The following is a 57671-nucleotide window of genomic DNA, read 5'->3' as shown; positions in this document are numbered from 1 at the left end:
TGGAATCGTTAGACCCCGTTGCTACAACCCGTCTCTATACCCAAACCGATCCAGAAGGCAGGTTTGTCATCAATAACCTACCAGATGGCGACTATCTGCTGAGTGCTAGTGCTTGTATCTCGTTTTCTTGTGCCTATATCTGGTATAAACAAGCCGAAACACCCGAAGAAGCAACCCTAATCAGCATTGAAAACGGGAAAAGTAATCCAGAAGACATTCAGTTTGACATGCCCATTCAAAAAGGAACGGGGGTCATTAGTGGCGTTGTAACGGATAAAACAGGAATGCCCTTGCCCCATGCCAATCTCTCCTTGTTTTCAAGGGCCATTCTGGATCCTGTAGGAAATGCAAATGGAAGGGCTACCTTTGGTGGTTTTGCGATGGCCGATGAAAATGGCGCCTTCGTCATCAAAGACATCCCTGAAGGAGCATATAACCTGTTTACCTCTTGGTATGGCGAAGGGGATATGATGGACGATGCTTGGTATGATGGCAAAAAAGACATGGCCGAGGCCACTGTCATTCAGTTGTCACAAGGTGAAGTCCTTTCAAACCTGAAGGTGCAACTCGACCCAAAGCCGATCTTTGGTGCGGTGGTCGGAATACTGACAACCAAAGACGGAAAAGCCATTGAAAACGCATTGGTAGAGCTAAAACCTGCGGGATCTGGTGGGGATGGAATGGATTGGATGTTCTTTAAGATGGCTTCTTTCCAAAAAACCACGCGAACGGATGCGAACGGCCGTTTTGCATTCGATCAGGTTTTTCGGGGTGCATACGAGGTGGCGGCTTTTGCGGATGGCTTGCGGGTATATAGCGGTAACGTAAACCAGCCAGAAGAGGCGGTTGCGGTAGAGGTGGAGGGTGGAGCCAAAACGTCCATTGAATTGGTGGCCCTACCCCAGCGCCTAACTGGAAATGGGGTGGTGGCTGGATGGGTGCTGAACGATAGCCGTACCCCCATTGAGAACAGTGTGGTTACACTCACGCATGTGGATACCGAAGAAGTGTTTACCGCACTTCCGCAAAAGGATGGCAGTTTTCGTTTGGCTGGTGTGCCGGATGGTGCTTATGTCTTAAAAGGACAGGCACCCTATCATATGCCCATGTATTTCAAAGATACTTGGGATCCTGCACAGGCGGAGATGCTTCGGATTGACAGCAATCAACCCACTTGGGAGGGCTTAGTACTTAGATTGAATCCGGTGTACTATCGCTGGCTGGATATGGGTGGGAATGTAAATAAAACGCCGACAGAAGCCAATGCTTCGGCACGGATAAAAGGCGTCGTGAAATCGGATAAAGGGCAACCGATTTCTGGTGCCTCGGTATATGCGATGGATGAAGCGGGAAATCCGGTCACCGTTGCTACCACCGAAAAAGATGGCGCCTTCCAGATCACCGACCTCTCTGCGGGTGCCCAACTCCGGATCTATGCCAGTAAGGTGGGATACAAGGGGCAATACCAAGATGGAACTGCGGCACTGACACTGAACCAACCTATCCAACTGGCAAATGGAACCAGCCAATTTGATTTTGTGCTCACCCCTTCCGATGCAAGCGTGGACAGGGAAGAGGAAACCTCTTTACCCAATGGACTGGCCATCCAGCAAGTTTATCCCAATCCGTTTAGCAATACCACAACCCTTCGGTTCTCGGTCAGTACGCCAGAAAAAGTACAAGTCTCGGTGTTTGACCTTACAGGACGGCGTTTACAACTGGTATCGGATGAATTCCGGTCAGCAGGCCACCATGAAGTGCAATGGCAACCTGATGCCAATCTTCCTAATGGCATGTACTTCTTCCGTATCGAAACCGGACGTATGGCCCAAACCGGTAAAATGGTGTTGATGCGGTAAAAATAGTTATGCTGAAAAAATCAGAAAGACCCGTTGTAAAGCACAATGGGTCTTTTTGGTGAGGTGGTCTGATTTAGCCGGGCACAAATCTAACTTAATATTGTGTGATGAAAACAACAACAACAAGTAAGTCCTGTAGGTGTGAACCGCTTGCGGCGCAAGTATGACAGCGTGTTCACACAAAAGAGGCAGTGAGGATGCAAAAAAACGGTAAGGGCGCAAAAGAAGTGGCCGAACTGCTCGGCGTCAGCGAACAGGTGTTGTACAACCCTAAGGGAGGCATTCGGCACTGGGGTATCTTTGCCCTGACATGACAAGTTTGAAGAACGCTACTTTTTCTAACTTAGCTCTGATGATTGACCATACAAGACGAAGACTATAAGCAAATCTGGCTACGCGGCGCAAGACTCCCCTTGTCCTGAACATGCCAATGAACCGCGAAACTGCGCACAAAATGTGGCACTTGAATGTACCACAAAACGATTGGCACCGGTTTTTTTGCTTCAAAACGTGCTTCTACACCCCAACAAATGCGACATGCCTGCGACAATTTGCGACATGCCTGCGACAATTTGCGACATGCCTGCGACAATTTGCGACAATCATGAATAGAGGGTTTATTCTCCTCCGCAAAGGCACTATTATCCATTCCAATCCGTTATGGATGGGCAATAATCACCTCTCAAACGCATCTCTCGTGGGTTAAACGTGGCGGCATCCGTTCTGGGGTCGCCATCGTTTTTATGTCTTACATGGCTTCTGACTGTCTTGCAACCTTGTACACTCTGGCGGATTAGTCTTGTTTGTGGTCCAGGTCTGACGTAACTTCTTTGTCTTAAAACAATAACATCCAGCACACAACTGATGCCCACTTCCGATTTTTACGAACGGGTTTATGCCGTGGCACGCCAAGTGCCCTTTGGCAATGTTACCACCTATGGCCACATCGCCCGGTATTTGGGTACGGGACAATCCGCAAGGGCGGTAGGGTGGGCCTTAAACCAATGTCCGCCTGATGTTCCGGCACACCGGGTGGTGAACCGTTTTGGCGGTTTGTCTGGCGCGCTTCATTTTGGCGGCCCTTTTGTTATGGAAGATCGCCTCAGGTCAGAAGGCATACATTTTACAGCAGAAGGATTGGTTTTAATGGCGCGACACCTTTGGGATCCAACCATGCACTTGGATCCACCTACCCTCACTCATTTATCAAATAAAACCGATGAATAGAATAGAACAGTTTCGATTGTACAGAGATCGGATGAATAAACGTATTTTGGAGCAAGGCTCGCATTTGGGCATCAAGCGTGTTTATAATTTAGACACCAATGCTTATCGGGACGGTGCGTTACCCAGTCAGACCAAAGAGTTACTGGGTTTGGTCGCCTCGATGGTCCTCCGTTGCAATGATTGTATTGACTACCATCTGATACAGTGTGTAGAAACGGGTTTTACCAATGAAGAACTGGAAGATGCCATGAATGTGGCGCTTGTGGTAGGTGGGACGATTGTGATCCCCCATCTCCGTCATGCGTATGAGACCATAGACCTGCTCCGTGCCGAGGGCGAGCAAAAAATGGTCTAAGATCAACTGGAGCGGTGTAATTTCCGACAAATGGGGCAATAATCGGCTGGAACTTTTCCATTGGCCTCCAATGGAATATCTGCGGGAATTTCGGTGGTACTAATGGGCTTGGGCAAAGGCGATTTCGCCCCCAGTAGCTCATCAATCCGTACCAATTGATATTCTTTTTTCTTGAGCCACGTCACCAATTCGCCCAGTCGTTTATAAAATTTGTCGGTTCTTGCTGGAGCAGTACCCATGTGTACCAGCATGATAAAGCCATTAAAGCCATCCGAATCCGATTGTTCATACGCCTTAATGCTTTCAAAAATGGCGTCACTGCTTTTGTAATTGGGCATTTCCGGCGTTGTATAATCGGCATTTGAGCGACTTCCAGGCGTCATGCCAATGAGTGTCAGCCCAAGTTCTTGCGTCCACTGGGCAACAGAAGCATCATACCATTCATAAGGGGGGAGAAAGTAGGGAGCCGTCGCTTTCTGAATCCCAAATTTCTCCATGGCTTTATAGTTTTCCAACAAGTCCAACGTCATTTCTTGTTTTCCAATAATCAGGCTATCGCCAAAACCATATTCCAAGTGCTGGTCGGAGTGTGCACCCAAGTAATGTCCGTCTTCCTTAAGCCCCAAGATCAACGCATGTCGTGTGGAATCGCGATAAAAGCGCCCCGTCAGGAAAAAAGAGGCTTTTACGCGGTGTTTTGCAAGGATCTCGCGGACAATACCTCCGCCTTCTGCAAACTGATCTGCCGAAATGATAAGAGCCATTTTTTTTTGGCTACGATTTCCGCGAATGATGGTCTTTTTGATGCGCGTAAAACCAGTGGCGGGCTTTTCGGTACGAACTGGCGGGGATGATGAAGAGGTGGGCGGTGGCTGAGGCGGGTTACAAGCTGAAAGGCCAAATAAAGCCCATAACATAAACCATACCGTTTTGTGCATATTCAATAATTCCATTAGGTTGTATCGGATGATGGTGCGCAACTTATACGATTTCGGAAACCGTCTATAAGGGCCGCATAGGACAGACGTGGCACTACTTTGTCGAAAAGCCAATGTCTCATATCCCCAAGCTGCTATTGGTCTTGGATGCACATAGAGACCAATGGTCTAAACAATGACAAAAAAAACCATTCCCCCGCTCAACTTAACCACTTTGGCTGATCATCCACAAAACAGCGTTCGGCAGCAAGAACGCCCCGCTCAAAAATAGGGTCACGGTCTTCGGTAAACCCCAGAATGCTGATATCATGTACATCTGGCTCGATCAATAAATCGGGTGGTGCGAGTTGTAAATACAAATGCTCCACTTGCTGAATCATTAAATCTAAGGAACGTTCCAAAACACGTAAACCCAGTGGGGTTCGGCGCACGAGGCGGTGTTTGATGGCTTCTTTCCATGAAACCTCTCCGTCTCGGTCGTCGTCTGTATCTTGTGGGCCTAATACACGCCAATCATTGCGGTTAAACAGCCGAACAGCAATGGTTTGGGTGGCCCCGTTATCGAGCAAGACTTGAACGGGTAGGTTATTAAACAAGCCGCCATCAATCAGCCAACGATCTTCAAGTTGTACTGGGGCAAAGATACCGGGGACAGCAGTAGATGCCAACACCGCCGGCGCCAGTTGTCCGGAACTGATCACTACCTCCTCGCCCTTCTCGATGTCTGTACACATGGCAAAGAACGGCGTAGGCAAGTCCTCGAAGCGGCCATAAGGGAGCGTAAACCGTAAAAAATCTCCCAAACCATCCACATCAATCAAGCCTTTTCCGTCTAAACGAATGCTCATCAGTTCCAGCAGGTCTTGGGTCATAAAAACCTGCCGGATTTCTTCTACGGGCATTCCAGCGGCATAAAACACCCCCACCAATGCCCCGATGCTACACCCTGCCACCAAGTCTGGCTTTATTCCTCGCTTTTCCAATACCGAAAGGGCGCCCAAATGAGCAAGACCTTTCATCCCACCCCCACCAAGAGCCAATCCTATTTTGGGTTGTACATTCATTTTTGTTATGCATTCGTTTTGCGCCAAGCCTTAAAGTACACCAACGTTCCGATGGAAAGCAGGATAAGCCCCGCCACAGGTTCGGTATTTAAGAGGCTAAAGAGCGCGCTTCCCCATTCGCCATTGCCAAAATATGTACCCGCTTCGGCAAATTTCTTGGCTGGATTCACAATTAGGGAATTAAGGACAAAAGCAAATGCGACGATGCAGAAAAAGGCCGGAATAAGTGGGTATAGCGGTACTTTATAAGGGCGGGCGGCATCGGCCAATCTTTTCCTGAAGACAAAAACCGAGAGACCCGTAAGGCCATAGAAAATCCAGTCCACAAACGTCACATAATCTATCAGGTTCTCGAATGCACCCCAGAAAAGGAGGAGGACAATGGCCCAGATGGATTGAATGACGATGGCATTGGCAGGCGTTTTGTAAGAAGGATGGATCTCGGCAAGTTTTTTGAAGAACAACCCATCGTCCGCCATTGCAAAATAGATACGCGGGCAAGACAAAATATAAATCCCCGTTGTCCCTAAAACCGAAATACAGATCAACAAAGAAATCCACTTGGCCGCCCCCGGAAATACCACCGAGACCATATCGGCAGCAATTTGTTTAGACTGCGTTACGATTTCCATGGGCAGCACTTTGAGATAGGCCACATTAATTAATAAATAAACGGTGGTGATCACAATGGCCCCGATGATCATGGCACGCGGTACGGTTCGAGAGGGATCTTTGGCTTCGCCCACCACAAACGTGGTATGTTGCCAACCGCCATAAGACCACAACACCCCAACCAAGCCTGTAAGCATGGCCGTTACGATGCCAAAGCCGACAGGCATAGAAGGTTGGACTGCGCCAGCAGATCTTACCTGATCCAACATGGCTCCGGTAAGGTTGGGATCTGGAATAAAAAATAGGCCAATGACAATCACGGCCGCAATACCCACCAATTTGGTCGTGGTAAAGACATTGGTAAAGAGCTTGGATAAATCTACACCAAAGACATTAATCAGGGTAAGGACAATCAGGGTTCCGATCTGGATGATCAGGGGCACCGTCACCTGGATCGGGCCGAGTGAAAACAAGACCTCTTGCGGAATGGGTACCACATATTTCAAAAAATCCGTAAACACAACAACCAATCCGGCAATGGAACCCGTATTTGTCACCACAAGTAGAGACCAACCGTACAAAAATCCGGCAAGGTCTCCAAAAGCTTCTCGGATATACACGTACATGCCGCCGCGCTTGGTGAAGAGTGTTCCTAACTCGGCAAAGGTGAGGGCACCCGTAAGAGTAACGAGGCCGCCAAGCAACCAAACCCCAATAATCAGGGTATGATCGGGCAAGAAAGCCCCTACTTTGGTTCCGGCAGCACGAAAAATACCGCTCCCAATGGCCGCACCAATGGCGATCATGGTGAGGCTAAAGAGCGTAAGGCTTTTTTTAAACTCTTGAGACATGTGTTTGCGGGGATCAAGGGATGAATAAATCGTATGAAGATAACGTAATGCAAGCACCCTCACCAACTTCACTGGGTATATTCTACTAAATAAAGCCTGCTGTTCAAGTATTGGATCACCGAATCCTCCATTTTCCCATGCCAAACCCCTTTGGAACCCATCGGAAACACATTGAAATTTGCACGTCCACCAACCTGCTGGCCGCAGAGTGGGCAAAGACTGGTGCGCCGGAGGGTGCCGTGGTTTCTACGGATTTCCAGACCGCCGGAAGAGGCCGTTTGGGGCGTGCATGGGATTCTGATTTGTCGCATAATCTTATGTTTTCACTGGTTCTAAGACCCGTAATGAAGCCAGAAGACTATGGACAAGTGGTACTGGTGGCGGCAGTGGCCGTTTCGGAAGCCCTCTCGGAGATTTTGCCTCCAGACGTTGTACAAATCAAGTGGCCAAACGATGTGTTATTGGCCAGAAAAAAGGTTTGCGGTATGATTATAGAAACCATCAGTGGAACCGATGCCCTTATTTTAGGGATTGGCTTGAATGTGAACCAATCTTCATTCTCCGAGGCATTGCACCAAAAAGCAACCTCACTGGCCATATTTTCCGGCAAAATCTTCGATCGAGAAGTGCTGTTGGGTTCCATACTGAACTCTTTAGAAACCCATCTGCACCATTTGTATCAACAAGGCGTTTCGGATGTACGGCGGCGCTATTTGGCAACCTTGGCGGGATTGGGAGAGCGAATCACCCTTCGCGAGGGCCAAGAAGTCATACATCAGGGCATTTTGGCAGGTGTAAATGAAAGAGGGCATCTAATGGTGATGGAAAAAGGGGGAATTCGGGTTTTTGTGGCGGGTGAAGTGAGTTTGTCGGATTTTTATACAACCGCAGAAAATCCACTCCAGCCCCCAACATAAAAAGGCATCTGGCCCATTCCATAAGTATTTGCGGCGTTTTAAACCTCGCCGCTTCTTTTTGATCTTCCTGTAGGTAGGTTTTGGAGAAGTCATGCGTTCCCAGAAACTTTTTTTGCGTATCTTATCCAACCCCATTTTATACCCTAAACGAATTACGGACCAACCATGTCTATCTGGATCACAATCGTTTTGGACGGTGTGGGCATCGGCGAAGCACCCGACGCCCATGAATATGGAGATGAAGGCTCCAACACATTAGGCCATATTTGTACGTTGGCACGTCCCGCCTTGCCCAATCTCACGGCGGCAGGTTTAGGCAATATTGCTTCACTGACGGGTGTTCCGGCTGTTCCACATCCGCAAGCTGTTTTTGGGAAAATGCAGGAAGCCTCCGCAGGCAAAGACAGTACGACGGGGCATTGGGAACTGGCCGGATTACCGTTGGATGCGCCTTTCCCAACGTATGCGGATGGTTTTCCAGAAGACCTTGTGGCGAAGTGGGTATCACTTTGCAAACTTCCGGGTGCGCTGGCAAATTGCGTGGCCTCCGGAACCGCCGTCATCGAAAAGTACGGAGCCGAGCACCTCAAAACAGGCAAACCAATTGTTTATACCTCGGCAGACAGCGTTTTTCAAGTGGCTGTCCATACCGACTGTGTGCCCATTGAAACCCTCTATCACATCTGCGAAATTGCCCGCAACGAAGTGTGTGTAGGACCTCATGCCGTAGGCCGTGTTATTGCAAGACCCTTTACCGGTGAACCGGGTGCATTTCGGCGGCTTTCCGGTCAGCGAAAAGATTTTTCTTATTTACCTACCCATACCACCTTGCAGGAAGCGCTCCAGAAACAAGGCGTTCGGACGATCGCCATCGGGAAAATTGGCGACCTCTTTGGAAATGTGGGCTTTGATGAAATCCGAAAAACCAAGTCCAATGCCGAAGGCATCAACCGTACCATCGAAGCCATACAGGACATGCAGAAAACGGGCGAACGGGCCTTCATTTGGACCAATCTCGTGGACTTCGATCAGGAATATGGTCACAGGAACGACGTATCCGGATTTTCAGCGGCCTTGCAGGCGTTTGATGCGGCTCTTCCGGAAATTCGGGCTGTATTGCCCGAAGAGGCACGCTTGTGTATCACCGCCGATCATGGCAACGATCCATCCACCCCCAGCACCGATCACAGCCGAGAATACGTCCCTCTGTTGCTCTTTGGTAGCCCTGTCATCCGCGACATCGGAACCCGTGGCACCTTTGCAGACCATGCGCAGACGGTGGCCGCATACTTTCAATGTACGTTTGAAGCGCCGGGATCTGCGTTTTAGGCGTCTAACTTGAACTTTATCCTACCTTTGCAAAAAAGTGACCGATTTTCCCTTATCTTTTACACTTTGCGCCCAAAACAAGCATCAATGCACCGGATTTTTTTGTTCTGCCTGTTCTTTATTGGGGTGGCCGGTTGTGTACCCAAAGCCATCCCAGATAAGGCGCCTGTTAAACGTTTTGTGATGCCTACCGAAGGACTCACCCCTGCCGAGTCTTTTGTTAAAGACCGAATCCAAAAAGAGGGTATTCATGTAGTACACTTCTGGGCGCCGTGGTGTGGAAATTCCATCAACGAGTTAAAATCTGGTTGGTATGAAGCCATTGGGACGTATGCAGCAGACGAAAGCGTGACATTTACCTTTGTGACCCTCTGGAATCAGGGTAAAAGTGCCCGTGATGTGATGAACCGATACCTGATTCCCGAAACCGTATCCGAACAAGTACAACCAGACTTAGAAAACTCGGATGAATACATCCATCGTCGTCGTATTTTTTTGGGATTGCCTGTAACTTGGACGCCCACTACCTGGGTCTTCCATAAGTCTGGGCAATTGGCCTATGCGTTCAATTATGGCGAAACGACGCCCGAAATACTCAAAAATGCCATCGAAGGCGCTCGTGCATCGTGGCACCACGATTAAGCGACGTTAACGCCCAGCATACCGAATTTAATCCATTAACCTGTATCCCCTAACCGAAACCCCAGCCGAATGAATGCCCGTTTAATGCATCGGATTGCCGCCGGATTTTCCTTCTTATACGCATTTGTGGTCTATTTTCTAACGATGGCCGATACTGTGTCCTTCTGGGACTGTGGCGAGTTTATTGCCATTGGTCATGGTTTACAGGTCTCACACCCGCCCGGTGCACCTTTTTATATGCTTATCGGACGGCTCTTCTCCATGTTTATGCCGGCTTCCCAAATTGCATGGAGCGTCAACTTGATCTCGGTTCTCTCTTCTGCCGGAACTGCCTTGCTTACGTATCTGATTGTCACCCGGATGATCGAAGAGTGGAAAGGACGTCTTGAAGATTGGGAAGGTCTGGACTTGGTGGCAGGATTGGGTGGCGGTCTTATAGCAGCCCTTACCTTTACCGTCACCGACTCGCACTGGTTCAACTCGGTGGAAGCCGAGGTATATGCCATTTCTATGTTTTTCACCGCTTTGGTGGTTTGGTTAACCTTTAAATGGGTGGACCAAGTACGCCGCGATGAACAAAAATTAGGTGGGCAACTCGGTGGGGTTTCTTCCCGATGGCTTTTGCTGATTGCATACTTATTTGGACTGGCCACCGGGGTCCACTTGCTGAATTTATTGGCTATCTTTTTTACGGGCCTGTTGGTGTACTACGAAAAATTCGACAAGCCGGAGTTTACCAATGGGAGGCGATTCAAAGGCATTCTTATCACAGGACTTTTGTCTTCGATCATTTTCTTTATCATTTATCCGGGAATCATCCAAAGCCTGCCCTCTTTTGCGGGCAATTCGGGCGCACCAGGGCTTGTGATGTTGGTTGTACCTTTTGCGGTAGCTGCATTGGTTTACTACTCTCATATCAATAAAAAACAATTGCTTAATTTATTTAGTATTGGTTTGTTGTTGGTGATTATTGGATACTCCACCTATGCCCTGATATTCATTCGCAGTGCCGCGAATCCACCAATTGATGAAAATGACCCCGAAACGGTGGATGCCATCGTCTCGTATCTGAAACGCGAACAATATGGCAGAACGCCATTGCTTACGGGCGCTTCTTACGACAACAACACGGGAACCATAGACCCAGAAAAGAACAAACTTTTCCCACGTCGGTGGTCAGATCAAAGCCAAGAACATATCCGGTTTTATGCACAGTTCGACTCAGATTGGGACTTTTTCTGGCGGTATCAGGTAAATCATATGTATATCCGTTATTTCCTCTGGAATTTTGCGGGGAAAGCCGGAGACTTCCAAGGCGCTCCTTGGATTGCTTTTCCGGATGCAAATATCGAAGCCAACATGCAAACCCCCAGCGAGAAAAAATCGCACAATGCTCTTTATGGGCTGCCGCTTTTGTTGGGATTAATCGGGCTGGGCTGGCACATTAAACAAGACTGGCGACGGGCTTTTGCGTTGGGGATTTTATTTTTCGTTACCGGAATTGGCATTATCCTCTACCTGAACCAAACCCCAATGCAGCCACGGGAGCGCGACTATGCCTATGTAGCCAGTTTTTGGGCTTTTGCCTTCTGGATCGGAATTGGTGCGACGGGATTGATCGAATTGGCCGGGCAGGCCCTTAGAAATTTTGCCTCCTCTGCCAAAACTGGCGTAGCAGGGGCCATTCTGGCGGTTTGTTTTGTTGCCGTACCGGGCCATATGCTCATGGAAAACTATGCCGACCACAACCGAAAAGGCGAACGTGTGGCATGGGATTATGCCTGGAATATGTTGAATTCTCTTGAAAAAGATGCCATTATTTTTACCAATGGCGATAACGACACCTTCCCGCTTTGGTATCTGCAAGAAGTGGAAGGGGTCCGACGCGATGTCCGCGTTGTCAACCTCTCGTTGCTACAAACACCGTGGTACATCCGACAATTAAAAAACCAAAAGTCTCATCATGCGGCGCCTTTGCCCATTTCTATGACCGATGCAGCCATAGACGCCATAGACATCCAGCCCATTGAAGGGGGGGGGCAGAAGGTATCTCTTCCAGTAAATCCAAGCCTTTTCCAATCTGGCGGGGTTTTCTATCATGCCATGGCAGACTCGCTACAGGCACCTGCAAAGATGGAATGGACCGTAAAAGGACATCCATACTCCGAAGAAATCAGCCTCTTGTATCCAAATGATCAGGCGGTATTAGATGTGATCAAAACCAATGCCGAGCAAGGTTGGAAACGCCCCATCTATTTTGCGGTCACTGTTGCACCAGATGGCTTGGTTAATTTGGAAGATTACCTTCAGTTAGAAGGGTTGGCTACAAGGGTCGTCCCTATTCAGCACAATGAATCCCAAGGACGGGTGGTACCAGATGTCATGCTCCGGCGGACAGCACAGTTCCGTTTTACGGGTCTAAACGACCCCAATATCTACTTCGACGAAAATATTCGGGGCATGACGGATAACTACCGGACGCTTTTCCTACAGTTGGCAGACCAATTGATTCGCTCCGGTAAAACAGCTGAGGCAAAACAAGTGGTAGAGCGACTGGCGAAGCAGGTAGATCCAAAAGTGATCCCTCCAGACTTCTATTCCACCTACCTGTTTTCGGAAACGTACCGCAAACTGGGAGAAACCAAGCGCGCCGATGAAATGATGCATACCGCAGAGAACATGGCCATCCGGCAATACAAAACAGGTACAGACGTAGAAAGAGCCCAACTCTATGCTGAACAAATCTGGCGGACCTATATGATTGGTGGGCAATTCGACAAAGCTGCACAATATGGACAACGATTGATGCGTGAACTTGGCTTGCAAAACGAGGAATACCGTATGGACGCCAAACAACTCAAAGACTTGTTCGAGGAATCCAAGCGGTATCAAGAAGAGCAAGAACGTGCCACCGACGATACCTTACGAAGCCTGCCCGATACCTTGCAACAGTAATCGGACCAAAAAATATGATGGTTTATACGGAGGCTCACAAGGTCTCCGTTTTGGTTATGATCAATCCCACAAAAGACCGAATCGTATGGCCGAAACAGTCCCTTGCCCGTTTTGTTCACCAATAGTGGAGAACGTTGTTTTTGCAGAAGATGCAACTTGCAGGGCTATTTATAACTTGTCGCCGATCTTACCGGGCCATACTTTGGTAATTCCCAAACGGCACGTGGTACGTATTGCGGAATTAAGCGCGGATGAATGGGTGGGATTCTGGGATTTTGCACGCCAAATGGCCACTTTTATTATGACTTGCTTCCATGCCGATGGCTGCGATTGGACCATTCAGGATGGCCGCTCTGCCGGACAAACCGTGGAGCACCTACACCTACACCTTATTCCGCGTTATACCGGAGATTTGCCAAAGGCAGGCGATTGGTACCCGCGTCTGGTGGCACAGCAGTCGGGGGACTCTTCTCAAAGACCTCGCTTGCGTCCGGACGAGATGGCGCAAATCATTCAGCACCTCCGCACTAAAAAAGACATGGAAAATTGCTTTGGTCAGTTGAAATGCGCCCCGTGATAATCGTTAGTCGTCGCTTGCCCCGCAACTGCACCATTCACCCGATCAATTGCTCGTCGAGCGGATTTATATTTACGCTATTTCAATTTCTCCTTCTGCTAAATCAACCCAAAATCAAAAGCAAACAAATTCCTACAACAGTGGATGACGGAAACTTTCTTTAAGAATGATTCGAAGATGACTTATTTATTTGTTTTTAAATAGTCTGTGGAAAGTGTAGAGGGATTTTTTATGAAAATCTTACTATTTTTTGTAGTTTATAACATCAAGATAATTTTTACATAGATTTTATTCTTTTAAATTAATTACGTATTTTCATTTGCAATTTAGAAGAGGTTTTGGTTTTTGTTTATTATAAATATCATTTTTTCCTTTTTCTTGGATCAAATGAAACAGCTAATGTCCAGCTATTAATCAACATATTTTCTCTTACTATAAGTACTGGCATCGTGTCAATCTCTTCAATTAATCTTAATGCTTCTTTGTTAAATAACTCATTGTCTGATTTTAGGATATTTTTTTGTATAATTTTTCCTCTTCTATCTGCTTTTACTCTTATGAAGACTCTTGTAAGTGTATCTATTTTAGGAACACTATCCCAATTGACTCTGTCTTCAAAAAATTGTTTCAAATTATTCAGATCTCTAAAATCAGATTTTACTATTCTATTTATATGTTTTTTCTTATATTTCAATATACCTTTTTTGAAAAAATAATCTATTTCTTTTTCATAAATAGAACCGTAACCCATGTGAATATAATTTAGTAATTTACCCGAAGGACTCATAATTATTCCTGTAAACCAGTCTGCATATATTGGCTTCTTTACGTCCCTGTCCGTCAAGATTTTACTCAATTCAATTTTTTTATCATTTTGACAACAATCATAAACATCAACTAAAAACAGACTGTCATTTTGAACCTTAAAATATGCTATGTAACCTCTCCAACAAGAAGTCAGAAAGCATGAATCGTTAAAAATTTTAGGTCTTTTCTTGTTTTTGAAATACAACTCTAAAGGGTTGCTATAAATTTGCAAGGTATCCTTTCCGATAATTAAATAATCTGGTATTTGATGTGTTGCAAATACTTTATTTGAGATAAGAAGTAGTGCTATAATTAAGTTTTTTATTCGCATTATTAATCATCCCCACTTTTTTTACTTTTTTTTGTTAGGCTGAGCACCCTAATATGCAAAACCTATTTCTCATATTTTGGCATTACGAGAGGGACATACACAACAGAGCATCTATTTTGTTATTCCACCGTCACTTTCACCACTTGACCTTGTGGCGAGATGCGTTCACCGGGGCCAGGGGCTTGCGTGGGAAAGGTGGTAATGGGTAAGCCTTCTTGTGCATCGTCGGGAATATAGTAGGTTTTGCCGTTTTGCGCCACTTGCCGAATGATCTGGCATTGCCGCGAGAAGAATTCATCGGCGGCGGGTGGTCGTGTAGGGCAATTACCCATTCCAATTCCTGCGTCGCGTTCATTGGGCATATAATGCTTGTGGTTGCCGTGATTAATGGCCGAGTATGTACTATTGTCCCAACACCCCATTGCCCGCCCAAATGCAATCAGGACAAAAAGTATCAGAATGACTGGAATAAGTCTTTTGATCAGGGGTTTTTGGATTGGAGGTTGCAAGGCAACGGCGGGGTTCTGATTCATCATGTTAGGCATTTAAGGATTTGAGGAACTTCAACCATTTTGCGTGAATCGGGTTTCGGGTTGTCCCTAAATTTACCAATAATGCCATTAAGCTTTTAAACCGACGGTTCGCCGTAAAAAATCGGGCGATGTCCTTTCTGATGCGTATCTTCTTAAGGCTATCACATTGCATTTTGGATTAACTATTGTGTATGACAGATTTGGTCTTCCTTTTTGGCAAACGTTTTTTTACGCAAAACTGCATCTGGCAGGTTTTTACCTTGGGCGTTGGCGTATGGGTACTAAGCGTGGTGGGTTTATATGCCCAATCGGGTAGTATTCGTGGTGTGGTGGTGGACGAGGAAACGGGGCAACCTCTTTCTGGAGTGACCATTCGTTTACAGAAAGACGATGGCCTTACCCTACAAGGAATTTTTAGTGACGTGAACGGATATTTTGCGTTTGGTTCCCTAAGTCCAGATCGGTACTTTGTACGGTTTAGTTTAGTAGGGTACGAATCGCTCACAGAAATCATAGATCTGTATGCAGGTGGTTTAGAACGGCTAAGTTTGCGCATGGTTAGCACAACCGCCAAAGCGGGCAATGTCACGGTTTCGTCTCGTAAAAAGTATCAAGCGGGCATCGAGGCAGGTTCGGGGTTAACCACCATTCGTTCGGGCGATCTGGAGGCCATTCCATCTACCAGCATGTCGCGCGATTTGGCCTCCTTTCTCGAAACCATTCCCGGTTTTGTCTCCCCTGCGGATCGGGGGGGGCAATTATATGTACGTGGTGGAACGCCCACCCAAAACCAAGTATTGATAGATGGGATGGCTGTTTACCAACCTTTTCATATGGTGAGTGGCTTTTCGGTATTACCAGAAGAGTTGATTGCCCAAGCCGATGTTTATACGGGTGGCTGGGGGGCACGGTATGGCGGGCGATTGGCGTCGGTCGTGGACATTGGCACGCGGCATGGTCATAAAAGACGATTTGCAGGCGCGGCTTCGGTAGATCCTTTTCTCGGAGCGGTCCGGGTAGAAGGGCCTTTGTATCCCGGTGCGGTCTCGTTTCTGGCCTCCTATCGCCATTCGTTGTTGGAACGTTTGCCGGGAAGATGGAAGCGCCCATTTGATTTTGGGGACGAGTTTGCGAAAATTCATGCTTGGCTGACGCCCACCAGCAGCGTGTCTTTGGTGGGGCTACGTGCGCATGATGTGGGCGACTTAGGCGGTTTGGGGAATCCGGATGACCGCATATCTTGGAGAAATCAGGGAATAGGTGGTCGCTTTTTATACCTCCCGCCTTCCTTTCCGGCATTATTGGATATAACCCTCACGAGTACCCGCTTCGACTCGGCTTTTGGACCAGAAAAGGCCCCACGTAGGTTCGGGAAAGTAAAAGGATTTCAAGGGGGGTTTAATTTTGATTACTTGCTTCAGCATTGGGAAGCCCGCTTTGGGATGTTTGCCCGCATCAATCAGTTCGATTATCGTATTGATCGAAAAGCGGATCAGGAAAATTACACCATCGAAGGTGGAGGATATTTTGATGCGGCTATTTTTCTGAGTGACCGTCTGACGGTAGAGCCCGGAATCCGTATGCACAACTTTCCGAGTCAAGGAGTTAATACTTTGGAGCCACGTTTCCGTGCAACTTGGTTTCCTAAAGGGAAAGAAGACGGACGACAATGGCATATCGCGGTGGGGCAGTATCACCAACAGATTATTGGGTTACAGGATGAACATGATGTGGGTGAAGTGTTTACGGTTTGGGCGCCTGCAATTTTTGAAGTGCCTACGGCTTGGCATTTTATGGGTGGGCAACGACATCGTTTGGCCAAATGGCTTTGGTTACAGACAGAACTCTATCATAAAAGCTTGTCCTCTCTTACGGCTTTGGCTGGCAATGACGGCCTACAAGCTGCAACGGGAAAAGCGTCTGGAATGGATGTACAATTCAGGGCCTCAAGGTTGTCTGGTGGTATCTCGGTGGCATATAGTTTAGCCCGTGTGGTGTATTATACGGCCAACGCAACGTTTTACCCCGGCCACGATCGGCGCCACAACCTCAGTCTTGCTGGTAACTGGCAAATGGGACGGCTAAGGCTCGGTGCAAAATGGCAATTGGGGAGTGGTTTTCCTTATACCCCCTTCTTCGGATTTGCAGCTACGTTACCTATTCAAGGAGATGATCCAAGTTTTGTAAATGAAGCAGCCGTCCAAAGACCTGTTTTCGGCGATCCATACGCTCAAAGGTTGCCTGTGTATAGCCGCATGGATGCCTCGTTGGAGTGGATAGTGGAAAATAAGTGGCTTAAATTTAGCCTAATGGCTGGCGGCCAAAATCTTTCAGGACGCAATAACCTGTTCTACTATGATCTTTATGCGGATAAACGGGTAGATCAATTTGGCTTTTTCCCAACAGTGGGCATGAAGGTCGAAGTGAAATAGGGCACAAAGCCAAGAGGGGTGGAGATCATGGGCATTTGATGCTTAGAAATGGCCTGATGTATTCCATGACATTTGCAGTATAGACCCGAAGGCGCAAAAAATGGGTACCGACCGTAAAAAAAGCGCCCTAATTGGACGCTTTTCTCAACTGAAGCCATATCCCTCAGTTTACATACACGGTTTGATCCGGTAACTCCACCACAGGATTTTGTCCGAATTTAATTAGGGTGCGATAATGAGAGCCGACCGCAATAGCGAAGGTGTCGTGCTCATGATACGGAACCCCATATTTTTGGGCCACCTCCTTAACAATCGGGCTGATGTTGGGGTAATGTACACTACATACTTTAGGAAAGAGATGATGCTCGATTTGGTAATTCAAACCACCGATATACCACGAAAGTAGTTTATTTCGGCGTGCAAAGTTGGAAGTAGTTTCCATTTCGTGTACCAACCAATGGTTGTGGATAAGCCCCGTATCGTCATATTCGGGGTGATCGGTTTCTTCAACAACGTGTGCCAACTGGAAAACAACGCCTAAAATGAGGCCTGCGGTAAGGTGTGCCGTTAGAAAACCAATCAGGAATTGCCACCAAGTGATGTCCAAAAGCATCAGCGGCAGAACAATCTGGTAGGCAATAGTGATGGTTTTCATCACCCAAAGCGTTATCCATTCTTTTATGGGGTGCTTTTTATTGATATAGGGCCCCAATTTTTTAGCAAAAAAGTATTTAAAGTCTTTGATCACCAACCAAAATACGGTGGCAAAAGAATAGGCTGGAAAAGCCAGAATATGTTGAAAGCGATGGATGGTCTTATGGGGCGTGTGTGGAGAAAGTCGTACAAATGCTGCCACTTCTAAGTCTTCGTCGTGTCCATGCACATTGGTATAGGTATGATGAATGACGTTATGGGTTATTTTCCACATATACCCATTCGCACCCAGCATGTCGAACGATAGTCCCAATATCCAATTTAGGCGTTCGTTGGAGGAATAAGCACCATGTAGGGCATCGTGCGAGATGGAAAACCCAATTCCCGCCATAGAGATGCCAAGCAATACACTCAGCCCCCACATCTGCCAGACGTTAAATCCACCCAAGAGGATCAGTAAGTAACAAGACACAAATGCGCCCAATATGATGATGGTTTTGAGGATCATCTCTGTATTGGCGTGTTTAGATAAGTTGTTTTGTTCAAAGTACTCATGGACCCGTTGTCTCACTTCTTTGGTGAATGCCCGGGCGAGGGTGTTGTCAAAACGTACTTTTACGGTAGCCATAACCTTATAGTGCTTAATGGATGGAACGGTAAAACAAGAGGTTAACCAAAACATGAATAAAAACCTAATAAGGATTTGTCAATTTTTTGATCCAGAAGGGTTCTTTCGCTTAAAAACGATGGATGACCAAGCTGTTCTGGTTGTTGAAAGGCGAACAACATAGGCCCCTTGCGCCAAATCGGGAACTTCTATCAAAATCAATGGATTGCCAGAAGAGGTTTTCCATGTTTTCGCATAGCGTTCCCTCCCCAATAAATCGTAAACCGATACCGTAAACGGGCCTGTGAGGGCTTTGGGCAGATGGATGGAAAACTGGTCTGTGATGGGGTTCGGAAAAAGGGACAAATGGTATGACCCAAGAGCAGGTAGTTCGGTTGTTGAAGAGACGGAAACCGGGAGGAAGCGCGGAGTGGCTGCCATAAATCCGCCGCCCTCCGAGCCAAATATCATGCTGGGCAAGGTATTGGAAGGTGTCCACACAATGGTGGCAGGAGCCAAGTGACGGAGAACGTAGCTTTCCTGTCCAATCCCCCTAAAAGGCTTATTGGGGCTGCCCATGCCATCCTGCATCCAAATGGCATCTACGGCTCCGGTAGAGATGTTTTTATAGACGAAGACACCGTCGGACTCGCTTCCTACGACCAAATAAGCGGGCCACAATTGGTTGTTCCGAGGTTGTAACAAAAAGGAGGGCTTGCTAAACCCATTAACCGAAATACCCGCATATTGGTCGGATTCTTTTGAAAAGTCGGGCACTTGCGGTGAACCAACATTCCGGTATAGGGTAAGCATTCCTGAAGCATCGCCCACCAGTAGGTCTAAATCTCCGTCGCCGTCTATATCCGCCAAGGCAGGTGCACTGTAGGTGCCTACAAAGATATTGGCATATGTTCGGCTGATTTCCCGAAAGCTATTGTTCCCTTCATTGCGGTAATACCGTATTCTGCCGTTTTGCATACCCAGCAATAAGTCCATGTCTCCGTCTGCATCTATGTCTCCAAAAGCGGGCGCTACATTATAGGCCCCCGTAATATTGAGGAAATTGGGGTCTTTTAGCACGTATCCGGGTTCTTGTTTGCTGCCTATGGACTCGAAGAGGGTGAGTCGTCCAAAGTTTGGAGAGCCAGCATGGTCTTCGTTACCCACAACAAGGTCTAAGTCGCCATCTTGGTCATAATCAAAAAAAGCGGGGCTACTTTTCCGGCCAAGATCGGGCAGGTATAGAAAGCGTTTGGTTTCCTGGGTATAAATGGGTTTTTGGGCGGTTCCGGTGTTTCGGTAGAAGAAAAGATTCTGGATGGCGTCTCCTTGTTTATCTGGACAAAAGCCGCCCTGCACACCAATAAAAAGGTCTTGGTCGCCATCGCCATCGGCATCTCCAAAAGTGGTGAGGTTAAATCCGGAAGTTTGCAGGTTAAGGCCCTGAACAAGGAAATTGGCATATTGTGATTCGGCTTTCGGAAATGCAAAGGCGGGTTGCGAACAGGTTCCGGTATTTTGGAGTTGTAACAAACCTGCAATAAAGGTATCGGTCCACAGTATATCGGGTTTTCCACTTCCACTTACGTCATAAAATGTGATACTGGCCGCCCCATGTTGTAGCGATTTGGAAAGGGCTTGTCCGTCGCAATAAGTCCCAAGTAACGAAATGTCCGCAAATCGGTCCGACCGCTTGGTATATCGAGGAAGTCCTATTGCTGTTTGGCCTACCTGCTCGTAAAACGTAATGGTTCCGGATTGATTGGTGGTGAAATAATCTAAGTCTGCATCACAATCTATGTCGGTGAATTGCGGAATAGAACCTATTTCTGCAAATACGGCTTTTCCTTCGGTATCCAATAATACCTCCGTTAATTTCGTGGTAATAAAGCGAGTTGCTGTTCGTTGCACCCGCCAGACCTGAATGTTGTCGAAATTATTGGCGGCAAAAAGCAGAAAGGAGTCCGCTTGTTCGGGCCAGAGTTGAAACCAGTTTCCGGAAAAAACCTCCGGGAAGGCTTGTAGATGCTCTAAAATCAATCCTTCTGTGGGGTCATTCCGGAAGAAAAAAATCTGATCTTGCTGGTTCTGCAAAAAAAGGTCTGGGTGATTATCACCCGTTACGTCTAACCACTGGAGTTGGGGGGTGTTCAGTCCGCCAACGGGCCAAGAACGATAAGGCTTTCCAGCCTCGTCCCATACGGACAAAGGCTTGGCGGAAAAAGATTGTGCATTAGGGCCTTCGTAAGTGCTGGTCAACCAGAGAAAGAGTCCGATTACACCGAAGAATCTGACAGAACGCATCATGTTCTATATGTTCAATTTAGATCTAAAGTACATTACTTTTTTTCTCAGCCGCAACGGAGTCTCGAAGAAGAACATCCCGTTGGGTATCAACTTCTTTCACCTGAAAACGTTATGATTCCTATAACGTTCTTCATGCCGCTGCGTAATCGTATTTCGTATATTAATGAGCTAACCCAAAAATGATTCATACCCCCAAACAAGGTCCTGTTTATGGCAGACGAATTGAACGAAAACGACCTCCCTTCCGACGAAACCCTAAGTTCTGATACCCCCCGCATCGTCCCAATCAATATAGAAGAAGAAATGAAGGCGGCCTACATTGATTACTCGATGTCGGTCATTGTCAGCCGTGCGTTGCCGGATGTGCGTGATGGCCTGAAGCCCGTCCATCGTCGCGTCTTGTATGGCATGGATGAACTCAGTATGGGCGCGGGCAAAGCCTATAAAAAAAGTGCCCGGATTGTAGGGGATGTGTTGGGAAAATATCACCCACATGGCGATTCTGCCGTCTATCAGACAATGGTGAGGATGGCGCAGGATTTTGCCATGCGCTACCCCTTGGTGGATGGGCAAGGGAATTTTGGTTCCATAGATGGCGACTCGGCTGCGGCCATGCGTTATACCGAGGTGCGAATGACGCGTTTGGCCGAGGAAATGTTACGCGACTTGGGCAAGGAAACCGTGGACTTTGTACCGAACTTCGATGGCTCCTTAGACGAACCCGAAGTATTGCCTGCAGCCATTCCGAACCTGTTGCTGAATGGTTCTTCTGGTATTGCTGTTGGGATGGCCACCAATATTCCGCCCCACAATTTGGGGGAATTAATAGATGGCATCATTGCCTATATTGCCGACCGTGAGATTTCCATTGCAGATCTAATGGGCTATATCCCGGCGCCTGATTTTCCGACCGGGGCCATTATTTACGGAACTGCCGGGGTAAAGGAAGCCTACCTTACGGGCAGGGGCCGTGTGGTGGTCCGTGCCAAAATGCACGAGGAAACCGTGCATGGCCGCTCAGCCTTGGTTGTGACCGAAATTCCTTATCAGGTATTGAAGTCTGGGATTATCGAAAAAATTGCCCAATTGGTACGTGATAAACGCATTGAAGGCATCCATGACTTGCGCGACGAATCCGACCGCGAAGGGATGCGCATTGTGATCGAACTGAAAAAAGACGCCATTCCGATGGTAATCCAAAACCAGTTGTATAAATTTACGGCACTTCAGTCCACCTTTGGGGTGAATACGGTGGCGTTGGTGAAAGGTCGCCCACGTACCCTGAATCTCAAAGAATGTATCCAATATTATGTGGAACACCGCCACGAAGTGGTTACGCGGCGTACCGAATATGAACTGCGGAAGGCCGAAGCACGGGCACATATTTTGGAAGGACTCCGGATAGCCTTAGACTTTTTGGATGCCGTCATTTCCATCATCCGGCATTCTCCTAATGTGGATGAGGCCCAACAAAACCTGATGGCTGGGAAGTTCCCCAACAGCCTTTCGCCCGAAGACCGTGCGATTCTCGGATTACCCACCCACAATGAGTCTCTGTTTACCCTGTCTGAACTTCAGGCCAAAGCCATTCTGGAACTGCGTTTACAACGGCTTACAGGCTTGGAACGGCAGAAAATTGAGGATGAGTATCGTGCATTGATTCAAGAAATTGAGCGATTGCGGGCAATTTTGGCTTCGGAAGCCCTGCGCATGGAAATTATTAAGCAGGAGTTGGTGGAGATTCGGACGAAATATGCCGATCCACGCCGTACCCAAATTGACCCTTCGGGCGGTGATGAATTCATCATGGAAGACCTGATCGAAGACGTAACGACCGTTGTAACGATGACCCATCAGGGCTTGATTAAGCGGACTTCGGCCTCCGAGTATAAAGCGCAAGGGCGCGGCGGAAAAGGGCTGAAAGGAGCAGGAACCCGCGATGAAGACTACATTGAACAGCTTTTTGTTTGCGGAACCCACGACTGGCTTTTATTCTTTACTGATTTTGGGAAATGTTATTGGCTTCGGGTATATGAAATTCCGGAAGGCTCCCGAACCGCAAAAGGTCGCTCTATCCGAAACCTCATCCAAATTGATCAAGATGACAAGGTTCGTGCAGTGCTTTCGGTGGATAAAAACGATTTCGCCAGTACCGAATTCAAAAATACACACTTCATTTTCTCGGTAACCAAAAATGGTACGGTTAAAAAGACCCCTCTGATGGATTATAGCCGTCCACGTATGGATGGAATTCGTGCCCAAAACATCGAAGAAGGGGACCAATTGTTGGATGTGCGTATGACCGATGGCAATGTGGATATTATCTTGGCTTCTTCTGCCGGATATGCCGTGCGCTTCGAGGAACACCGGGTGCGTCCGATGGGGCGTACTGCGACGGGTGTAAGGGGGATTTCTCTTGCCGAAGGCGAAGTAGTGGTCGGGATGATTGCTGTAACAGACCCCAGTATGATGATCCTGACCGTCAGTGCGCATGGGTATGGAAAACGGAGCCTTGTAGAGGAATATCGCTTGACCAACCGGGGTGGGAAAGGGGTTACAACCCTCAAAGCCACTGAACGGACGGGGCCATTGGTCGCCGTTCGTGGAGTGACCGATGAAGATGACTTGGTAATTGCTACGATTAATGGCTTGTTAATCCGAATTTCGGCAGCTACCATTCGTGAAACGGGAAGAACCGCAGGAGGGGTAAAACTGCTTACCCTGAAAGAAGGCGATGCTATTGCGGATGTTTCGCGGGTGGTGAAGGACGAGGAGGAAGAAAATGGGCTTGGGGGCGAAGAGGTGGCTACGAACGAAAACGGGCCAGCGCCATCGAATGATGCGCCGGAAATTGCCTAAAGCCTCTGTCACATACACGCTATTCATTCATAAAAGAGGTTATCTCATAACGAGGTAACCTCTTTTATGACGTTCGTAGAACGTGTTTGAGCACTATGCTTCTTGCTCGGATAGCCAGCGCTCGGCATCTATGGCGGCCATACAACCTGTTCCCGCCGCCGTGATGGCTTGCCGATAGACATGGTCTTGGGCATCACCGCAGGCAAAAACCCCTGGAATATTGGTATAAGTATTGCCCGAACCTGTTTTTAAATATCCGGTCGCGTCCATATCCAACTGCCCTTTAAAAACATCCGTGTTGGGCTTGTGTCCAATCGCAACAAAAAATCCGGAAACAGGCAAGGTTTGTGCGGTTCCGGTTTGTGTATTTTCGAGGGCAAGCCCAGTAACTTCCTTTTCTCCCAAAACATCCGTTACCACCGTGTTCCAGATGACTTCAATCTTTGGATTGTTTAAAACCCGCTCCTGCATGATTTTGGAAGCACGGAAGGAATCTCTCCGATGAATTAGATACACCTTCGAAGCATGGCGGGTAAGGTAGTGGGCCTCTTCCATCGCGGTATCGCCCCCACCGACAATCGCAATTTCTTGGTTTTTAAAGAATGCCCCATCGCAGGTGGCACAGGCCGAAACACCATATCCGCGCAACCGCAATTCGTTTTCAAGACCAAGGTACATGGCCGAAGCTCCTGTGGAAACAATAACCGCATCCGCAAGAACCGGAATTTCCTCATCCACCACCAATTTAAAGGGTCTTTCCGAGAAATCCACTTCCGTCACCATGCCCCAACGAAGATCCGCGCCAAATCGTGTAGCCTGATCACGGAACCGCTGCATCATCTCTGGCCCCATAATCCCTTCCGGAAAACCCGGAAAGTTTTCTACATCCGTTGTGGTCATGAGTTGTCCTCCCGGCTCAGGTCCTTCAAAAACCACAGGGCTTAAGTTTGCACGCGCCGCATACAATGCCGCTGTTAGTCCGGCTGGTCCTGTACCAATAATGACAACCTTTAGTCGCTCGGCAGTCACAAAATTTAGTTCGTTGATCATATCTGTTTTATCCAAAAAGAGAACCCGGTATCACCCGGGCAACTCTTTATTATATATAGGTTTATCAGACAACAGATCCTGCCTTTTCGATCGCCTGGTCTAAATGTGCAGCCAACTTCTTCTTAGGTACGGCGCCAATGATCTGGTCCACCACTTTGCCTTTATGGAAGACCAACAAGGTGGGGATGGAACGAATGCCGTATTGGCTGGCTACATACTGGTTTTCATCCACATTTAGTTTCACAACTTTCGCTTTGCCCGCATATTCATTGGCCAACTGCTCAACGGCCGGAGCAATCATCAAACAAGGACCACACCAAGCGGCCCAAAAATCCACCAATACAGGAACATTACTGTTTAAAACTTCGGCCTGAAAGGTTTTGTCGGTTACTGCAAGTGCCATTTTTTTATATGTTTAGGTTGATGTATGTTAATGATTAAGTTTGGAGGGCGCATGGAGGGTCTCTACATAGCGCAATTTGGCAAAGAAGACCTCGAAATCCTCGCGCATCCGCTCCCATGCTTCCAGATTGATACAATAACAGACCGAAGTGCCTTCCACTTTTCCATAGACCAGTCCTATTTGGCGCAGTTCCTTTAAGTGTGCAGAAATGGTGGGCTGTGCTAAGGGCAAGTCTAATTTGCCGCAATGTGTGGCGCCACGCTCCATCAGTTGTTCCAATATGGCAATCCGCGCTGGGTGGGCCAGAATACGTGCAAAACTGGCCAACTCGTTTTGTGGAACGCTAAATGATTCGGTATTGATTGCACCCATCTTATTTTATTGATTAATCGAAATATACAAATATTATAATGTATAAATCAAGCCCTTGCTTTGTGAAGTGTTTTCTTAGGAATTAGGGTAAAAGCAAGCCTTCTTCGCCCTCCTCTCCTCTTCGCGATTTTTTTAGCGGCTGGGTTTGGGTAGGGCCGTGCATAGGTGGAGAGGTAGTGGTTCCCGAAGTAGTAGTTGTTTCGCGAGAAAGCTGGCCGGATTCTGGGGCAATGAGCGGTAACTGTGTAGGGGAAAGCCGGAAAACATCCTTGATTCCATCTAATGTTCCGAGCACGTCTCCACTTGCAGATTCTTTTAAGACAAGCTCGCGCGTTTGTCCGGTGGTTGTTTGAATGCGTAACAAATGGGTGCCTTCTGTTTTCAGGGCGTTCGCTTGAACTTCCGTCACAAAGGCATCAGCCTTTAATGCGCCTAATCGGCGGAGCCATTTAACGGTGCTAAGGGTGTCGGCAGTGGTTCCAATGCCATTCCGGATCAATTGCCAACGACCATTGCTGTTGACCACTTCATATTTTTCATCGGGTATAGAGACCGAAATCCGCTGAATGGTCGAGATGGGTAACCGGAGGACCGTTGTAGAACGCCAATCCGACACATTGGCATTGGTAGAAAGGTTGCCTCTTGCCTGAATGACTTGTGGATCATTGCCTATCCGTAGGAAAAATGAGGCGCCATCTACGGTGGTGTTCCCTAAAATGAGGGTTCTGGTATTTTTTCCAAGCGTGAGTACGATGGTTCGGGCAGAGGATGCGACCCCATAAGCGGCGTATCTGTCGGGCGAATTGGCCACAATACTTTCTGGTTTAAGGGCCACAATTTGGTCTAATAGCCTGACAATGGCGAGTGAGTCCGCTGGACTTTGTTGGGGGCTGGTTATGTGCCATCCTGCTGCACCTTTTAGCAGTTTTAACGTGTCTTGACCCGTCACACGAATTTCGATGGCGTCAATTTCTTCGGGCTTGATGCCCCAATTAGGAAGCTTAACAGTTGACTCCTGCCCACCGAAAATGCCTGCAAAATAGCCCATTACCAGCATGGCGGCCAGTATCGAGGTGAGCAAGAGAACCTGTCCTTGTTTCATAGTTTTTTACGATTGATTAAAAGGTGTCCTTGACAAAAATATACGGTATTGATTTTACGATGAAACGATGGTTTCTAAAAAAAACAGTGGAAGTTGTCCCTATACGCCAAAACCACAACCACTCTTTTTCTTCGGACAGTTCTCTCCCATAGTGTCTTAGATCACCTTTTAAGTTTGTAAAAACAAAATTTAAGGCAAATGGATTGATGAACGTCGCAAAGCATCCAAAAGCGTGGCATGGCCCATCTTGCCTCGGCTTTATACTCGTTTTTTTTTTGAGACCGCTCTCTAGCGATAACAGTAATGCATTTCCCCGCTTTTAAAACAAGGTAAGTACCCCTTTCGCCCATTTGGCTTCGTGATTTAAAAGCCAGTCTTTGCGCCAAATTCCCCCACCATATCCAGTAAGTTGGCCATTCTTTCCGATCACGCGGTGGCATGGAACAACAATACTGAGGTTGTTTCGACCATTCGCTGTGCCAACAGCCCGTATGGCTTTGGTGTCTCCGATGCGCTGTGATAGTTCAAGGTATGAAAGGGTTTCCCCGTAGGGAATATGCATCAGTTCCTGCCAAACCCGCAGTTGGAAATTGGTTCCGGTTTGCTGCATGGGGAAAGAAAACGTGCGTAGCCGTCCGGAAAAATAGGCATTAAGTTCCTCTATGGCTGTCTGGAGGTGAGGTGGCAGATCGGGGCTTGATGGTTGGCGAATGGGCGAGGCCCCCTTTCCGCCCTCAAAATAAAGGGCTGTGACAAATTGGTCATTTGCCCGAATTTCAAGTGGTCCGATGGGGGCATCTAAATAAAAAAAGAAGTGATTTGTCATATCTTCCGGGTTCCTACTTTAAACAACCAACAAGGTAAGTTGTCTGATGAATGATTTCCAACGCCTAAAGCGAAAAATTCGGCACATGCTGCACACATGGCGGGGTTTAGATTTGATGGTGAATATGTATAACGATGAGACAGGCGTACCACTTGAACAAGGATATTGGTATGCGTCGTCTGCCGAACTTCCGGAACTGAAGCGCTTGCTGAAGGAACTGAAGCCACGTAAAAACGATGCCCTCCTTGACGTGGGTTGCGGAAAAGGGGCGGCCCTCCTCTTATTCCAAAAGGCAGGATTTGGAACGGTAGAGGGGGTGGAATTGTCTGAACGATTGGTGGATATTGCCCGTAGAAACATGCAAATTCTTCGCCAAGACATCTTTATTCATCATGCGGATGCCAAAACCTTTACCGACTTTGACCGATTTTCGCACCTATACTTTTTTAATCCGTTCCCAGAGTCGGTGATGTCGTGTGTGATGCGCCATGTTATGGCTTCGTTGTTACGTAATGACCGCCCTTTAACCATTCTCTATTACAACCCAACGTGCCACGAGGCGATCATGGCCGGCGGTGCGTTTCGGTTAGACAAAACCCTTCTCACCTCCGACCTCCACCACTGGATATACACGTATGTGCATAATCCTGAAAATAATAATCCGTTATGAAGCCCTCACCTCGTTATGAAACCACCGATTTCTGGAAAAAAGTTGCTGAAGAACTCTCGCGCAGACAAGTGGTTCAGCTAATGGTGGTAGTGCAAAGCAGCGGAAGTAGTCCGGGGAGGGCAGGCTTTAAAATGGCAGTCACCAAAGAAACGCTCTGGGGAAGCATTGGCGGTGGGATAATGGAGATGAATATGGTCGCAGAAGCCCGGAAGCGGCTTGATGCTGCCGAAGTGACAACCATTTTACGCAAACAAGTACATCGAAAAAATGCCCCCGAAGCCAGTGGGATGATTTGCTCTGGCGAACAGATGATAGTGTTTATGTCTTTGTTTCATAAAGACTTATTGGTGGTTAATAAAATATTAAACTGCTTTCAATACCAAAATACAGGGCTTAGAATCACTCCCACAGGTTTGCACTTGGTAGCAAAAACGTCGGTCTTAACCTCGGAATTTGACCGCTCGGCAGATGGTTTTACGTACACCGAGAGATTGGATCAGCGACCGCAGTTATTTCTAATTGGTGGTGGGCATTGTGGTCTTGCCTTGTCGGAACTGATGGCAAAACTGGGATTTTGTGTCCGCTTGTTTGATAACCGCCCCCACTTGAACACAATAGCCGCAAATCATTTTACCGAAGAGGTCACGATTTTGGATTATACCACCATCTCCTCATACATTCCCGAAGGCGCTCAGCACTATGTGGTGGTGATGACGCTGGGTTTCCATACCGATGAGGTTGTGATGCGGCAGCTACTGGGGAAGACATTTGCGTATTTGGGTGTTCTAGGAAGTGTTGCTAAAATGAAAACACTCCTTCATAAACTCCGAAAAGAAGGGTTTTCTGAACAGGCATTGGCGTTAGTACATACACCCATTGGCCTTCCAATACACTCAAAAACTCCGATGGAGATTGCTGTGAGCATCGCCGCTGAAATCATTCAGGTCAAGAACGAACCTAATCCAGCCAGACATAGGTGACACCAGGCCCCCCCAAATCCCAGGGGGCTTCCTCGAACCGCGAAACACCATTGTAGTGGGACAGCAAGTCTTTGAGCGCCAATCGGAGCGCACCTGTACCTGTTCCATGTAGAATTTCCAATCGGTTCAGGTTGGCAGCCACAGCATCGTCTAAAAATTGTGTTACGATCATTTTGGCGTCTTCCACACGTTGGCCACGAATGTCTAAATGGATGCGGGCACGGCCCGTGGATAAAGCGTCGGTACTGGCATATTGGTGTCGGACGGTTACGGTTTGTTTTTGCCGTCCTGCCACTTTGCGTAATTGGTTCAATTTGGCTTTTATTTTCATCGAGCCTTGGGCCACCAAGGCATTATTGCCCACAATTTCCAATACTTCGGCTGGGGTGGTTCCTTCTCCGACAACCACTTGATCTCCTACCCGAATGGTGGTTGACAGGGCCTCTGGTTTTTTGGGTGCCTTTTTGGGTTCGTTGGCTGGCGGAGATTTTTGGCGTTGGGCTTCTTGCAAGACTTCACGGGCCTGTACGCGCTTTTCCAAGTTGGTTTGATACCGTTTTACAAGGTCTTTGGTTGCTTCAAGTTGTTGACGGGCCATTTTGGTTCGTTCCGCTTCGGCCTGGGCTTCCCGAATTTCCCGGATGGTGCGTTCTACTTCGGCATTCGCCTGATCCAAAACCTTTTGTGCTTCGTTGAGGGCGTCTTTACGAATTTGGTCTTTCACTTGCTCGAGATGAAGACGGCGTGTTTCGTATTGGTTACGGCTGGCTTCTAATGCAGCTTTTTCTTCCGAAAGTTTTTTTAGTTGTGCCGATAAGTCTTCGTTCTTACGCGCAAAATCATGTAAAAGGTTTTCAAAAGAGGCCTGCTGAGTTCCCATTAATCCACGCGCCCGCTCGATAATGGCGGTGGGTATGTGAAGGCGTTCGGCCATTTCAAAGGCATAAGACGACCCCGGAATACCTGTTTGGAGGCGATAAGTGGGCGTGATATTGGCTTCATCGAAGCTCATGGCCCCATTTTCTACACCAGGCGTTTCGTGGGCAAAAACCTTTAGTGCCCCGTGATGGGTGGTGACGATGACCGTTGCCCCAAGGCGATGAAAATGTTCGAGCATGGATTGCGATAAAGCCACTCCCTCGGAGGGATCGGTTCCGGTTCCCGCTTCATCAATCATAATCAAGGTGCGGGCATTTGCCTCGGTCAACATGTGGCGCAAATGGGTAAGGTGTGAGCTAAACGTGGAAAGGTCATTTTCAATGCTTTGTTCGTCGCCTATATCGGCAAAAACAGCCTGAAATAAACATACATCCGAGGCATCGCCATGGCATGGAATAGGCAGACCGTAGGCCACCATCAGCGCCAATAATCCTACGGTCTTCATGGCTACCGATTTGCCGCCTGCATTAGGCCCGGTAATGATGAGGGAACGGAAATCTTCGCCCAAAGTGAGGTCTAATGGTATAATGTTTTTTTTCTCCTGCGCATACCGCAAAACCAGCATTGGGTTTTTGGCTTTTTTGAGCTTAAAAATCCCTTGTTCATTCAGTTGTGGAACCGTTCCGCCCAAGGCATTCGCCAGCCGCGCCTTCGCCAAGACAAAGTCGAATTCGCCTAATGTTTCCACACTGTTTAAGAGGGCTGGGGCCACACTTCTTAGTTCGGTACAGACATCGCGTAGAATCCGTTCAATTTCACGCCTTTCCTCGGTTTCAAGTTCGCGAAGATCGTTGTTTAGTTCCATGACGGCGGCAGGCTCGATGTATGCCGTATGCCCCGTTGCCGAGACATCATGAAGGAATCCGGTCACTTTTCGTTTGGCCTCTGCCTTTACCGGAATAACCAAGCGGCCATTTCGGATCGTGGGCTGGTCATCCGCAGCAAAGCCCTCTTTTTCTGCCCGTCGGAGTTCGGCCATCACACGCGACCTGAGTTCACCTTGAATACGCAAGAGATTCCGACGAATGCGCCGCAATTCCGGGGAGGCATCGTCCTTGATTTGTCCGGTATCGTCCACTGTTTCACCAATGCGTCGCTCTAACGTTTTTTGTGGGTAGAGTCCCAATGCAACTTCTTGTAAGGCAGGGTATTTGGTTCTTCGTGCCTCCAGATATGACTTCAGGCGACGGGTATTTCCCACGATATGCCCAACACCCAAAAGGGCTTCTGGCTGCATAAACGCACCTTCCGGTAAAATGAAACGAACCACTTCGCGGATGTCTGGCAAGGCGGTGAGTGGCAACGCATCGTCGAAGGTGAGGAGGGCCTGGGCCTCCGAAACCTGACGGAGGCTATGCTGAACAACCCGAATGGAGGTACTTGGTAGCATCTCCTCTACCCGTTCTTGGCCCATCCGACTGAGCGTATAGGCATCTAATTTTTGTCGGAGTACATCAAACCCCAGTTTTTGTTCAATGTTTTGTGGATATAGCTTCATGCTTTATGCGTATGCCTGCGTATCAAAAAAAGAGCCTGCACTGGGCAGACTCCGGAATCATGAAATGGGAACGAGTGCCCTTAGTTCACCTTCTGGTCTATTTGTGAAAGAAGATCCAAAACCTCTGCTTTAATGGGGTTCACCGTCCCATTTACTGCTCGCCGAAACGCATCGTAGGTGGATTGAAAGTCTTTTCTTTGCCCTGGATAAAAGACCTCATTGATGTATGGTTCTTCCAATTGTAAAATGCTCGATAGCCATTCTGAAACTTGGTTGAGGGCTTCCTTTACATGAACCCCCTTCGGATATCGGCGTAGATATTCGCCAATAGTGACGTTAAAATAACCCAAGTTACACGAAAGGTCCCCTTCGCATTCACCTCCTAATGGTACTTGAGAAGCCTCCCAAGCGATACGTTCTCCGATGGCAGCATTTTTGTATTTGGTGGCTAAATTCCAAAATACTTCCGGTTTTAATAAATACTGTGCCGAAATCTCGTCATAGAAGAGGGACTTGGCTTCATGGCGCTGGGCCCATGATTTATAAGGCTCCGGATAAGTTCCGGTGTTGGTATCCATGAGCATCAAAGGTGCTGCACGTTTAAGGGCAAGCAAGCGGCTCATTTCCAATTCACCAACCAAAGGTGGACTTTTTATCTCGCGAATAGCCCGCTCGGTAAACACCACCAAATCAGCTTCATCTAAAAAATTGGTCGCCTCTGTTGCAAGCCGAGACCGCACCAATTCCATATAAATGACTTGTTTTTGGGAAGCCACATAGGGCTTAAGAAAGGCACCAAAAACCCAGCCCGTTAGCGTGGGTGTAGAGATCTGATACCAAAAATCGGTTTTTCCACCAATGGTTGTTTTGGTAACCGATTTTCCTTTCTGTACCACAATAACGCCCAGTCCCAATTTACCTAATTCGGTAGCCGAAACATCAGAAGCCTGACGAACCCGAATGTTCGAGCCGATCACGATCCACTGGGTTTGTGCTTGTACGCTGCTCGCGAACAGTACACATAAAAGAAAATACTTTAGCATAGGATGATGAGTTACGGAGAATGTGCAAGACCAAATATTGCCGAACCTGCCCCGGTTATAAAAAGTCAATTACCCTTGGTAACTGCTCGGAGACCCGAATATACTTTTACCTAAGCGAGTAAAAAAATGATTCGTCTAAAAATATGCTCGAAAGGGGCTTTAGAACGATTCAACAGCGGACGAACGCAAACTACTTGGGGTAATGACGAAAAAAGTACCGCATCCACCGAAAGTTCCTGTTTGGTTTTATCGGATGTGACAATACAATACGCGGGGAGGCGGTTTGGGGCTGTGTAAGTTGATGTAATAATTCTTGTAGCCGTTCGGCCTCCCTTCCATCGGGTTGGTTATGGGCCTCGCCAACCTTTAGCAACAAGGTTGGACGTTCACCCGTCCACCAAGTAACATGAATGGCAACAGGGCAAAGCAGCAAATGAGGCATTTTACGGGAAAGGCGCTGTAAGATTTTGGGAGAAAAAGGCAACACCCCCTCTTCTGGCGGATGTTGGCGAGCTTCTGGAAAAATGTAAAAATCCCAATCAGGATGTTTGTCCAAGAGTTCGACTGTTCGGTTCATGGTTTCGATTTGGGCCTTGGGTTGGTTCCGAGGAAAAGGTAATCCGCCTAAAAGTCCTAAAAAGGGGAAGTCTTCCCAACGTTCCATCCAAACAACACCGCGTCGTTGGCGTATCTCATAAATCATCAGCCAGACAAGGTGTCCATCAAAGTGGGTATGATGGTTAAGGTAAAAGAGGGTGGGTTGATTGATTAGGTGCTCTGCTCCAAATAGTGCCACTTGTTCGATCCCATCCAGAAGTCCTCTTCGCATGGCGGCACTCCAAAACCGGCTAAAAAGGGATAACCTCATGATGGCGTAGAAAACAAAGGAGGGTAAATTCTTTTTGGATGATTATGGGGAAGCAAAGCATCTCTGCGACGATAATAATCATTGTCCAATACCAAGCGTATTTTCCGGGTTGTGGGGACGTATGCCCTTCGGGTTAGGTTGTTGTACTCGTTTTGCCGCACTTCGTTCAATATTTCTCGGTACAACCTTGCGGCAGCCCGAATACCACCCCGAACACGTGCAGGAAGCCGATGAATCCCCTTAAATCCCTCTATGTAAAGTTGCTCGGCCAACTGCATCATCCGTTCCATGAGGTGGGCATATCCAGCAGGTGGCAGGTCTTGGCATAACGTTTGGCGCGAAAAGCCAGACTCGCTTAGCCAACTTTCTGGAATGTAGATGCGGTCTAAGGTACGGATGTCTTCCCCTACATCGCGAATAATGTTGGTGACTTGCATTGCGTTGCCCAGTGCGCGTGCGGTTGGTTCTAATACCATCCGATCATCTTGTGACCGTACCAAAAAAGGCAACATCATCGCACCCACACAACCAGCCACCAAATTGGCGTATGAAAGCAAGTCGTCTTCAGAATAGACTTTCTGATCTGTCAGATCCCATCTCGCGCCTTCGATAAGTTCTTGCATGGGCTTATGTGACAAGGTAAACTGCTCATGAATGACCGAAAGTCGTCGCCAAAAGGGTTCCGTAGGAGGCTTTCCAGCAAACACACCCAATAGATGGTCTTCCACCTGCGCCAATTCTGATAACGCCTGTTTTTTTCCTGCTCGTAGGGCCATTTCATCCGCAATATTGTCTATTATCCGACAATACCTGTATAAGGTAGCAACGGGCATCCGAATTTCGGAGGGCAAAAGATGCGTGGCCATTGAAAACGTGCGCGAGTGACGCCTAAAGTCTTGCCAAATGGCAGTTTCAGAGAGGGGCATCTGGAGCATAGAGCTATTCCTCTGCTGTTACTTGGTGTTCATAAGCCCAAACGGCCAAAAGTGGGATAATGGAAGCAAAGAGGCCAAACCCGAAGGCCGCTACTTTTAAGGAAACCAACGAGACCAAAAATGGAAAAGCAGCATTTAGAAACCAAAGCCGGGGCACCCATGGGGTGAGGGTGGGGCGGATGCCATGCCCCAGATACTCAAACCCTACCATAATAATCAGGGCCGATACAAACCACCCCAGCCAGTTCTCCGGAGGCATTCCAAAGAAAAAACCGCCATCAGGAAACACCCAAAAGGTCTGGGCATAACTCATCGCCGGGTCTAAGCTGAAATCCCACAAAACCATAAACAAAGAAGCCGCCAATACACGCTGCATGCCTTTAAGCGATAGGCGAGTGGCCAAATCGAAAGATAAAAGACCCATAGCGTACCATGCTGGTGGGATGAAATACGGGACAAGATCCAAAATCTTAGGACCTAACAGATCGGTATAAAAGTATTTTCCAAATGGAAATCCGGTGGCGGTCCCCAAAAGTTCCATCACGGTTCCTACAAAAACCGCCCAACTTAAAAAGAAGAGGGATTTATGAAGCCCCAAATGTGGATAATAGAGCAGCCAAACCGTAACGGGCATTAACAACATGTAGATCCACGTAGGAATTTTGATGAGCCAAGATAGTATAGGTGCAAAAAAAGCCGTAACAGGCGGGATGTAGAGGAGCAACATGCCTATCAAACTGAAGGCAATGGTTCCCAAAAAAACCAAAACCGACCATCGAAAATAACGATCTTGAATGTAGGGGTTTTTGATCATCTTTTTTTACCAAAATACTTATTTGGTAGGCGCTATAAAAACACGTTGCCAAACACCTGAACGCTTTTTACCAACCATTGATCGCATTCTAATGAAGACCTTCACAGCCATTTGTATCCCCGATTTTTTTCCGCGTATTTCGGTCTTTTCTACCATTCTACAAGCAGATCGGGTGATTTTGGCAGATACGTTCCAGTACAGCCGACAATCTTACCAGAACAGAACTTCTATTCGCACCGATACGGGAGTTGCTTGGCTTTCAGTACCGGTGCGGTATCGGTTTGGTGATCCGATTCATGCGGTTACTTTTGAAGATGCCCAACTAAAATGGCGTGAATCGCACCTCAAAACCTTACAGAACCACTATCGGTCATCTGCGATGTATGACTATTATGAATCTTCTTTGGCATCATTTTATGCCGAGCCTTACACCACACTTGGGCAACTCAGTGCCGCTTCTTTGCGCTGGTTGTGCAAGGCTTTGGCATACGAAGTAACCATCGAGTGCATGTCGGACTGGGGCAACAATCCACCGACGAACCTAAATGAATTGAGTATGGCATGGCTAAAACCTCTTCTGACCACCAAGGAAGCAGCCATGTTTGCTGTAAAGGCTGGTCTCAACGTGCATTTTGTGGATTGGAAGCCCGTGGTTTATCGCCAGGTGTATGCCGGATTTTACCCAGACCTGAGTATGTTGGATCTATTGTTTAACTATGGCCCCGAAGCCTTATCGTACCTGAAAGGTTTTCCAGTGCAGACACCATAGGTTGCAATCATTTTTCCAACATCCTTTAGGTGCGTACCTTTGAAGTGGCTTATTCGGCTAAATATTTTTTAAACCCTTCCGACATTTTTACTTGTAAGCCTCCCTTTTCGTCGCCAAATATCATGAATACTTCTAAGGGCTTCCCTTTGATGAAGGATAAGGTTTTTTCAACACCCATCACCATAAAGGCGGTGGCATAGGCATCCGAAGTGGCGCAATCATTGGCGATAACCGATACACTCAAGAGGTTGTGTTTTACAGGATATCCGGTTTTTGGATCAATGGTGTGGGAATATTTTACACCATTCCGGATGTAGAACTTCCGGTAACTTCCCGAAGTGGACAATGCTTTGTTGCTTAGGTTCACAATCGCTTGTAAGGGACGGCCTTCGGTCTCTTGATCGGTAGGTTTGTCTATTCCAATACGCCATAACGTGCCATCAGGTTTTTTTCCTTTTGTAAAAACCTCACCGCCTAACTCTACCATATAATGCTCTATGCCTTTGCTTTCCAAAAACTGCCCCACTAGGTCAACCGTATATCCTTGGGCAATAGCATTAAAATCAATTTGCATCCCTTTACGTTTGACCACCGCCTGATTGCCGGAAAGTTTCAGGTCTTTATAGCCAATCAACGCCCGCAAGCTATCCACTTTGCGAGGGGGCATGGTTGTTTCACCCTTCTTAAAGCCAAATCCCCAGGCGCCTACCAAAGGCCCCACCGAGACATCAAAGGCCCCATCGGTGGCTTCCGAAACTTCCATACTCTTCCGGAAAACCTGCTCGAACATAGGGTCGAGTACGTGTACCGCATCTCGGTTAATTTTAGAAATGGTAGAAGTCGTATCCCAGGTGGACATGCTTTTGTTGACCGCCGTAAAGAGGCTATCTAACGGCTTGGAAAAGTCCCGTTGTGCAGAATCTGTGTAGCGAATGGAGAACGTGGTTCCTTGTGCCTCCCCACTCAACTCTACCAAATGATCACCAGAAACCTTATTGGATTGGCAGCCGGCCAACCCAATAGCAAACAAGATGAATAGAAGATGTTTCATTTGTGTACGTGTTTCACAAAAAAAGCCTGTGCGGAAAACATTCTACACAGGCTTGGCTGGTTTGGTTTTGGCTAACTACCGAAGTCGTCGAATGCGATTTTCTCTTTCGGGACGCCCAAACTGTCTAACATCTTATCAACGGCAGAGAGCATCATGGGTGGTCCACAAAGGTAATACTCAATGTCTTCCGGCGCTTCGTGTTTACCAAGATAATTGTCTAAGACTACTTGGTGGATGAAGCCCACATACCCCGTCCAATTGTCTTCCGGTAAAGGTTCGGAAAGGGCAATATTAAACTGGAAATTTGGGAATTCGCGCTCGATGGCCCGGAAGTGTTCTTCGTAGAATATCTCCCGTTTGCTCCGTGCTCCATACCAATACGATACTTTCCGTCCGGTCTTAAGGGTATGAAATAAATGGAAAATTTGCGAGCGTAGTGGGGCCATGCCTGCGCCACCACCAATATACACCATTTCGTTTCCAGTGTCCTTGATGTGGAATTCGCCGTAAGGACCGCTAATGGTTACTTTATCGCCCGGTTTGCGGGAAAATACATAGGAAGAACAAATTCCTGGCGGCACGTCTTTCCAGCCATTCTTTGCACGATCCCAAGGCGGTGTGGCCAAACGGATATTCAACATAATCACATTGCCTTCTGCTGGATGGTTGGCCATAGAGTAAGCCCGGAAAATCGGCTCGTCCGTCTTCAACTTCAAGTCCCAAATTTTGTACTTGTCGTAGTCATCCCGAAAACGATCCGGAATATTGTACAGGTCTTGCTTAAATTCCAGATCCAACTCCGGCACATCCAGCTGGATATATCCGCCCGAATCAAAATCAAGGGTTTCACCTTCCGGCAACTTCACCACAAACTCCTTGATATACGTAGAAACATTGTCGTTGGATGTAACCGTGCATTCCCACTTTTTGACCCCGAACACCTCGTCCGGAATCACGATTTCCATGTCTTCTTTCACCTTTACCTGACACGCCAAGCGTTCTTTTTCGGCTACTTGACGACGGTTGAGGTGGTTCGTCTCCGTGGGGAGTACGTCACCGCCGCCAGAGAGCACTTTGCACTTACACATGGCGCAGGTTCCGCCGCCGCCACAAGCCGAGGCCAAAAAAAGTTTTTGCTCGGCCAAGGTTGTTAAAAGGGTACTACCTGGTTTAACTGTAATGGCTTCGTCGGCTTTACCGTTGATGATAATCTTGACATCTTTACTCGGAAGTAATTTTTCCTTTGCCGTAAGGATCAGGAAAACCAAAATCAGGATGACCAATAAAAAGACCGCAATGCTACCTGCAAGTATCGTAAACATGATTTTAGCGACTTTATTTTACAGTTGAATACCGGCAAAACTAAGGAATGCCAAAGCCATAAGTCCGGTGATGATCATGGCAATGCCCAGCCCTTTCAGAGGGTCTGGAATGTGAGAATAACGCAATTTTTCTCGGACAGCGGCCAAGGCCACAATGGCAAGGAAGAATCCTATACCCATACCCAGCGAGAAAACAGTCGTTTCAGCAAAATTATACTCTCGCTCCTGCATAAACAAGGCTGCGCCCAAAATGGAGCAGTTCACGGTGATCAGGGGTAAGAAAATACCGAGCGAATTGTACAAGGCGGGCAAAAACTTCTCGATAATCATTTCTACCAGTTGCACCATTCCAGCAATCACCGAGATAAAAAGAATAAAAGCCAGGAACGTAAGGTCCACACCCGCCAAACTGGGGTGAATCCAAGCCAAGGCATCTTCTTTAAGCAGATACGTGAGAATCAGATAGTTGGCCGGGGTTGTAAGTACCATCACAAAGATGACCGCAATGCCCAGCCCAAAGGCCGTTTTAATGGATTTTGACACAGCCAAGAATGAACACATCCCCAAGAAAAATGCAAAAATGGCATTTTCCACAAAGATGGACTTGACCAATATGCCTGCAAGATGTTCCATATATTAATTGTTTAAAACTTTAAGACACATTGATAAGTTTGGGGTTTCGGCTTCGCTGCCACCAAATGATGCAACCGATAATAAATAAGGCGGCAGGCGGAAGCATCATCAAGCCATTGTTCACATACCCCATGTCATATAGAAATTGCGGGATGACTTTGAAGCCCAACAGGGTTCCAGATCCAAAGATTTCGCGCACGATGCTTACTGCTATCAGAATGAGTCCATACCCCAATCCATTACCTATACCATCCAAAAATGAAGGCCAAGGTTTTTGGCTCATGGCATAGGCTTCTAAACGTCCCATCACAATACAGTTGGTGATAATCAGTCCAACGAAGACCGAAAGTTTTTTGGAGACATCATACATATACGCCTTCAAAACCTGATCCACCAACGTTACCAACGTTGCTACCACTACCAATTGGACAATAATGCGGATACGTCCCGGAATGCGGTCGCGAATGCTTGCGATGATAAGATTTGAAAAAGCCGTTACAAAGACCACACCTAAGGTCATGATAATGGCAGGTTTTACCTGAACCGTAACCGCCAAGGCAGAACAAATTCCCAATACCTGAACCGAGACTGGATTGTTGTCATCTAACGGATCAAAAAGGGCTTTTCGGTTTTTTTTGGAAAACAGGGCCTCTTTCGGTGCTGCTTGCTTTACCGGCGCATTTACTTCTGCACTCATAAGGGTTTATGGTTTAGCGTTAGATGTTAATTTCTCGAAATAGGGTAGATAGGGCTTCAAACACTTTGATAACATGGCATCCACCCCATTCGACGTAATCGTTCCGCCGGAGATTGCATCTACCATGTGGGCTGGTCCGGCTTCCACTTTTTGGCCTTTCTTGACGACACGTACCGAGACAAAATTGTTTTGCTCATCTACGATGGTTTTTCCTTCGAAGGGCTTTTGGAACATATCGGTAGAGATTTCTGCACCAAGACCAGGAGTTTCCCCTTTGTGGTCAAAAACAGCACCATAAACGGTCTTGAAATCATCTTTCACCGAGACATAGCCCCAAATAGGACCCCAAAGCCCCACCCCATGAAGAGGAACGACATAATATTTTTTCCCGTCTTTACCTGTATAAACATACAAAGGAAGTTGGCGTTCGTTTTCAGGTTTTTCGTATTCGTCTTTCAACGCCAAATCAAAGGCTTTTAATCCCGAAATCGTTTCTCCTTTTGCATTAATCACCAATTCCGCTACGTTTTGGGTGTAATACGTCACCACTTCGTTCGGATTGGTTGGTTTGGCGTGTACGGCCCGGAGAATGTCGGATCGTTTCTCAAGGGCAACATTGGCTTCTTGCTGCGGACGTAAACCTTCCGAGGCAAAAGCAAGAAGCACGGCGGCAATTACGGTGAGTATGGCCGCAAAGGCGAAGGTGTAATTATTGGAGTGCACGTTTTAGTCGTTTATTGATGTTCCGTTGAACCACAAAATGGTCAATCAATGGAGCAAACACGTTAAAGAACAAAATACTGAGCATCATTCCTTCTGGGTACGCAGGGTTGAACACCCGAAGCATTACCGTAAAGGCTCCGATGAGGAAACCATAAATCCATTTTCCAGATTCGGTTTGTGCCGCAGAAACGGGATCGGTGGCCATATACACCGCACCAAAGGCAAACCCGCCCATAATGAGGTGATAGTACGCGGGTGCGTGCATAATGTGGGTAGGGGCATCGGCGGGTGCCAGTACATTCATAAAAAGACCCATCAGATAACCACCCAAAAACACCGAAAGAATGATCCGCCAACTACCTACGCCTGTGTAAATCAGATATGCAGCACCTATGAGGGCCATTAGCGTACTGGTTTCACCGATGGAACCTTTCTCAAAGCCCATAAACATATCCCACGGCGAAGGGGTTGCCGTGAAATTCGCATCCACTACCGCCAAAGATGTTGCACCGGAATACCCATCTACGAGCGCACGGCCTGCTTCGGGCGTTAAGTCCACCCAGACCTCACCACTCAGATAAGCTGGAAAGGCGAAGAACAAGAATGCACGGGCGAGAAGGGCTGGATTCATGAAGTTCATCCCTGTTCCGCCAAAAACCTCTTTTCCCAACACCACACAAAAAATGGAAGCCAAAGCGACCATCCAAAGTGGCGTTGTAACTGGAAGCGTTAAAGGGATGAGCATACCTGTGACCAAATAACCTTCATTCACTGCATGGCCCCGCATTTGTGCAAACAAAATCTCAACCCCTAAGCCAGCACCATAAGACACAATCAGCAGGGGGGCTATTTTGATTAGGCCAAACAATAGGTTTTCAGTATGGCTACTTTCTACACCAAAGGCAAGATAGTGCTGGTAGCCGATATTCCACATGCCAAAGAGGAGGGTGGGCAAGAGGGCAATAATCACCGTAAACATGGTGCGTTTTAAGTCCACTGCGTCCCGAATATGTACACCGCCCTGTGTGGTATGGTTGGGCACAAATAAAAAAGTCTCGATGGCATTGTAAGCGGCATGGAATTTTTCCAGTTTGCCACCTTTTTCAAAGTTGGGCTGAACTTTGTCTAACAGATTTCGGAGTGCTTTCACGTTTCTTTACGTTGTGGGTTGAATATGCCGGGCTTAGCCTTCTTTGCGAATCATTTCCAAGCCGTCCGAGATGATTTTCTGAACGTTTATTTTGGAGGTACAAACAAATTCGCAAAGAGCAAAGTCTTCTTCCGAGACTTCATAAATGCCCAGTTGCTCCATTTTTTCCAAATCGTTGGCCAAGATGGCCTTGAGTAAGTAGGTGGGAAGGATATCCATCGGCAACACTTGTTCATATTGCCCCGTTACCACAAAGGCGCGTTCTTCACCATGTAAATTGGTATCTAACCGATAGGATTTGTTCTTATTCAGCCAAGAAAAGAAGGTTCGGGATAGACTTAGTTTGTCGAAGCCAGGCGTAAGCCAACCGAGGAATTCATAGTGGTCGCCTTCCGGAATTGCGGTTATTTGATGGGTATATGCCGAGAGAAAAGCATCTTGCGACGTCTTTTGCCCCGTCAGTACATGGCCTTGAATCAAACGGACTTGATCCGTTTTTACCCGATTGGCCAGTAAGTCTTTCAGATGAACCCCTTGTACGGTACGGAAGTAACCGCGCTCGGTGGCCTCAGAACCCGTAAGAGCCACTATTCGCTCCGGACGATACACCCCTTCGGCAAAGAGCCTACCCATATTTACCACATCTTGCGCATGGACATACCAAACCACTTCTTGCGGGTTGATCGGATCTACATGATGGATTTGCACCCCTACATTACCAGCAGGATGGGGGCCATTAAATACGGTTTTTGTAACTCCTTGTGCTTGCTGTAGAACAGAAGAGGCATTGACGGGAAGACCCAGATGAACCTTACCATCCGTCAGTTTGGCGAGTGCGTCCAACCCTGTTTGAAAGAGGCTTCCGGACTGCTCCAAGATGAAGCCAAGGTCTGGGGCAAGCGGTGCAGAATCAAATCCCGAAACAAAAATGGCCTTCGGACTTTCATGCGGGCGGGCAATCAGCGAATAGGGCCGTTGACGAATAAAGACCCATGCACCACTGTCTAACAAGCGGTTCACCACCTGATCTCGCGAGAGGGTAGAGGGGTTAATGGGTTGAAAGGCACGGGAGGCCGCTTTTTTATCCGCAAGAATGCGCACTTCCAAAATCCGCCGTTTTTCTCCCCGTACTATTTCTACCACTTCGCCACTCACGGGTGCGGTAAAAAATAATTCCGGATGGTCTTTGTCGTGGAAAAGTGGTGCACCAGCTTGGACTTCGTCTCCGGGTTTCACCACCAATTTGGGGATTATGTGCGGAAAGTCGGGCGGTTGAACGGCCACAATAGCCGAGATGGCCAGATCGGTCAGGGTTTTGGATGCTGCTCCCTCCAACTTAATATCAAATCCACGTCGGAGGTTTATCGTTCCGTTAGAAGGCATATAAAAAGCGTTTATGTCCAGAACGGGTTAAGGGCTGTAAATACAAATATTGCAGGTTGCAATCTACATCTTTGAACTGGCAACAAAAAGTGCTTCACCTAAAAAGGCATTCAAGGATGCATGATTTAATACCTGATTCAAGAAATGGTGGCATTCTTGTGTTAAGGCTTCACAAAATATGGAACCTCCAGCACTTTTGCTTGAAGCGCGTGTGAATACAGATGCAAAAGGTGGTTATCTATCAATGCTCGGATGATAAATTAGCTCCACAATACCTAATAAATCTTTGTATCACAAATACTTAGCAGTTAAAGCTCTGCCCACAGCCATTCATCCGAATTAATGTGCATCTAACCAGTTGGGGCCAACGCCCATCCCGATTTCGATGGGTACTGATAATGGAAGCGCTTCCTGCATCTCTTTATGGACGATCGCTTTCATGTGCTGTACTTCATCTTCGGGAACCTCAAAAAGCAATTCATCGTGGACCTGTAAGATCATACGGCTTTTCAGGTTTTCTTGCTCCAATCGCCGCTGGAGACGGATCATGGCGATTTTAATCATATCAGCCTGAGAGCCTTGGATGGGCATATTGACTGCTACTCGTTCAGCCGCTTGCCGGAGTTGTCGGTTTGGCGAGTGGATGTCTTTCAGGTATCGGCGGCGGCCGTACAGGGTTTCTGCATATCCTTTTTTACGGGCTTCCTCGATGAGGGTCAGGATCAATCGGGCAACACCGGGATAACTGGCATGGTAACCGTCAATCAAAAATTGGGCTTCGCTTCTGGGAATCCTCATACGCTGCGAAAGACCAAACGAGGAAATGCCATAAGGAATCCCATAATTCACCTCTTTGGCCCGGTTTCGTTGTAGGCGTGTGACGGCTTCGGGGGCAACTTTAAAGATACGTGCGGCGGCATCGGTATGAATGTCCTCATTACGCTGAAAGGTTTCCATCAATCCATCATCGTTAGACATGTGCGCAATGATTCGTAATTCTATTTGGGAATAGTCTGCCGAAAGCAATACGTGCCTTGGTGCGGCAATAAACGCACGACGGATTTCACGCCCTTCACCAGACCGGATGGGGATGTTTTGCAAGTTTGGATTAGAGGATGCCAAGCGGCCTGTGGCAGCAATGGTTTGGTGGAAGCTGGTATGAACCCGGCCTGTATTAGGATTGGCAAAGGTGGGCAGGGCATCCACATACGTACTTTTGAGTTTGGAAAATTTGCGCCAATCTAAGATGAGGGCGGGCAAATCATGCTCTACGGCCAATTCCTGCAAGACCCGTTCATCGGTAGAGTATTGTCCGGTGGCCGTTTTTTTACCACTTGGCAACTTAAGCCGTTCAAATAAGACCTCGCCCAATTGTTTGGGAGAACCAATATTAAACACTCCACCTGCCGATTCATAAATTTGTTGTTCCATCTCGATCAGTTTGGCGGCCAATTGAACCGAGTATTCCTTGAGTGCAGCCACATCCACCAAAATGCCATTGGCTTCTACTTGTGCTAAAACCGGAACCAAAGGCATTTCGACTTCCTCGGCGAGTGACAAAAGGCCCTCATCTGCCAGTCTTTTCCGAAGGTGTTGGGCAAGCCGGAGCGTAATGTCGGCGTCTTCGCAGGCATAGTCCGAGACCACTTCTACCGGAACCTCGCGCATGGTTTTTTGGTTTTTTTTACCTTCCCCAAGAAGCGCCGAAGTAGGGATCTTTTTGTAGTTCAACACCTCCATACTCATGGCGTCCAAGCCATGCTGCCCATCCGGATTCAACAAAAAATGGGCCACCATAGTATCAAAAATGGGACCTTTAAAATGGATACCATAGCGTTTCATCATCAGCAAGTCGTATTTCACATTCTGACCACATTTGGTTATGGCAGGATTTTCCAATGCTGGTTTCAATACCGACAATACCGTTTGGGTGGTGGCAGCGTCTAAGGTGGGTAAATAGTAGGCTTCGGCTTCTTGGGTAGAGGTAGAACAGCCCACCAACTCTGCAATCATCGCATCCGTTCCAGTTGTTTCCGTATCAAAACAGATTTCTGTCGCCCGATTCAACTGGTCGCCAAGGGCTTGTTGCATCGCAGGATCGGTCAGTAAGTGGTACTGCACCTTTTCGGCGTCGAAGCTATGCTCATCGGGGTGTACCAAAATGTCGGTCAATCCGGAGGTAGGCAGTTCAAATCCACCAAAAAGGTTTACTTGGCTTCCTGCCGGTGCTTGGGGTACTGCTTGAAAGGATTGGGCATAGCGATGAATGCGGCCTCGTAGTGTTTTTCCAAATTCCAATTCATCAAATAAACGTCCGATTTCCGCCATATCCGGCTTGGTACGCACAAGACTTTGCCAGTTTAAATCTAAGGTCACTTCGGTATGAATGGTGACCAGTAGTTTAGACATAATGGCTTGATCGCGGTTGTTGAGTAAGCCTTCTCGTACCCGTTTTGCGGTGATTTCTCCGGCATGTTCTAATAGGTTTTCTACCGATCCATATTGCTGGATCAGGCTTGGTGCGGTTTTTTCGCCAATACCCGGTACGCCGGGTACGTTGTCGGCGGTATCGCCCAATAATGCCAAAACGTCTATGAATTTTACGGGCGGCAAGCCATAGTCTTCTCGGAATTTTTCCTCCGTCACCCAATCAAACTCTTCGTCTTTTCGGGTGGGGCGTAGAATGGAAACACCTGGGCCCAAGAGTTGCCGAAAATCCTTGTCTGGCGAGACAATTACGGCATGTTGGCCTTCTGCCTCGGCGCGTTTGGCCAACGTCCCGATCACATCATCGGCCTCGAACCCTGGAATTTCCAGCATCGGAATATCGAAGGCCTTCACCAAGTCTTTGATAAAAGGCAGGGCTACACGCAATGGATCGGGCATGGGTGGGCGATGCCCTTTGTATTTTTCGTAGATCTCGTCACGAAAATTCGGCCCCGGAGCATCCATCACCACGGCAATATGTTCGGGCCTTTCGCGCTCAATTAAACTCAACATCGTCCCTACAAAACCATAACAAGCACTGGTATCCATGCCTTTTTTATTAATCAAAGGGCGTGTAGCAAAGGCAAAATGTGCACGATAGGCCAAGGCCATGCCATCAAGTAAAAAAAGACGTTCCATTTCGTTTGGTATAGAAGGTGAGTTAGGAGGCAGGAATAAAGATACCGTTTTCGTATCGGCGGGGCAATGTGTGCATTAATGAATACGGATACGGGTATCCGGTGGGATGGCTTTGCTCCGGTGGATAAAAGAGGGATGAAACCATTCTTCGGTAACCAAACCATCTGGATTCATATCATTAAACCTTGTATTCATAAATATATACAGGGGCCTTTTAGGATATGCCTGATGTAACCATGTTAGGGTCTCATCGAACGTGGGCGGATGGGCGAATAAGGGCTTTGATGGAGGCTCCAATCGAATTAAGTCTGGTCTCAGGTAGTTTAAATGCGGATCTCCAAACAAAACGATGCCACCCGGTGGAATGTCTTTTGCGGCATCTATGGCCTTGGCTACTGCCTGATGATATGGCATCCGTTGTTCATAAACCTGTTTGATGGCCCACAGTGGACCATACAGCATAAATGACGTACCCGCAGTGAGCCAGACTACTTTTTTGAGTGGCGCTTGCCAACCCAACTGGTGGCGAGCCCAAAGGATGGCTGCCGGAATCCAGAGCCAAAAGACAGGAGCAAACAACTCCATATAAAAACTGCTTTTTTGCAACCACAAGACGTGTTGCCAACGCGAAACCGTCATAACCACCAAGTAGCACAAGCCAACAACAAATAGTACCTCGACGAGGTGCAACCGTTCTTGCCAGTTGTTGGAGGAGGCTTGGGCTACGTCTGTCTGTTTGTTTTTAGCAATCCAGGCCCATAAAAAAATGGCGATCTGAATACATAATATTAAGAACAGTAAAAAACCGGAGATTCGATCAATAGCCAAGGGGAAAAATCCTACCATAAACCCTTTCAGCCATGAACCCATTATCTGTGCCACTTCCGGTGTTGCGCCTGAATATCGGTTCATACCGGAAAATGCGCCCGATCGGGCATAGTTCCAGCACGCATACCCAAGTACAACGCTTGTCCACAAGAAAATGACCATCACCAATGGTGCTATTTTGGGGCGGTTTTCACGCATGGTTTTCCAAGCCAGCCAGAGTAAAACCACACCCGAAAAAATGCCTACATAGCGTAATAAAAATAAAAAGAGGGCACAAATTAAAATACCCCGTAATGCGCCATAATTGCCCGTTTGCCGGAATTGATATATCCAATAAACAAACCAAACCAACGCCGTAAGAAATGCAGCCTCGCTAAAGGTGGATGAAAATAAAAGCAAGGGTGCAGAAAAGAGCATCATGGCGGTCAACATAGGCGCTTCTTCGGAAGCCAAACGCCGGAACCCCGCAATAGAGAGACCAGCCAACAGCCATCCGAGGAGTTTCGACGCCCAAAAAACGGGTAATCCGGTTATAAATGAAAGACCTGCAATTAAAACCGGATAACCAATGGGCCACAGGGTAAACGGGTCATACCCATCCAGCGGCAAAGAGGCTCCGAGGCCGAGAGTGGTTATGTGAAACTGATGATGAATGAGCAGGTTTTGGGCGGCTTCTAAATAATAGGCTCCATCTCCGGCGGCCATGCCATCCGTACTTAATACGGAACGAAGAACAATGACCAAACCAATGGAGAACCAAATCCCAAACAAGAGTAGGTTGGTGGTGGTACATAGGCGGCGAGCAGGCATCTTATGGGGCCGCAAAGCGCCGTTTTTGGCCACCTGCATGTGTGGCAGTTGCCATTTCGGCAATGAACGATTTGTCTGGACGGTCTTCAAAGGCATTGCCTACAACAATAAAAGAGGCCCCCGCTTGTGCCCGTGCGGCAGCCATTTCGGGGGTACGCAGGCCGCCACCCACCATAAGCGGAATCGAAACCGCTGCCGTAATACCGGCAACCATTTCCACAGGTACGGGAAAATCGGCCCCGGATCCGGCATCGGTCATCAAGAGTTTCATGCCCATCATCTCGGCGGCAAGGGCGGTTGCAACGGCAATATTGTTCTTTTTACGGGGCATAGGCATAGAATTACTCATGTATTGTGCCGAGGTCAAAGCGCCGCTTTCAATCAGCATATATCCCGTAGAGATGGCCTCTAAGCCTAATTTTCGGAGGATGGGCGCGGCATAAACGTGCTGCCCAAAAAGGTAATCGGGGTTGCGGCCACTAATGACCGATAAATACAGCATGGCATCCAAATGCCCCGAAATTTGGGTGAGTGATCCCGGAAAACCAATAATGGGCAAGGTCGTGTGTTGCTTGAGCATTTGCACATACCGATCCATCCATGGGACATGCATCAGGCTTCCGCCAAGAAAAAAAGCATCGGTGCCAGCGGCCTCGCAATCGCCCAAGAATTGGGACATATTCTCCGGAGACAAGGCATCCGGATCAATCAAGACGATAAATCCAGCACCTTTTGCCGCAGCTATTTCGAGAAGTGTATGATAAATGGATGTATTCACAATAAGGAGGCTTTAGAATAAATAAGCATACTTTGTTGTCCGAAACCGCAAAAAAGCCATTTATGCAACCAAAGACAAAAAACAGGTGCATCAGCCAACCCTTTAGAGCAAACCGCTTACCGCTGCAAGGGCTTCTGTCAACTTATCGGGCTGTTTCCCCCCAGCCGTAGCTAACTGAGGCCGTCCGCCCCCGCCTCCGCCTACGATTTTTGCGACCTGGCCAATGAGCTTGCCCGCCTGAAGACCCTTTTTGTTTAGGTCGTCGGAAACAGTGGCAGCCAAAAAGACTTTTTCGCCATCGTGTGCGCCCAATACAGAAACAGCGTTTTCGCCAACTTTATCCCGCAAGATTTGGGCCAGTTCACCAAGGGCTTTTCCGTCTGCTCCTTCTATTATACCAGTCACCAAGCGAATACCCTGCACTTCGGTCGCGTTGGCCAAGAGACCCGCTAATTGAGTGGTCAAGCCTTGCATTTTTAACATCGCCGTGGCTTTTTCGGCAATTCTGAGGTTTTCTTGCAGAACAGCCACGTCTTCGGCAGCAGAGCCTTTGGACTTCAGCAGCCCGCGAATGGCCTCCAACTCCGCCAATTCCGACTGGATGTGTGCAAGGGCCGCCTCGCCCACCAACGCCTCTATGCGGCGAATGCCCGAAGCCACCGATCCTTCCGAGACAAACCGGAACAGGCCAATTTCTCCGGTGGCAGCCACATGTGTTCCTCCACAGAGTTCTACCGATCTTCCGAACGTGATCACCCGTACTTCGTCACCATATTTTTCGCCAAAAAGAGCCATTGCCCCCTTTGCCTGTGCCGCTGCAATCGGAACATGGCGTTCTTCCTGCAAGGGAAGGTTTTCCCGAATCAAGCCATTCACTTGGGCTTCGAGGCGCCGAAGTTGGGCATCCGTTACTTTCTCGAAGTGGCTAAAGTCAAACCGCAAACGGTCTGGCGCCACCAAAGAGCCTTTCTGCTGTACGTGTGTTCCCAATTGATCGCGCAAGGCCAGGTGCAATAAATGGGTGGCCGAGTGGTGCCCGGTAATCCGCTTTCGCCGCTCGGTATCCACTTTTGCCGAAACAGATGTGTCGGTATGCGCAGGCAAGCGATCCACCCTGTGGGCAATTCGGCCATCTAATTTGATCGTCTCCAAGACATGTACCGTCTCTCCGCCCAAGGTCAGTGTCCCCGTATCTCCCATCTGCCCGCCCGATTCTGCATAAAATGGGGTTTGGGCTAAGGCAATATAATACAAGGGATTACCATTTGTATCTTTTGTGGTCTTAATGGCCTTGATATGCGTTTCGGGGACCGAGAGTTGGTCATACCCCACAAAATTCTCCGGGGTATCCTCGCCTATGATTTGCCAAATATCCACCTTCGATTGATCTACTTTAAATTTGGCGGCGGCGCGTGCCCGACTTTTTTGCTGTTGCATTTCGGTATCGAACCCAGCTTTATCCACCCGAATACCAGCTTCGCGGGCCATCAATTCGGTAAGATCAATCGGAAAGCCGTAGGTGTCATGCAAAAGAAAAGCCGCTTCGCCCGTGATGGTTCCGTCGCGTTCAGCCGTTTGTTGGAACAACTCAATGCCTGTTTTGAGCGTCCGTAGAAACGATTCTTCTTCTGCCCGAATGATGCGCTCAATAAAATCTCGTTGCTGAACAATTTCGGGGAAAGCAGGCCCCATTTTTTGTTCCAAAGCCGCCACCAATTGCCACATGAAGGCCGTTCGGAATCCCAAGGTTTGGTAGCCATACCTAACCGCCCGCCGCAAGATGCGTCGGATAACATAGCCGCGTCCGTCATTACCAGGTGTTGCTCCGTCGGCAATAGCAAACGAAATGGTACGGATGTGATCCACAATCACCCGCATCGCAATCCGGATTCGTTCTTGTTCTCCCTCCGCAACGTCTTGAATCTGGTCGTATCCCACAATTTCTTTTCGTGGCGCGAGTGCTGCCAGTTTTTCAAATAACGGCGCAAAGATATCGGTATCGTAGTTAGAGTCTTTTCCCTGTATCGTCCGGACAATACGTTCAAAGCCCATTCCTGTGTCCACAAAGCGGTTTTTTAGCTTTTCGAGGTTGCCATCTGGAAGGGCATTGTATTGGATAAAAACATTGTTCCAGATTTCTACGACACGCGGATCATCGTTGTTCACCAAGGCACTGCCCGGTACTTCGGCGCGTTCGGCATCCGTCCGGCCATCGTAGTGGATTTCAGAGCAAGGCCCGCAAGGCCCCGTATCCCCCATCATCCAAAAATTATCTTTGGTAGTGCCCAGTAAGATATGAGAGGGGTTTAAGCCTTTTTGTTTTTTCCAAATTTCCCGTGCTTCCAAGTCTTCTTCGAGATGCCACTTGGATTCTCCTTCATGGATCGTCACATAGAGACGATCGGGGTCTAACCCCCAAACCTCTGTTAACAATTCCCAAGACCATGCGATGGCCTCTTCCTTGAAATAATCACCAAACGACCAATTTCCCAACATCTCGAACAAGGTATGGTGATATGTATCCACCCCCACCTCCTCCAAATCGTTGTGCTTTCCAGAGACACGGAGGCATTTTTGGGTATCAGCCACCCTTGGCGAAGGCGGGTTCTCGGTTCCCAAAAAACTCTTTTTGAAGGGCGCCATACCAGAATTAATGAACATGAGCGTGTTGTCATCCTTTGGAACCAACGGCGCACTGGGAACAATAAAGTGATCTTTGGAAGCAAAAAAATCTAAAAAATCTTGTCGGATTTGCTCGGAAGTCTTCGGAGAAACAGGCATGATAGCATGGCTTGGTTACAGATGAAGTATGTAAGATAACCACTTTTGGGGCGTAAAAAATTTAATGCACCACGAAAAAACAATGGTTTTGTACGGGTAGAACAGCCTCTTTTGTGTAACTGGGATGCACATGGATTGTTTTTTTTACCCGATGCAAAAAAACGGCTTGGTAATAAAGGGCTTTGGTCAATGGAGAAACGACAATTGGATTTGTTTAAATAGGAATAGCCCTTATACTTGGTCTTGTTACGTTAAAAAAAGACCACTTTACCCTTGCCAACATAGGGGTTTTGTACCTCAAAAAAACGCCACGGCAACTCGTCGCCCATGCCTTTGGCCAAACCGATCCGGGTGGAGCAGCCGATCGTGTACTCGGTGTTTACTGTTCCTTCCATCAAGCGCAAAGTGCCGTTTTGTAATGATTTACGATGATGTATAATATCAATCCCGAACGCCCGACAAAGTTTTCCTGGCCCATTTGTCAGATCGGTTAGGCGTCTGATCCCAGGCCGATTGACCTGCATTGCGTGCAAGCCTGTAATGGGTTCCACGGCCCTAATTAATACGCCCGCACCTACCCCTTTAGGCTCGCAAACCACATTCAACATTCGGTGTAAACCGTAGCTGATATAGACGTAACTGGTTCCGGGCGCGTCGAAGAGTCCCGCAGAGATAAGATTTTTGTCACGTACTTGCCCATCCGGAAGTGCGTTTTTCCAAGCATGACACCCCGCCTCGTCCCAGCGGTAGGCTTCGGTTTCTACAATTTTTCCAGATAGGACAGTTCCCGTATTAGAATCCAAAACCACTCTTTTGCCAATAAGGCTTCGTGCTACTTCCAGCGGGTGACGGTCGAAAAAAGCCGCTGGCAACACCTGTGAAACTGTTTTGGGCGCAGTTTCTGGCAAAAGGGACGATAAATGCTGCATTGTGTCTTGAAATCAGGTTAAGACATCTCTCAAAAATCTAAGGACTCTTAGAGAAGGAATAACCTAAGTTAAGCCCCATCGCAACGTTTGCAAACTGGGTTTTATAGGACTTTCCCACCGCATTAAATACGGCCTCGTTTCGCAATAGATCAAAGCGATAGCTGGCCCAAGGTGCTAAGGAAAAAGCACTCCCTTTATGCCCCAGACGAACTTCATAGAATGCTATCGGGCAGACCCTTGGCGCCTTAGGTCTTCTTGCTCGTTTTTGCCCTTGGCCCTGATGGTCATATCCTGATAAATAAGTTGTACCCCCAAAATCCCTTTTTTGTGTTTTCCAATCCGGTGACCATACCCCATCTGTTGAAAGAAATCTCTTTTTTCGGTAAAAAATGCCTTATCCGGGTTTAAGAAGTCGGGGAGTTCATTAAAGCCACTGGCTAAAAATATCCGATGGTTGCCTTTATCGGCATTGATCCAAAGACTTCCACCCTTGGCCAATGGGTCGAATAAATCTGTTTTAAGCGTAGTTTTATGAGATTGTCCGAAGGTAGGACTACTCATGATATATAGAGGGCGAGACAAATAAAATGGACAAACTTAGGCATGGCATTAGAAGATTCCGGTTACCAAATAATGTAAAAGTACTTCCATTATTAAGATGTTTTTTTTGGCAAATACCAAAATGATCAGTGGGTTGAGGATTTACGGGAAAGGGTCTTGCGGATTTTACTAAGCGATGCGTTGTTTATACCCAGATAAGAGGCGATGTAGATTAGTGGAATTTGCTGAAGAATATGTGGCGATCGGTCCATCAGGTTCTGGTAACGCTCGGTGGCACTCATCATCTGGAAAGTCTCCAGCCGCTTTTGCGACTGGTGATACGCTTGTTCTAAAATTTGATATTCCAACTCCGCTAAGGATGGGGTCTCTTTTTTTAACCGTTCGAAAGCAACTAAATTGATCTGAAATACGACAGATTTCGCTAATACAGATACCTGATAAGTGGCTCGATCACCATAAGTAGGAGAATTTAGAAAACATATCTCATCTCTAATGAAAAAATCTTGCGTCACTTCTTTTTCTTCTCGTTCGCAATATTTACGCAAAACACATAATAAGCTTTGTCGTCGAAGGCGTTTGTGGCCAAGAGTGTATTCCCTTTTTTCAACGTTCGATGTACGATTAGGTTGTCTAAAACTTGTTTATCAGAAGCAGTCAAATGCTTAATAAACAAAGAGATAGAAAATATATCCATTAATCGTGTGTAATACGTTTGCGCTATCCTTTCGTGATATTAATGACTTCCACCTCGAAGCCCAGCGTGGCATGAGGAGGAATAGAATATCCGCCGGACTGGTAATTGGGGACGCCATAAGAGCCGTAGCCAAGGTGTGGCGGGATGATTAGCGTCCGCTTGCTCCCTTTTCGGGCACCCACCATGCCCACATGCCATCCAGGAATTACATTGCTCACCCCGAGGGTAAACTTAAACGTGGCATCACCCGTAGATTGGTCAAAAACCGTCCCATCGGTGAAGTAGCCACGCGCATCCACAAAATAACCTTTGTATTTCACTTCGAGCAGGTCATTTTCGTCTGCCCCTTCTCCAGACCCAGCCGTGGTTTCTGTCTTAGTGACCAAGGGTTGTCCTAATAATTCTACTTCAAAAACGATGGTCGCATTTTTAGGAACAATCACTTTACCGTTGCGGTCTTTGATACCGTTTCGTCCCCAAGCCAAACTCGGTGGGACGGTGATCTTCCGCTTACCACCCACACGCATCCCTTGAATACCGTCACTAAAGCCTGTGGGGGAGATTGAAAAGTCATTGACAAACGTAAGCGGTTTTTCAGCAGTAGATTGCTCAAAAGGGGTTGTTTGTCCGAGAATGGTTGCAGTGTATTGTACCTGCCATGAATTGTACAAACTACCAACCTCGCCCGTACCCACCACCAGATCTTCTATTTGTACTTCAGCTTTGTTGAAGATGTCGCAACCGCCAAAAAAGAGAGCACTTAGGGAAAGTACGAGAAAAGAACGAAGGATTCTGCTTTGCATAAAAGTAGGGCTATGATTATTTCTGAACAGTAGCCGGAAATTCGGCTATGGGAGTAACAGCGTCGTCCCGTAAGGTAGCAACAAATGCGCGTAGCTGCGGAAAAAAGGCCGTGAAGTGTTCTCCCAATGGTTCATAGTGGGTTGTGAAATCTAAATAGGTGTCGGCAAATTGGTTGGGGACGCCAAATTGACGCTGCATTCGCTTCCCCAGCCCAGTCAAGGCGTTTTCGATCCCTATACGGTGGGCATATCCGGCCAACCAGTCGTCTTTTTCCATATAGGGCAAAACAAATCGAAGCCGTGGTGGTAGTAGATCCCACCGACTCTTGACTTCGAGATAACATTGGGTTGTAAACTCCTGAAGTGGCATGGGATGGAACGAGGACCAATCACGTGCCAAAAAATGATCATAGATGACGTCTATGGCAATACCCGCAAAGCGTCGGTTGTGACTACCGATGAAAGCCTGACTTTGCTTAACAATGGGATGATGGTCGGTATAAGCATCTATCTGACGGTGTTCTGCAATGCCCTTAACCACATCCGGCGGATATGGCAACGTGGCCAAACCGCCTTTTACAAAATCCCCAAGCAGGTTACCCAACCGAGATTCCGGCGTGTTCTCGGCCAGAAAAAGGTGTGCCAAAAAGTTCAAAAGGGTCGTTATAGAAGGTTGTGAAGGATCACCAAACGATTTCTGCACCGAAGTGGTCTATCAGTGCGCGAACGGTGGCGTTGGTTTGACTGAGGCGTTGCAGTTGTTGGTAGGGATCGTTTGCTTCGGCTTCGGCCTTTTGTGCGGTTTCGGTCTGTTGGGTGGGTTGTATGTAGAAGGTCAAACTTGGGGGGCGGCTTAGCCCTGCAACATCTGCCAACTCCGAAGCCAGCCAGTCTCGTTGTTGGGTCAATAAGTCTGCATGCATGGCATCGGGCGCCGCAATCATTAAGGTAGCACGTTCGGCGCGGTCTAACCGTGTTTGGTTCAGCATACCAAATACGGCAATACGTCCCCGTTTAATCCGGCTTAGAAAATCTGACCAATACTTATTGGCCTCAAAGAATATCCGGTTATAGTCTTCCTGCGCCACTTTTTCAGCGACCTGAATGCGCATCGTCGGCTGGCTGAGGGCGGTTGCTGGAACTTCTGAATCCTGTACTTTGGTGGGACGAGTGGGCGTAACGCCAGCCAATGCTGGTTTACCAAAAAGGGCTTCGTACGAAACGGGAGTTCGGGCGGTGGTCTGGCTACGTTCGACTGCTGGGGGGCGGGCAGCGATAAGAGCAGGTTCGGCTACCGTTGTGGGTGGGCCTTCAGGGAGGGCGGGTCTGGGGTTGGTATAAGAGGTTGGTTTGGAGGCAGAAGTGGGGGGACTTCCACCAGCGATTGGCGCAGAAGAAGGGCCGGATGAAGACCCAGAAGAGGAGGCAACCGGAGGTAAATGACCAGATTTTATTTGCGACTCAAGACGGCCCAAGTGCCGCAACAACTGGTGGAGATCCACCGATGCAGGCATGGTCACCAGTTTGACCAACATCATCTCTAATCGCAGGCGTGGCTGGGCACTGGTTTTAAGGGCTTGTTCCCCTTCCGAGACCAATTGTAACATCCGGAGTAAGTCTGGTTCGGCAAAACGCGCCGCTTCCTCCTGATACCGCTGTTGAACGGCCTCCGCAGCCTCTATCAATGCACCTGATTGTGTGGAGTGGGCCACCAATAAATTTCGAAGGTGGTCAGATAGGCCGCCAACAAATTCCAAATAATCTGCCCCAGAAGTGACCAACGCTTGAACAAAACGAAAAACCGGGGCCGTTTCCCGCTGGTGAATCATATCCGTAATGGCAAAATATAGGTCATTCGCAATCACCCCCAATGCCTTGGCCAGTTCTGCATAGCGGAGATCGGTACCACAAAGGGCAATAGACTGATCAAATACCGAAAGCGCGTCGCGAAGTGCACCATCTCCTTTTTGTGCGATAAGTACCAACGATTCTTCGTCTGCCGTAAACCCTTCTATAACGCAAATCTCCTTGAGTCGGTACACAATATCGGCCACCGGAATCCGCTTAAAGTCAAAACGCTGACACCGCGACAAAATGGTGGGTAAGACTTTGTGTGGTTCGGTGGTGGCAAAAATAAATAGGGCATGGGGCGGCGGTTCTTCCAACGTCTTTAACAAGGCATTAAAGGCGGCATTAGATAACATATGCACCTCATCTATAATATACACTTTCTTACGTGCACCTTGCGGTGGAATAATGACTTTATCCCGCAATGCCCGGATGTCATCCACCGAATTGTTCGAGGCCGCATCAATTTCAATAATGTTCAGGCTTCGCCCCTCCTCAAAACTTCGGCACGATTCGCACTGCCGACAAGCTTCTCCTCGGTCGCGCTCGGAAAGTGAGGTGGTACAATTGATGGCTTTGGCCAATAGACGGGCTCCTGTGGTTTTACCTACACCGCGCGGACCGCTAAACAAATAGGCATGGGCCAGACGGCCCGACTGAATCGCATTCCGCAGCGTCTCGGAGACGTGTGCCTGCGAGACCAAATCCCCAAAGGTTTGGGGCCGATACTTTCGGGCGGTTACAATAAAGGCTTTTTCACGGGTGGCTTTTTCGCTGCTCATATTGCTAACGGCATAGGTTGGTGTGGGCGTAAAACTACGCACTTTCTCATCCGATCCCATACACCGCACATAAGTTTTCTGAAACCGCCTCACCCAAGCAGATTTTTGGCAGGGTACGGGTTTTGGAACCTACCAACAAACCAATGCCCACGACCTGAACAACCTTACCTATGATGCCAATGGCAATATCCTGACGCTCAAACGGTACAATCAATTTGGTGGAATTGCGGACGATCTGGATTATACCTGTCCTTCTACCTGGATCTTTTGCCCCCCACAAATTGGGAACAGGCTGAATACGGTGAATGATGGGGCGGCCAATGCCGTACCCGGTTTGGTCTCGCCCAATGTGATGTTCCAGTACGATCAAAACGGGAATGTAACAAGTGCCGCCGGTTTCGACCCAACGAATAATAGCGACAACCAGAGCTATGGGGTTATATTTAGCATTCCCAGTTACGATGCGCGAAACTTACCTCTTAAGACGGTCAATGGCAGAAAAACGGTGACATGGTCCCATTTTCACGGACACAGCGTTAAGTTAGAAAAGTAGTGTTCCTCGAACTTGTCGGGGCAAAGATAGCCCAGTGCCGAATGCCTCCTTTTCGGGTTGTAGTAGCACGCTATGTAATTGAAGATTTCCGTGT

The 57671-nt window shown here is 47.8% G+C and carries 49 protein-coding genes (1 of these 49 running past the window's edge); 13 read left to right on the top strand and 36 right to left on the bottom strand.

Translation table 11 applies throughout. The features are described 5' to 3' along the window. From JNN12_09485 to JNN12_09475, 3 genes are all read left to right on the top strand, one after another. Positions 1-1859, top strand: the 3' portion of a protein-coding gene (locus JNN12_09485; protein ID MBL7978563.1) for a carboxypeptidase regulatory-like domain-containing protein. 1354 nt of this gene lie to the left of the window's left edge; 1859 of the gene's 3213 nt are visible here — the last part of the coding sequence; its start codon lies off the left edge, out of view; the stop codon is at positions 1857-1859. Positions 1860-2723: 864 nt separating this feature from the next. Further along, positions 2724-3086 carry an MGMT family protein gene (locus JNN12_09480; protein MBL7978562.1) on the top strand — a complete coding sequence of 121 codons (363 nt, stop codon included), beginning with the start codon at positions 2724-2726 and terminating at the stop codon, positions 3084-3086. Beyond that, a complete protein-coding gene (locus tag JNN12_09475) occupies positions 3079-3441 on the top strand; it encodes a carboxymuconolactone decarboxylase family protein (protein MBL7978561.1) in 363 nt (120 codons plus the stop codon). The genes JNN12_09480 and JNN12_09475 overlap by 8 nt, the downstream gene beginning before the upstream one ends. Positions 3442-3443: 2 nt before the next feature. Here JNN12_09475 and JNN12_09470 read toward each other — a convergent pair whose 3' ends face one another. From JNN12_09470 to JNN12_09460, 3 genes are all read right to left on the bottom strand, one after another. Continuing rightward, on the bottom strand, positions 3444-4394 hold the full coding sequence (locus tag JNN12_09470; protein ID MBL7978560.1) for a polysaccharide deacetylase family protein: 951 nt from the start codon (positions 4392-4394) through the stop codon (positions 3444-3446). 185 nt (positions 4395-4579) lie between these two features. After that, the gene (locus JNN12_09465; protein ID MBL7978559.1) at positions 4580-5443 is read right to left on the bottom strand and encodes a patatin-like phospholipase family protein; all 864 of its coding nucleotides are present in this window, start codon (positions 5441-5443) and stop codon (positions 4580-4582) included. A 5-nt stretch (positions 5444-5448) separates the two neighbouring features. Beyond that, the gene (locus JNN12_09460; GenBank protein ID MBL7978558.1) at positions 5449-6906 is read right to left on the bottom strand and encodes an amino acid permease; all 1458 of its coding nucleotides are present in this window, start codon (positions 6904-6906) and stop codon (positions 5449-5451) included. 137 nt (positions 6907-7043) lie between these two features. Between JNN12_09460 and JNN12_09455 the strand changes: the two genes are divergently transcribed. The 5 genes from JNN12_09455 (at position 7044) to JNN12_09435 (ending at position 13326) form a co-directional block, all read left to right on the top strand. Continuing rightward, entirely contained in the window at positions 7044-7823 is a 780-nt protein-coding gene (locus tag JNN12_09455) for a biotin--[acetyl-CoA-carboxylase] ligase (protein ID MBL7978557.1), read from the top strand. A 165-nt stretch (positions 7824-7988) separates the two neighbouring features. Continuing rightward, complete coding sequence (locus JNN12_09450; protein ID MBL7978556.1) at positions 7989-9152, top strand: phosphopentomutase; 1164 nt, start codon at positions 7989-7991, stop codon at positions 9150-9152. A gap of 87 nt (positions 9153-9239) precedes the next feature. After that, positions 9240-9794, top strand: coding sequence for a thioredoxin (locus JNN12_09445; protein MBL7978555.1), 555 nt, complete (start codon positions 9240-9242; stop codon positions 9792-9794). 69 nt (positions 9795-9863) lie between these two features. After that, positions 9864-12749 (top strand): DUF2723 domain-containing protein, encoded by a 2886-nt coding sequence (locus tag JNN12_09440; GenBank protein ID MBL7978554.1) that lies wholly within the window; start codon positions 9864-9866, stop codon positions 12747-12749. A gap of 85 nt (positions 12750-12834) precedes the next feature. Then, entirely contained in the window at positions 12835-13326 is a 492-nt protein-coding gene (locus JNN12_09435) for an HIT domain-containing protein (GenBank protein ID MBL7978553.1), read from the top strand. A 361-nt stretch (positions 13327-13687) separates the two neighbouring features. Here the strand turns inward: JNN12_09435 and JNN12_09430 are convergent, their stop codons facing one another. After that, positions 13688-14464 (bottom strand): TonB C-terminal domain-containing protein, encoded by a 777-nt coding sequence (locus JNN12_09430; protein ID MBL7978552.1) that lies wholly within the window; start codon positions 14462-14464, stop codon positions 13688-13690. 119 nt (positions 14465-14583) lie between these two features. Next, the gene (locus JNN12_09425; protein ID MBL7978551.1) at positions 14584-15000 is read right to left on the bottom strand and encodes a hypothetical protein; all 417 of its coding nucleotides are present in this window, start codon (positions 14998-15000) and stop codon (positions 14584-14586) included. A gap of 188 nt (positions 15001-15188) precedes the next feature. On the opposite strand from JNN12_09425, the gene JNN12_09420 reads away from it, so the two are divergent. Then, complete coding sequence (locus JNN12_09420; protein ID MBL7978550.1) at positions 15189-17429, top strand: TonB-dependent receptor; 2241 nt, start codon at positions 15189-15191, stop codon at positions 17427-17429. A 163-nt stretch (positions 17430-17592) separates the two neighbouring features. On the opposite strand, the gene JNN12_09415 is transcribed toward JNN12_09420, so the two are convergent. Beyond that, positions 17593-18711 (bottom strand): acyl-CoA desaturase, encoded by a 1119-nt coding sequence (locus tag JNN12_09415; protein MBL7978549.1) that lies wholly within the window; start codon positions 18709-18711, stop codon positions 17593-17595. Between the two features lie 78 nt (positions 18712-18789). Further along, positions 18790-20997: a T9SS type A sorting domain-containing protein gene (locus tag JNN12_09410; protein MBL7978548.1), complete on the bottom strand. Its 2208-nt coding sequence runs from the start codon at positions 20995-20997 to the stop codon at positions 18790-18792. 210 nt (positions 20998-21207) lie between these two features. Between JNN12_09410 and gyrA the strand changes: the two genes are divergently transcribed. Continuing rightward, the gene (gene gyrA, locus JNN12_09405) at positions 21208-23856 is read left to right on the top strand and encodes a DNA gyrase subunit A (GenBank protein ID MBL7978547.1); all 2649 of its coding nucleotides are present in this window, start codon (positions 21208-21210) and stop codon (positions 23854-23856) included. A gap of 93 nt (positions 23857-23949) precedes the next feature. On the opposite strand, the gene trxB is transcribed toward gyrA, so the two are convergent. The 5 genes from trxB to JNN12_09380 all read right to left on the bottom strand — a co-directional run bounded on the left by trxB (position 23950) and on the right by JNN12_09380 (position 27609). Continuing rightward, positions 23950-24906: a thioredoxin-disulfide reductase gene (gene trxB, locus JNN12_09400; GenBank protein ID MBL7978546.1), complete on the bottom strand. Its 957-nt coding sequence runs from the start codon at positions 24904-24906 to the stop codon at positions 23950-23952. A gap of 64 nt (positions 24907-24970) precedes the next feature. Next, positions 24971-25309, bottom strand: a complete 339-nt coding sequence (gene trxA / locus JNN12_09395; protein MBL7978545.1) for a thioredoxin — start codon at positions 25307-25309, stop codon at positions 24971-24973. A 27-nt stretch (positions 25310-25336) separates the two neighbouring features. Further along, entirely contained in the window at positions 25337-25681 is a 345-nt protein-coding gene (locus tag JNN12_09390; GenBank protein ID MBL7978544.1) for a helix-turn-helix transcriptional regulator, read from the bottom strand. Positions 25682-25763: 82 nt separating this feature from the next. Next, the gene (locus JNN12_09385) at positions 25764-26783 is read right to left on the bottom strand and encodes a DUF4340 domain-containing protein (protein ID MBL7978543.1); all 1020 of its coding nucleotides are present in this window, start codon (positions 26781-26783) and stop codon (positions 25764-25766) included. Between the two features lie 319 nt (positions 26784-27102). Then, on the bottom strand, positions 27103-27609 hold the full coding sequence (locus JNN12_09380; GenBank protein MBL7978542.1) for a methylated-DNA--[protein]-cysteine S-methyltransferase: 507 nt from the start codon (positions 27607-27609) through the stop codon (positions 27103-27105). A 46-nt stretch (positions 27610-27655) separates the two neighbouring features. Between JNN12_09380 and JNN12_09375 the strand changes: the two genes are divergently transcribed. Next, positions 27656-28279, top strand: coding sequence for a class I SAM-dependent methyltransferase (locus JNN12_09375; protein MBL7978541.1), 624 nt, complete (start codon positions 27656-27658; stop codon positions 28277-28279). Continuing rightward, positions 28276-29259, top strand: coding sequence for an XdhC family protein (locus JNN12_09370; protein ID MBL7978540.1), 984 nt, complete (start codon positions 28276-28278; stop codon positions 29257-29259). Before JNN12_09375 ends, JNN12_09370 begins: the two co-directional genes overlap by 4 nt. On the opposite strand, the gene JNN12_09365 is transcribed toward JNN12_09370, so the two are convergent. From JNN12_09365 to JNN12_09345, 5 genes are all read right to left on the bottom strand, one after another. Next, positions 29237-31696: an endonuclease MutS2 gene (locus JNN12_09365; GenBank protein ID MBL7978539.1), complete on the bottom strand. Its 2460-nt coding sequence runs from the start codon at positions 31694-31696 to the stop codon at positions 29237-29239. The two genes, JNN12_09370 and JNN12_09365, sit on opposite strands and share 23 nt — an antisense overlap. An 80-nt stretch (positions 31697-31776) precedes the next feature. Beyond that, positions 31777-32739 carry an SH3 domain-containing protein gene (locus JNN12_09360; GenBank protein ID MBL7978538.1) on the bottom strand — a complete coding sequence of 321 codons (963 nt, stop codon included), beginning with the start codon at positions 32737-32739 and terminating at the stop codon, positions 31777-31779. A gap of 190 nt (positions 32740-32929) precedes the next feature. Then, on the bottom strand, positions 32930-33607 hold the full coding sequence (locus JNN12_09355; GenBank protein MBL7978537.1) for a 1-acyl-sn-glycerol-3-phosphate acyltransferase: 678 nt from the start codon (positions 33605-33607) through the stop codon (positions 32930-32932). After that, a complete protein-coding gene (locus JNN12_09350) occupies positions 33604-34542 on the bottom strand; it encodes a phytoene/squalene synthase family protein (GenBank protein ID MBL7978536.1) in 939 nt (312 codons plus the stop codon). Before JNN12_09350 ends, JNN12_09355 begins: the two co-directional genes overlap by 4 nt. 4 nt (positions 34543-34546) lie before the next feature. Then, positions 34547-35356 carry a carotenoid biosynthesis protein gene (locus JNN12_09345; protein ID MBL7978535.1) on the bottom strand — a complete coding sequence of 270 codons (810 nt, stop codon included), beginning with the start codon at positions 35354-35356 and terminating at the stop codon, positions 34547-34549. Positions 35357-35447: 91 nt separating this feature from the next. On the opposite strand from JNN12_09345, the gene JNN12_09340 reads away from it, so the two are divergent. Next, a complete protein-coding gene (locus JNN12_09340; GenBank protein ID MBL7978534.1) occupies positions 35448-36125 on the top strand; it encodes a WbqC family protein in 678 nt (225 codons plus the stop codon). 49 nt (positions 36126-36174) lie between these two features. On the opposite strand, the gene JNN12_09335 is transcribed toward JNN12_09340, so the two are convergent. The 19 genes from JNN12_09335 to JNN12_09245 all read right to left on the bottom strand — a co-directional run. Next, on the bottom strand, positions 36175-37176 hold the full coding sequence (locus tag JNN12_09335; GenBank protein MBL7978533.1) for an FAD:protein FMN transferase: 1002 nt from the start codon (positions 37174-37176) through the stop codon (positions 36175-36177). A gap of 71 nt (positions 37177-37247) precedes the next feature. Then, complete coding sequence (locus tag JNN12_09330) at positions 37248-38498, bottom strand: NADH:ubiquinone reductase (Na(+)-transporting) subunit F (GenBank protein MBL7978532.1); 1251 nt, start codon at positions 38496-38498, stop codon at positions 37248-37250. Between the two features lie 18 nt (positions 38499-38516). Further along, the gene (gene nqrE / locus JNN12_09325) at positions 38517-39131 is read right to left on the bottom strand and encodes an NADH:ubiquinone reductase (Na(+)-transporting) subunit E (protein ID MBL7978531.1); all 615 of its coding nucleotides are present in this window, start codon (positions 39129-39131) and stop codon (positions 38517-38519) included. A gap of 19 nt (positions 39132-39150) precedes the next feature. After that, positions 39151-39828: an NADH:ubiquinone reductase (Na(+)-transporting) subunit D gene (locus JNN12_09320; GenBank protein MBL7978530.1), complete on the bottom strand. Its 678-nt coding sequence runs from the start codon at positions 39826-39828 to the stop codon at positions 39151-39153. Positions 39829-39834: 6 nt separating this feature from the next. Further along, entirely contained in the window at positions 39835-40551 is a 717-nt protein-coding gene (gene nqrC, locus JNN12_09315; GenBank protein ID MBL7978529.1) for an NADH:ubiquinone reductase (Na(+)-transporting) subunit C, read from the bottom strand. Next, entirely contained in the window at positions 40538-41701 is a 1164-nt protein-coding gene (locus JNN12_09310) for an NADH:ubiquinone reductase (Na(+)-transporting) subunit B (protein ID MBL7978528.1), read from the bottom strand. The genes nqrC and JNN12_09310 overlap by 14 nt, the downstream gene beginning before the upstream one ends. Positions 41702-41734: 33 nt before the next feature. Then, a complete protein-coding gene (locus JNN12_09305) occupies positions 41735-43084 on the bottom strand; it encodes a Na(+)-translocating NADH-quinone reductase subunit A (GenBank protein ID MBL7978527.1) in 1350 nt (449 codons plus the stop codon). 339 nt (positions 43085-43423) lie between these two features. Further along, positions 43424-46210, bottom strand: a complete 2787-nt coding sequence (gene polA, locus JNN12_09300) for a DNA polymerase I (protein ID MBL7978526.1) — start codon at positions 46208-46210, stop codon at positions 43424-43426. A gap of 75 nt (positions 46211-46285) precedes the next feature. Further along, positions 46286-47848, bottom strand: a complete 1563-nt coding sequence (locus JNN12_09295; protein ID MBL7978525.1) for a hypothetical protein — start codon at positions 47846-47848, stop codon at positions 46286-46288. Position 47849: 1 nt separating this feature from the next. After that, positions 47850-48626 carry a geranylgeranylglyceryl/heptaprenylglyceryl phosphate synthase gene (locus JNN12_09290; protein ID MBL7978524.1) on the bottom strand — a complete coding sequence of 259 codons (777 nt, stop codon included), beginning with the start codon at positions 48624-48626 and terminating at the stop codon, positions 47850-47852. A 102-nt stretch (positions 48627-48728) separates the two neighbouring features. After that, on the bottom strand, positions 48729-51407 hold the full coding sequence (alaS, locus tag JNN12_09285) for an alanine--tRNA ligase (protein MBL7978523.1): 2679 nt from the start codon (positions 51405-51407) through the stop codon (positions 48729-48731). A gap of 251 nt (positions 51408-51658) precedes the next feature. Then, a complete protein-coding gene (locus JNN12_09280) occupies positions 51659-52336 on the bottom strand; it encodes a DNA-3-methyladenine glycosylase (GenBank protein ID MBL7978522.1) in 678 nt (225 codons plus the stop codon). A gap of 222 nt (positions 52337-52558) precedes the next feature. Beyond that, positions 52559-52897, bottom strand: a complete 339-nt coding sequence (locus JNN12_09275; protein ID MBL7978521.1) for a hypothetical protein — start codon at positions 52895-52897, stop codon at positions 52559-52561. 125 nt (positions 52898-53022) lie between these two features. Beyond that, positions 53023-53244: a hypothetical protein gene (locus JNN12_09270; GenBank protein ID MBL7978520.1), complete on the bottom strand. Its 222-nt coding sequence runs from the start codon at positions 53242-53244 to the stop codon at positions 53023-53025. 370 nt (positions 53245-53614) lie between these two features. Next, on the bottom strand, positions 53615-54394 hold the full coding sequence (locus JNN12_09265; GenBank protein MBL7978519.1) for an FKBP-type peptidyl-prolyl cis-trans isomerase: 780 nt from the start codon (positions 54392-54394) through the stop codon (positions 53615-53617). A 16-nt stretch (positions 54395-54410) separates the two neighbouring features. Next, positions 54411-55040, bottom strand: coding sequence for a DUF479 domain-containing protein (locus JNN12_09260; protein ID MBL7978518.1), 630 nt, complete (start codon positions 55038-55040; stop codon positions 54411-54413). Between the two features lie 37 nt (positions 55041-55077). Next, on the bottom strand, positions 55078-57024 hold the full coding sequence (dnaX, locus tag JNN12_09255; GenBank protein MBL7978517.1) for a DNA polymerase III subunit gamma/tau: 1947 nt from the start codon (positions 57022-57024) through the stop codon (positions 55078-55080). A 46-nt stretch (positions 57025-57070) separates the two neighbouring features. Beyond that, positions 57071-57394 (bottom strand): hypothetical protein, encoded by a 324-nt coding sequence (locus JNN12_09250; GenBank protein MBL7978516.1) that lies wholly within the window; start codon positions 57392-57394, stop codon positions 57071-57073. Between the two features lie 152 nt (positions 57395-57546). Further along, positions 57547-57671, bottom strand: a 125-nt coding sequence (locus JNN12_09245; protein MBL7978515.1) for an IS3 family transposase, incomplete at its 5' end; no start/stop codon positions are given.

The organism is Bacteroidetes Order II. bacterium (genome assembly GCA_016788705.1).
Lineage (GTDB): Bacteria > Bacteroidota > Rhodothermia > Rhodothermales > UBA2364 > UBA2364.
Note: the sequence above shows the minus strand (reverse complement) of the source record. Positions and strands in the feature narration are given on the sequence as shown.

What these genes read in the sequence shown, in the direction of transcription:
- JNN12_09480 (MBL7978562.1), top strand. Translation starts at nt 2,724, where the DNA reads ATGCCCACTTCCGATTTTTACGAACGGGTTTATGCCGTGGCACGCCAA.
- JNN12_09475 (MBL7978561.1), top strand. Translation starts at nt 3,079, where the DNA reads ATGAATAGAATAGAACAGTTTCGATTGTACAGAGATCGGATGAATAAA.
- JNN12_09470 (MBL7978560.1), bottom strand. Translation starts at nt 4,394, where the DNA reads ATGGAATTATTGAATATGCACAAAACGGTATGGTTTATGTTATGGGCT.
- JNN12_09465 (MBL7978559.1), bottom strand. Translation starts at nt 5,443, where the DNA reads ATGAATGTACAACCCAAAATAGGATTGGCTCTTGGTGGGGGTGGGATG.
- JNN12_09460 (MBL7978558.1), bottom strand. Translation starts at nt 6,906, where the DNA reads ATGTCTCAAGAGTTTAAAAAAAGCCTTACGCTCTTTAGCCTCACCATG.
- JNN12_09455 (MBL7978557.1), top strand. Translation starts at nt 7,044, where the DNA reads ATGCCAAACCCCTTTGGAACCCATCGGAAACACATTGAAATTTGCACG.
- JNN12_09450 (MBL7978556.1), top strand. Translation starts at nt 7,989, where the DNA reads ATGTCTATCTGGATCACAATCGTTTTGGACGGTGTGGGCATCGGCGAA.
- JNN12_09445 (MBL7978555.1), top strand. Translation starts at nt 9,240, where the DNA reads ATGCACCGGATTTTTTTGTTCTGCCTGTTCTTTATTGGGGTGGCCGGT.
- JNN12_09440 (MBL7978554.1), top strand. Translation starts at nt 9,864, where the DNA reads ATGAATGCCCGTTTAATGCATCGGATTGCCGCCGGATTTTCCTTCTTA.
- JNN12_09435 (MBL7978553.1), top strand. Translation starts at nt 12,835, where the DNA reads ATGGCCGAAACAGTCCCTTGCCCGTTTTGTTCACCAATAGTGGAGAAC.
- JNN12_09430 (MBL7978552.1), bottom strand. Translation starts at nt 14,464, where the DNA reads ATGCGAATAAAAAACTTAATTATAGCACTACTTCTTATCTCAAATAAA.
- JNN12_09425 (MBL7978551.1), bottom strand. Translation starts at nt 15,000, where the DNA reads ATGATGAATCAGAACCCCGCCGTTGCCTTGCAACCTCCAATCCAAAAA.
- JNN12_09420 (MBL7978550.1), top strand. Translation starts at nt 15,189, where the DNA reads ATGACAGATTTGGTCTTCCTTTTTGGCAAACGTTTTTTTACGCAAAAC.
- JNN12_09415 (MBL7978549.1), bottom strand. Translation starts at nt 18,711, where the DNA reads ATGGCTACCGTAAAAGTACGTTTTGACAACACCCTCGCCCGGGCATTC.
- JNN12_09410 (MBL7978548.1), bottom strand. Translation starts at nt 20,997, where the DNA reads ATGATGCGTTCTGTCAGATTCTTCGGTGTAATCGGACTCTTTCTCTGG.
- gyrA (MBL7978547.1), top strand. Translation starts at nt 21,208, where the DNA reads ATGGCAGACGAATTGAACGAAAACGACCTCCCTTCCGACGAAACCCTA.
- trxB (MBL7978546.1), bottom strand. Translation starts at nt 24,906, where the DNA reads ATGATCAACGAACTAAATTTTGTGACTGCCGAGCGACTAAAGGTTGTC.
- trxA (MBL7978545.1), bottom strand. Translation starts at nt 25,309, where the DNA reads ATGGCACTTGCAGTAACCGACAAAACCTTTCAGGCCGAAGTTTTAAAC.
- JNN12_09390 (MBL7978544.1), bottom strand. Translation starts at nt 25,681, where the DNA reads ATGGGTGCAATCAATACCGAATCATTTAGCGTTCCACAAAACGAGTTG.
- JNN12_09385 (MBL7978543.1), bottom strand. Translation starts at nt 26,783, where the DNA reads ATGAAACAAGGACAGGTTCTCTTGCTCACCTCGATACTGGCCGCCATG.
- JNN12_09380 (MBL7978542.1), bottom strand. Translation starts at nt 27,609, where the DNA reads ATGACAAATCACTTCTTTTTTTATTTAGATGCCCCCATCGGACCACTT.
- JNN12_09375 (MBL7978541.1), top strand. Translation starts at nt 27,656, where the DNA reads ATGAATGATTTCCAACGCCTAAAGCGAAAAATTCGGCACATGCTGCAC.
- JNN12_09370 (MBL7978540.1), top strand. Translation starts at nt 28,276, where the DNA reads ATGAAGCCCTCACCTCGTTATGAAACCACCGATTTCTGGAAAAAAGTT.
- JNN12_09365 (MBL7978539.1), bottom strand. Translation starts at nt 31,696, where the DNA reads ATGAAGCTATATCCACAAAACATTGAACAAAAACTGGGGTTTGATGTA.
- JNN12_09360 (MBL7978538.1), bottom strand. Translation starts at nt 32,739, where the DNA reads ATGCTAAAGTATTTTCTTTTATGTGTACTGTTCGCGAGCAGCGTACAA.
- JNN12_09355 (MBL7978537.1), bottom strand. Translation starts at nt 33,607, where the DNA reads ATGAGGTTATCCCTTTTTAGCCGGTTTTGGAGTGCCGCCATGCGAAGA.
- JNN12_09350 (MBL7978536.1), bottom strand. Translation starts at nt 34,542, where the DNA reads ATGCTCCAGATGCCCCTCTCTGAAACTGCCATTTGGCAAGACTTTAGG.
- JNN12_09345 (MBL7978535.1), bottom strand. Translation starts at nt 35,356, where the DNA reads ATGATCAAAAACCCCTACATTCAAGATCGTTATTTTCGATGGTCGGTT.
- JNN12_09340 (MBL7978534.1), top strand. Translation starts at nt 35,448, where the DNA reads ATGAAGACCTTCACAGCCATTTGTATCCCCGATTTTTTTCCGCGTATT.
- JNN12_09335 (MBL7978533.1), bottom strand. Translation starts at nt 37,176, where the DNA reads ATGAAACATCTTCTATTCATCTTGTTTGCTATTGGGTTGGCCGGCTGC.
- JNN12_09330 (MBL7978532.1), bottom strand. Translation starts at nt 38,498, where the DNA reads ATGTTTACGATACTTGCAGGTAGCATTGCGGTCTTTTTATTGGTCATC.
- nqrE (MBL7978531.1), bottom strand. Translation starts at nt 39,131, where the DNA reads ATGGAACATCTTGCAGGCATATTGGTCAAGTCCATCTTTGTGGAAAAT.
- JNN12_09320 (MBL7978530.1), bottom strand. Translation starts at nt 39,828, where the DNA reads ATGAGTGCAGAAGTAAATGCGCCGGTAAAGCAAGCAGCACCGAAAGAG.
- JNN12_09305 (MBL7978527.1), bottom strand. Translation starts at nt 43,084, where the DNA reads ATGCCTTCTAACGGAACGATAAACCTCCGACGTGGATTTGATATTAAG.
- polA (MBL7978526.1), bottom strand. Translation starts at nt 46,210, where the DNA reads ATGGAACGTCTTTTTTTACTTGATGGCATGGCCTTGGCCTATCGTGCA.
- JNN12_09295 (MBL7978525.1), bottom strand. Translation starts at nt 47,848, where the DNA reads ATGCCTGCTCGCCGCCTATGTACCACCACCAACCTACTCTTGTTTGGG.
- alaS (MBL7978523.1), bottom strand. Translation starts at nt 51,407, where the DNA reads ATGCCTGTTTCTCCGAAGACTTCCGAGCAAATCCGACAAGATTTTTTA.
- JNN12_09280 (MBL7978522.1), bottom strand. Translation starts at nt 52,336, where the DNA reads ATGCAGCATTTATCGTCCCTTTTGCCAGAAACTGCGCCCAAAACAGTT.
- JNN12_09275 (MBL7978521.1), bottom strand. Translation starts at nt 52,897, where the DNA reads ATGAGTAGTCCTACCTTCGGACAATCTCATAAAACTACGCTTAAAACA.
- JNN12_09265 (MBL7978519.1), bottom strand. Translation starts at nt 54,394, where the DNA reads ATGCAAAGCAGAATCCTTCGTTCTTTTCTCGTACTTTCCCTAAGTGCT.
- dnaX (MBL7978517.1), bottom strand. Translation starts at nt 57,024, where the DNA reads ATGAGCAGCGAAAAAGCCACCCGTGAAAAAGCCTTTATTGTAACCGCC.